This window comes from Rothia sp. 18CD1-1 (assembly GCF_055285355.1).
The window spans coordinates 202,332-258,992 of sequence record NZ_JBUZLI010000007.1 but is presented as its reverse complement, the minus strand read 5'-3'; the positions used below and the strand labels follow the sequence as shown (position 1 = coordinate 258,992).

The window sequence follows — 56,661 nt, the reverse complement described above, 5'->3', positions numbered from 1 at the left end:
GACCACGGCTCACCCGCACCTGTGGTGGCTAGGAATCCCTACTCAAAGGTGACCTCCCAGTTTCCACCGTAGCTGGTCATATTCATGGCCGTATTGGAATCGATACCTGACAGCGACGAGGAACTCTCGGACTCGGGACCGTTACCGTTGAGGAGACTGGTGAAGTACTCGATACTATTATCGTACTTTTGAAGCCGGTAGCTGTCGCTGCTGCTCTCTCCGGTGTACTTTACCTTCACGGTGGATGCCCCACCCTTATAGATGAAGGCGGTGGAAGCATTGCCCGAAACAGTATCACCGGCACCGTAGCTGGGGGCAGCAGACGCGGGGTGAATACGAACGGTCCACTCACCGTTGGCTGTCACCGTAAGCTTGGTGGTATCTTTCTGCTCGCTATCGGTATCCAGCCACATGGAGCCTTTCCCCTCCCGCTGCTTATAACCCAGGTAGACTCCGAGAGTGGTGGTTTCGCCGTCCTCGTCTTGGCCGGACAGATCAAAGCCGCCGTAGCTGCTGGATCCGCTTGCCTTAAACTCGTACTCTACCCAGACAGCCTTGCTAGAACCCTCGGGTTTAGCCACCTTGAGAACGTCATTACCTGTTCCCGTGTACTCGGTGTAGGCCCCCGATTCGCCAGACTTATTTTCACCAGAATCTGCCGCAGACCCCGAATCGGATCCTGACGACGATGGTGAACTCGACGACGCCGACGGGCTAGAAGCCGCCGAAGATGATGAGGACGAGGTGGATGAAGACTCCGTCGATGAATTACTGCCCGAAAAGATGCTAAACACCAGTACCAGGGCAATGATGAGAGCGAGAAGGATTGCACCAACAATGGTGAGAATGCCGGCGGTGGTGCTGAAAAAGTTTTTCTTCTGGGTGTAAGGCTGACTGTAGGGGTTGGGCTGGCCCTGCGTACCGTTGTGTGGGTAGGTGTGACCCTGCTGCTGGTAGGGGTTCCCCTGGTAGGACCCCGTACCCTGCTGGTAATTTACCGGCTGCTGCTGGGGCTGTCCCGCCTGCTGGGTCTGCCCGGCCTCGGTGGGCTGCTGCGGGAACTGCCGGGTCTCCTGACCCTCGGTACCCGCTGCGGCGGTGGATGCAGCCGAGACGGTAGAGCCGCCGGTTGTTTGACCGGTATCAAAAACTTCTGTCTTGGGGTCGGTGCCGGTCTCACGCGCGGGATCGGCGGGTGCCACCCTATCGCCGGTATTTGAGTCCGCGGAAGAGTCCGTACCGGCAGTGGATTCGGTAGCCTCGGTACCAGCTTTCTCGGGCTCGGCGTCCGGGCCGCTCTCGTTCCCCGCCTGCTGGGAAGAATCGGCGGCCGCAGAAGCTGAAGAATCGGTGAGTTCTGACTCTTCAACCCAGAAACGCCAACCCTCCGGTGCCGGACCCCAGGCGGGATCGGGCTGCCAACCCGGCTGCGGAGTCCACCCTTCGGGAGGCTTGGGCCAGTTGGGTGGAACGTTGAAGCGCAGTGCCATAGGAGACCTCGTCTTTCATGCGATGGAGATGGATAGGCGGGATATATCAACTTTCTTATACTTTATCCAAGATATACCCGGTTACGTATGTTGATCTAGGTATGTGAAATATTTTCTTGAACAAAGATAAAAGTCTTCATCTTCCGTAGGCTGGTAGACATGAGCGAGCAGAACGGCGGTATCGATCCCGCTAAGAAAAAGACGGTTGAACCGTCACCCCATGACACCCGTGTGCTGCCTCAATTTCCCGGTGTCCGGGATGGTTTTATACCGTTTCCAACTACCGGGCATCAGCTGGAATACCACCGGCTGGCTCTGACGGACCCCGCATCGCGCTGGTGGACGCCGCTGCTTGAAGGCCTCCTGGGCTCTCTCATCTACCTGGGTCTTATCCTGACAGCGGGAGTCACCTTTGCGCTCTACACCTACGGGCGGAGCGACAGCCTCGCAGACATCGGTGACCTGGAGGTCTTGCAAAGGGGGAGCCTGGAGTCGCCCCTGTTTTTTCTGCTCATGTTCATGCCGGTGGTCACCATGTGGCCGGCCCTGCGCCTGGCCCGCCTTGTCTTCGGCCCCAAACCCTGGGGACTCATTCACTCGGTGACGGGCAGAATTCGCTGGGGCTGGCTCTGGGTGTGCGCCGCAATCTCACTCACCTTTACCTGTGTGGCACTCCTCGTAGGTGTGCTCGCCGGGGAGTCGTTTGCCCCGGCTACCGAAGTGTCACCGGCCAGTCTTACCCTGCTGCTCGTGCTTATTCTGGCGGTGGTTCCCCTCCAGTGCTATGCCGAAGAGCTGGTCTTTCGCGGCTACCTCATGCAAACGCTGGGGCGCTGGTTGAAGGCGCCGGCCTGGGCGATCCTGGTCCCCGCGGTGTTCTTTATGCTCGGGCACCCCTACGATTTTTGGGGTCAGGCATCCATTCTGGTGATGGGAATCTCCTTTGGTTTTCTTGCCTGGTACACCGGTGGGCTAGAAGCGGGTATCGCCGTGCACACCGTCAACAACCTTCAGCTGATGGTGATGGGTGTGTTCGGGCTAGCCGACCCCTTCGCCCAGGAAGGCTCACACTTTACAGATTTTCTCTGGGCGTTGATCTTGCAGGGTGTATTGGTGCTCTGCATTGTCTACGCGGCACGACGGGTGGGACTAACCCGCTCACAGGAGTACGAGGTGCTGGTCTCGCTACACTAGAGAACATGACCGTTGATGCGCGCAAAAATATAAATGATCTAGCGGAATTTGTTCGGGAGTCACCCACCAGTTTTCACGCCGTTCAGGCTGTGGCCCGCAGGCTCTCCTTGGCGGGGTTCACCCAGCTGAGCGAGACCGAGCCCTGGACCGCCGAGGTGGCCGCACACAAACACTTTGTTATTCGAGACGGCGCGATCATCGCCTGGGCAGGTGGCACAGAGAAAGCCGCCGGTTACCGGATTCTGGGTGCGCACACCGACTCACCCGGCTTCAAAGTGAAACCCCGGCCCTCCCTCAAAAAATTTGGTTGGAACCAAGTGGGGGTTGAGGTCTACGGTGGCGCGCTGCTCAACTCCTGGCTTGATAGGGAGCTCTGTCTTGCCGGCAGACTCACCCTCAACAGGGGAGGTGAACTGGACCAGGTGCTGGTCTGTACTGAACCGCTGGCACGCATTCCCCAACTGGCGATCCACCTCGACCGCTCAGCCAATGACGGGCTCAAGCTCGACCGGCAGCACAACATCTACCCGGTCTGGGGTGATAGCGCCGTGGAAGCAGACCTGTTAGCCTACCTGGCCGAATACGGAACCCCGAAAGACATAGGTTCCGCCGATATTGTGGGACATGATCTGTTTCTTGTCGATAGTCAGCCCCCGCGGGTCTTTGGGGCGGATAAGGAATTTTTTGCCTCGGGGCGGTTGGATAATCTCTCCTCGGTTCACGCGGGACTCTGCGCCCTTGAACGATACGCGGGACAACCCCACCCCGGTGCGCAGACGGTGATCCTGGCTGCCTTTGACCACGAAGAAATTGGCTCGGCCACACGGTCCGGTGCCGCCGGACCCTTCTTGGAGGATATCCTGGTGCGGCTCTCTGCCGCTCGCGGTGAAAACCCCGAGCAGTACCGGCAGTCTATCGCCCGATCAGTCTGCCTCTCCTCCGATGCCGGGCACCTGGTACACCCCAACTATCCGGACCACCACGACCCCGCTAACCGCCCCCAGCCGGGTGCCGGCCCGCTCCTCAAAATTAACGCCAACCAGCGCTACGCCACCGACTCGGTAGGGGCAGGAATGTTTGCGTTAGCCTGCCAGAAAGCGCAGGTTCCCTACCAGGAATTTGTGTCAAACAACAATGTCCCCTGCGGCTCCACCATCGGCCCCATCACGGCCACCCGGCTGGGGGTGCGCACCGTTGACGTGGGCCTGGGTCTACTGTCCATGCACTCGGCGCGGGAGATGTGCCACGTAGCAGACGCCGCATACCTGACGAGGGCAATTGAAAGTTTCTACCTCATGTAGACGCCAGACCGGGGCAGACTACACACCGCGCAGACTCGGCGGCCCCAAGCTACCGGCCTAGAGGGAGTTTGCAAGTGATACACTCTTGCGGTTTACTCACGCTACGTTTATGAGATCCAGGATGCCTATCATGCGCCGATCCTATCTTTTGAGGTGAGAGCGTCTATTCCGCTCTTCTGTGTCCTGTCCCTGAGGTTCTGCGACTCATTCCCGTCTGCATCTGTGTGCTGAAGAATTTATGTGTAAGGGACGATACGGACGCAGACCCATCTGAGAGGTTCGCGTTTTGTGCAATAATTTGAGGTAGCCAAGTTTTGCACCGCAGTTTTGCACCATGAGATGAGGAAGAAGACCATGCCCGCTTCGCTGTCCTTGCCGCAAGATACTATCGTTATCCAACCTGAAGACGCGCCTCCCTTCTTGTCCAAGATGGACGGTATCAACATCAACTGGATCTATGAGGCACTGGAGGCGGGGGAGACTGCTGAGGGCAACACTCGGCGCTCGGCCCCGGTAACCGCTGCAGGTTCTCGGCGCTGGTTTCAAGTTACTGAAGTACTGCGCGAGCGCCTTGTCACAGAGCTTAGATGGAAACTTGATGACTCCCGTAACCGGCCGCTTGCTATCAGTAGCGATAAGAAATTTAGACTGGGGATTATCGGCGGTAACGAGGTGACAGGTGATCCGGACCCCTCTGCTTCGCCCAAAGCCCAGCGTCGGAAAGGGAAGGCGACCCAAGACGCTGTTAACGCACTTCAGCCTGCCCTTTTTAAACTCGAAAAGCCCGGGCAGAACCTGCTTGCCGAAGCTGGTAATCAGCCTCCTGCCGGTGACTGGTTCCTCCTCTACCATAGATCAGAAGACGAGATTCGCTGCGAAATATCTCTACCGGCTCCTGATTTTCGCGACGGCCAATTTGGGTCATGGTTTATGAGAGTGATTCTTGAGCCCGTGCAATTGACGGCGGATATTGCTCAGCCGGCAGATGTGGGCGGTGGCGAGGTTGAGTTCAGCATTGGCTAAGACTCTTGTCGCCGGGCGTATACAGTTGGCCCGTCAGAGACGGGGCCATACCAAGCGTTCGCTGGCCGGTGAGCTATCAGTCAGTGAGCGCACCGTTCAAAAATACGAGTCCGGGCAGGCCCCACTGAGTGCCGCGTCAAAACTTGCAGCGGTGCTTGACTATCCCGCCGGCTATTTCAGTATGCAGCTTGATCATATCGACATGGAAGAGATCGAGTGTGTCAATTATCGGGCAGGGCGAGATACTACCCGAAAAAATAAGGATGCGGCCAAAGCATCGGGAGTGAACGGTATTGAGATTCACCGGTGGATCCGGCAACGCTTCACCCTGCCCCAGCTCAACCTACCTGTTTTTGGTATGGAGACCCCGCAGTTGGCTGCGCAGCTGCTGAGGGAAGAATGGGGTCTGGGAACAAAAGCCCTACCCAATCTGGTGCAGCTCTGCGAATCCAAGGGTATTGCTGTCTTTGGTCTGCCGCGATTGGCTCATTCTGTGGACGCTTTTTCCTTTAGGCATGATCGTCTCCCCTACATCTATTTGTCGCGCAATAAAACTCCCGAGCGCACTCGCTTTGATATTGCCCATGAACTGGGACATCTGGTGCTTCATAAGAATGCTGAGCCCAGGATCACCGCGGAGCAGGAAAGAGAGGCTGACCGATTTGCCTCAGAATTCCTCATGCCCAAACCGGCCCTGGCTGACTATATAGCTCGTCAGCCTAGCTTTGAGGATATTCTGAAGGGTAAAAATATTTTTAAGGTCTCTGCAATGGCTCTGACCTATGCCCTGCATAAACAGGGCTATATGAGCGACTGGGTATACCGGATCACCTGCCGGGAGCTGACCCGGTTAGGCTATAAAACTGGTGAACCACAGGGTATGCCGGCCCAGGAGTTTTCGAGGGTCTTTCCGCAGGTTCTGGGGGCAGAAAAGAAAGGTGCGGTCACCGTTGAGAGGATTGCCGCTGACCTCTGTCTGCCTCCCGTCGATGTGTCTATCCTGATGATGCAGCCCCGGTTTGAACTGATTGAGGGAGGACGCACTGCTACGGTGCCCCCCGGAAGCAACCAAAGAAACCGCCGGCTTAAAGCGGTTAATACTCTATAAAGGTGGTGAGACCCTGTGCAGAAAGGCGGCCGGCTACGGGAGAAATGTATTTGTCAGAGTGCAGCAGATTTCTCTAGCCGGCCATCACGGTACGGGCTTTAGTCGATAATAGCCGGGTAGCGCCCGGTAGCCGCGCGGGAGGCTGCCGTCTAGTTCTCCTCGATGAGGTCGCGCACCACGATGGTGTTGTCTCGGTCGGGGCCCACGCCGATAGCCGAGATGCGGCAGCCGGACATTTCCTCAAGTTTCGCCACATATGCGCGGGCGTTTTCCGGTAGATCGTCGAGGGTTTTTGCTCCGCTGATGTCTTCTTCCCAGCCGTCAAAATATTCGTAGATGGGCTTGGCGTGGTGGAAATCGGTCTGGGTCATGGGCATCTCGTCGTGGCGCACTCCGTCCACATCGTAGGCGACACAGACGGGGATTTTTTCGAGACCGGTCAAAACGTCAAGCTTGGTGATAAAGAGGTCGGTGAAACCGTTGACCCGCACAGCCTGCCGTGCCAGCACCGCGTCATACCAGCCGCAACGGCGGGGCCTGCCGGTGTTAACCCCGAACTCGCCGCCGGTCTTTCGTAAAAAGTCTCCCATCTCGTCGAAGAGTTCGGTGGGGAAGGGCCCGGCGCCGACACGGGTGGTGTAGGCTTTCTGAATACCGATAACACGTGAGATCCTGGTGGGGCCAACCCCCGAACCCACCGAGGCGCCGCCGGCGGTGGGGTTAGATGAGGTCACAAAGGGGTAGGTGCCGTGGTCAACGTCGAGGAAGGTTGCCTGCCCACCCTCCATGAGCAGAATTTTGCCCCGGTCGAGAGCGTCGTTGAGTAGCTGCGTTGATTCAACGATCATGGGTTTGAGCCGGTCGGCGAAAGACATAAAATAGTCCACAATCTCGTCTACATCAACGTGGCGGCGGTTGTAGACCTTGACCAGCAGCTCGTTTTTCTGCCGGAGGGCTCCCTCCACTTTTTGACGCAGGATTGATTCGTCGAGAATATCCTGCACGCGTATGCCCAGCCGCGCCACCTTGTCCATGTAGGCGGGGCCGATTCCGCGACCGGTGGTGCCGATAGCGCGCTTGCCCAAAAACCGTTCGGTAACCTTGTCCATGGTCTGGTGGTAGGGGGCAACCAGGTGCGCGTTGGCCGAGATTTTGAGTTTTGAGGTGTCCGCACCGCGGGCTTCGAGACCGTCAATCTCTTCAAAGAGAGCCTCGGGGTTCACCACCACGCCGTTACCAATGACCGGTGTCGCGTTGACGGAGAGAATACCCGCGGGCAGGAGCTTGAGCTCAAATTTTTGGCCGTTAACCACCACGGTGTGACCGGCGTTGTTGCCGCCGTTGGGTTTGACCACGTAGTCAACGCGGCCGCCGAGCAAATCGGTTGCTTTCCCTTTGCCTTCGTCGCCCCACTGGGCCCCGACAATCACGATCGCTGGCATGAACATACTCCTTGTGAGCGCTTCACCGGCCGGGGTTCACGGCGGTGCGGTGCGGTTTACAGCCTATTTCCTGCTTTCGGGAAACCTTGACGGGTTGGCTCGTCGGTAAAACACACCGGTTACCTAGGATACAGGCTTGTCTTCCGGGGTAGAAGCTCGGGCCGCAGAGGACACCGCGTGTTAGCAGCCGCTGAGTTTCCACCGGGGTTAGCGGCTATTTAATGATGCGGATTTGCATGGGGTAGTTGTAGACCTCGCCCTGGTTAGCTTTAACCGCGGCAATGATGGGAAAGACAATGAGGCAGATTCCGGCTGCCAGCCAGAGGAGGAAGGACACCGGTATCCCCAAGCCGAAAGTAACCAGAAGGATAATGTAGCCGGCCATATTAACCAGCCACATGGTGAAGTTGAAGTTGAAGGCGCGGGCGGAGTTGGCGGCTGTGAACTGGTGGCCGGGCTTGTCTTTGTAGATGAACCAGAAAATGAGGGGGCCTAGCAGGCTGAGGAAACCCAGGCTGACGAGGCTGAGAATCAGCGTGGAGAGGTGGGAGAGCACCGACATAGTCTTGGCGTCGGGCGCTATGGGGTTCCCGTAGGCGTCGACGGTCTGCGTGGGTGGCTGAGGCGCGGGGTACCCCTGCTGGTTGTTGTTGGTGTACTGGCCGTAGTTGTGTTCTGTCATTGTTCTCCCTGGCTATGGTGGGGTTGGTACGGTAATGGTTCTATTTTACGGTGGAGGGCCCGGGTTTTGTTGTTCTGCCCCGCCCTGCCGGTAGATTGGGGGAGGGTAAAATGGTGTTCATGCGCGAGCTACAGGCAAAAATTATTGAAGAAATGGGTGTTAAACCGCTCGTTAACCCCGCCACCGAGGTGCGCAAGCGCGTGCAGTTTCTCTGCGACTATTTCAAAGCCAGCGGTGCCTCCGGTTTCGTGCTGGGTATCAGCGGCGGTCTTGATTCCACTCTGGCGGGTAGGCTCTGTCAGCTTGCCGTGGAGCAGCTGGGGCTTGAGAGTATCCCGGCACAGTTTATCGCGGTGCGTCTTCCCTACAGGGTGCAGCGTGATGAAGAAGATGCGCAAGCGGCGCTGCGGTTTATTAGGCCGCAACAGAGCATCACCTATAATGTGGGTCCGGCTGTTGACCGTTTTGAGTCTGCTTTTGTTGAGGCCGGCGGCTGTGAGATGTCGGATTTCAATAGGGGGAATGTGAAGGCGCGCGCACGCATGGTTGCCCAGTACGCCATTGCCGGTGAAAAGAACCTTTTGGTGGTTGGCACCGACCACGCAGCAGAGTCGGTTACGGGGTTTTTCACCAAGTTTGGTGACGGTGGTGCCGATGTGATGCCCCTCTTTGGCCTGAATAAGCGGCAGAACCGTGAGCTGCTTAAGGTGCTGGGGGCTGAGAGACGGCTCTGGGAGAAGGTGCCCACCGCGGATTTGCTGGATGCTAAGCCGGGTCGCACCGATGAGGAGGAGCTCGGGGTCACCTATGAGGAGATCGATGACTATTTGGAGGGGCGGGAGGTTCCCGAATCGGTGGCGGATGCCATTGAGGAGAGGTATCTGAGGAGCCGCCATAAGCGCTCGCTGCCGGTGACCGTTTTTGATAGCTGGTACAGGAGCTAGTCTCAAGAGACTATTTTCTGCGCGTCATGATCCATAGCAGGTAGATGCCGCCGAGCGCCCCGGTCACCAAACCTACCGGGATTTGAAAGGGTGCGAGGGCGTGGGCGGCAAAATAGTCTGCCACTACCAGTAGCAGTGCCCCGGTGAGGGCCGACTGCCATAGGGCGGTGCCCGGTGTCCTATAGATACGGTGAGTGAGCTGCGGGGCGATGAGTGCTAGAAAACTGATGGGTCCGGCGAGCACGATTGATATCGAGGTGAGTATCACCGCACCGGTGATGAGCAGGTTGGTTGCTGCCCGCACGGGTAGGCCCAGGCCGGAGGCTAGGTCTTCGCCGAGTTCGAGTATCCGCAGTATTTTTGTCAGGCTGAGCACCAGCGGTATCAGTGCTGTTGCGCAGAGGGCAGGGAGCCAGACGGTGTTCCAGGTGAGGGCGTTGAGGGAGCCGTAGAGCCAGGTTTTGGCGGACTCAGCTTTTTCGAGGTCGGCGCGGGTGAGCAGAAAGTCGTTGATTGCCGCGAGCATAGCGCCCACGGCGATACCTACGAGCACCAGTTTGTGGCCGATAGATGTGGACCCGGTGGCACCGCTGAGCAGGAGTACTACCGCGGCGGTGAGAAAGCCCCCGGTGACTGCACCCATGCCAACGCCAATCCCGGGGCCCGAGGCTAGGGTTTCGGCATCGGTACCGGTCTGTGTCAGTAGGAGCACAGTAAAGAGCGCGCCGGTGGCAGAACCTGTGGTGAACCCGATGATGTCGGGGGAGCCCAGGGGGTTACGCGATATTGACTGGAAAATGGCCCCGGCCAGGCCCAGGGCGCTCCCCACGGTGGCGGCGGCTACCAGGCGCGGTAGGCGCTGGTTTAAAACAATGTGCCGGTCGAGTTCGCTGCCGCCCCCTACCGCGACGTCCCAGACTCCGGCCGGGGATATGGAGTAGGTGCCCAGCAGGAGGGTCACGGTGGCGGCCAAAAGGAGTAACAGGATTATGCCGGCGGTTGTTGGTCGGGGAGAGCGGTAGATACCCGGCAGGTGTTGTTTTTTCATGCGGGGGTTCCTCCCCGGTGTCTGCGCGTGTTTTTCTTCCCGGTGGAGCTGAGCCGCAGTACCAGCAGCAGGAGCACGGGCGCACCGATGAAGGCGGTGACAATTCCGGCCTCAACCTCCGCCGGGATAGCTATCACCCGCCCTATGATGTCTGCACCGAGCACGAGAACCGGCCCGCCCATGAGGGAGAACGGGATGATCAGGGAGAGCTCGGTACCTACCAGGAGTCTCAGCACGTGGGGGACTACCAGGCCGACAAAGGAGATGGGTCCGGCGATTGCGGTTGCCGAACCGCACAGGAGCATGATGGACAGCAGGGTGGCTCCCTGGATCAGGGGTACGGGTACACCCAGGCCGGCCGCGGTGTCCTCTCCCAGGGCGAGCGCACTCAGCGGGCGGATCAGTGCGAAGGCTAGCACCAGTCCGACGAGGGCAAAGGGTAGGGCTGATGTCAGGGTTTCTGTACTTTGTTTCTCCAGGGCTCCCACCACCCAGAACCGGTAGGAGTCGAAGGCGCGGGAGTTGAACATGGTGATGATCCCGGTGATGGCGCTGAGGCACGCGTTGAGGGCTACACCGGAGAGTAGTAGCTGTGATGTTTTATCCATAACGGTGTGGTTGCGTGCGGTTCCGATGAGGAATACCGCGGTGGCTGCCAGGCCGGAGCCGCTGAGGGCAAGCCAGAGCTGGCCGAAGGCTCCCGTGATGCCGAGGAGGGCGATCCCCGATACTACAAACACAGCGGCACCGCTGTTGACCCCGAGTATGCCGGGTTCGGCGAGCGGGTTGCGGGTTAGTGACTGCATGAGTGCGCCCGCTGTGGCGAGGGCTGCCCCCACGAGGAGGGCGGTCAGTGTGCGGGGTACACGCAGTTTCCACACGATGAGTGAGTCGGTGGTGTTTGTCGGGTGTAGGAAGCCGTTGAGGGCATCCGCGGGGGTGATCATGCGGGAGCCGACGGCTAGCGAGAGGACGCAGAGGACTAGCAGAATTGTCGCACCCAGGGTGAGGACGGTTCCGAGGTGTCGTCGGTGGCTGGTCAGGGATGGTTTCATCGCACGGGCATAACTTTCGTGGGTGATGCGCTGAAGTAACCGTCAAAACAATAGCACGAAATATGATTGAGGTTAGGCTATCCTATATTTATGGTTACGCTAAAAAATATGAGCTCTGTCCCCCTGTCCCGTCGATCTTTTGCCGGGGTCGCTCTGACCGGTGTGGGCGCCCTGGTGCTTACCGCCTGCGGCGGTTCACCGAGCTCGGAGTCATCGAGCTCATCCTCTGCTTCTTCTGCTGACATCTCCACCGCCCCCTCCGACCTGCCCGAGGGGATGGGCACGGATGCGGCGTCGGGCGTGTTCCCCCGCACGGTCGGCCATTTCCGCGGGGAGACTACTCTGGAGGCTGCCCCTGAGCGGGTGGTGGTGATCGCAACCGGCCAGCTCGATGACGCCCTGGCACTGGGCGTGGTTCCTCTCGCGGCAACTACGGCAAAAGACGCAGATATTGTGCCGGAATACTTGCGTACCGCCTACAGTCGGCACGCTTCAGAACTCGACTCTATAGCGGCCGTGGGAACCCGCACCGCCCCCGATACCGAAGCCATCGCGAACCTCAACCCCGACCTCATCCTGCTCAACAACCAGCAGGATGACGACTCGATCTACGAGTCGCTGTCGGCTATCGCCCCGATTGTGGTGACCGAGGGCACCGGGGTGAACTGGAAGCAGGACTTCCAGATTGTTGCCGCGGCCCTGGGGAATACCGATGAGGCGGCATCGCTGCTGGAGCGCTACTACTCGTCGGCAAGAGAGCTGGGCGAGTCGGTGCAGAACGACCACACCTTCTCATTCCTGCGGCAAACCTCCGACCGTATCCGTATCTGGGGTGTCTCCTCTTTTGTGGGGTCAATCTGTGAGGATTCGGGGCTGGCCCGGCCCGAGTCGCAGCGGGTTGATAAGACCTCGGTTGATATTTCTGCTGAGCAGCTCGATCAGGCGAACGGCACCTGGCTCTTCTACGGTGTGCAGGGTGGGGATGCATCGAGTCTGACCTCCGAGGCCCTCTGGGAGACCCTGGAACCGGTTGCCGCCGGTCAGGCCGTGCAGGTCGACGACGAGATGTTCTACATCAATGCGGGTATTACCGCCGCTATGGGTGTGATTGACAGGGTCAAGGAGGCAGTGTCCGCCTAGGGGCACCAGCAATATTGTGTTTAAGCTGGGAGGGTGCTGGTACCCTCCTGGTTTATGCTGGCGCTTCTTGAGATGGCGGCCCGTGAAAGAGTAGACTCGACCCATTGAATATTCTCTATGGTAGGAATCACTTTTGCACGTAGCCGTTTCTGTCCCGGACGCTATCGAATTTCGGTCGGTCACCAAAAATTATGATGGCCACAGCGCCGTCAACAATCTCAGCTTAAAGATTCCGGCTGGCCGTATCACCGTGTTCGTTGGGCCCTCGGGCTGCGGGAAGACCACCTCGCTGCGCATGATCAACCGCATGGTGGAGCCCGACAGCGGCGAAATCCTGGTCAACGGCCAGAAGAACACCTCTCTACCCGCCTACCGGCTGCGACGCACCATGGGCTACGTACTCCAGCAGGCGGGGCTTATGCCGCACAAGAGCATTGTCGATAATATTGCCACGGTCCCGCTGCTCACCGGCACCGGTCGCCGGCAGGCCCGCGCACGGGCGCTGGAGCTCATGCGCCTGGTTGGGCTCAGCGAGTCCCTGGCACAACGCTACCCGGCCCAGCTCTCCGGCGGGCAGGCCCAGCGGGTGGGGGTTGCCCGTGCGCTCGCCGCGGACTCGTCGATTATCCTCATGGACGAACCTTTCTCTGCGGTTGACCCCCTGGTGCGTTCGGAGCTACAGGGCGAGATCCTGCGCCTGCAAAGTCAGCTTAACCGCACCATCATTTTTGTGACACACGATATTGATGAGGCAATTATGCTCGGTGACTACCTGGCAGTCTTTTCTATCGGTGGTCGGGTTGCGCAGTTCGGTACCCCCGAGGAGATTCTCCGTGAACCGGCAGATGATTTTGTGGCCTCCTTTGTGGGGCGGGACCGCGGGGTACGCCGGCTCACCTTTGCCCCGGCAGAGAATCTCACGATTCACCCGCTGGACTCGCCGGAGGCTCCCTGGCTGCTCAGGGTTGAAGACGGTAGGCCAGCCGGCTGGATTATCGGTGATCGTCATATACCCGGTGGCTCCCTTTTCACGGAGGGCGGTAGTCTTCGCGAGGCCCTTGACTCCGTGCTTTCTTCGCCCTCGGGCTGGGGCGTTGTGGTCGATGGGCGGGGGAAAGCGGTGGGCCTGCTCAGCTCCCAAGATGTACTCGATGCCACCGAGGCTGAGCGTCTCTACCGCTACGGAGTGAGTGAATGAACTGGTTTCTCTCCAATTGGCAGTACGTGGGTGGGTTGACAATCTTACACCTGCTTCAGTCGCTGATTCCGGTGGTGTCCGGAACCCTGATCTCTCTTCCGCTGGCCCGGCTGGCTCTGGCCCGCCGTCGCGACGGTAGATCAACGGTGGCTACCACCGGTCTGGGGCAGCTGCGGCGGGGCCTGGTGGTGAACTCTGCCGCTCTGCTCTATACGGTGCCTTCTTTAGCCCTTTTGGTACTGATGCCCCTGGTACTGGGTACCTCTATCACATCCCTCCTCAACGTGTATGTGGCGCTCACCCTCTACGTGGTCGCGATGATGCTGCGCTCTACGGTGGACGCTTTTGAGTCGGTTTCACCGGTGACCCTTGAGGCGGCGACCGCTATGGGCTATCGGCCCCTGCGTCGTTTTTGGGCGGTGGAGTTCCCGCTTGCGGTCCCCGTGATGGTCGCCGGTCTGCGGGTGGCACTGGTTTCTAATATTTCTATGGTTTCGGTGGGGGCTGTGATCGGTATTCAGTCGCTGGGAAGTCTGTTTACCGATGGGCTGCGGCGTGACCTTCCGGTAGAAATAGTGACGGGTATTGTGGGCACGGTTGTGCTGGCACTGCTGTTTGACCGCCTCCTGGGGTTGGTTGGGGCCCGGTTTTCCCGGTGGAGGCGGGCATGAATATTTTTGATAAAACCTGGGCATGGTTGACTGCGCCCGGTGCCTGGACCGGTAGCGGGGGGATCTGGCAGCGCCTGGGTGAGCACCTCGAATACACCGGGCTTATTCTTTTCTGCGCCACCCTGATCGCCCTACCCCTGGGGTTGTGGGTGGGGCATACCGGCCGGGGAGGGAACCTGGTGGTGGCCCTCACCGGGGCGCTGCGTTCGCTGCCGACGCTGGGCCTACTCACCCTGTTCACTCTCTGGTTGGGACTGGGGCTGACCGCCCCAATACTGGCCCTGGTGATTCTGGCTGTTTCACCGCTGATGGCGGGGGTCTATTCGGGTATCGCCGCTGTTGAACCCGCGGTTACCGATTCGGCCCGGGCCCAGGGTATGACGGAGTGGCAGATCCTCTGGAGAGTGGAGGTTCCCCTTGCCGCACCGCTTATTTTTGGCGGGATACGCAACACTGTTTTGCAGGTGATCGCGACCGTGACGGTCATGGCCTATATCAATCTGGGTGGGCTGGGCCGGTATCTTATCGACGGTCTTGCCGTGCGCGACTACACCCGCATGGTGGCCGCAGTGGTGCTGGTGGCGGCCCTGGCGCTCACCGTTGATATGCTGCTCTCGCTGGTGCAGAGGGCCCTCACCGTACCCACCGACACGAAGGAGCTATCATCGTGACTTTCTCTATGAGCAGGCGTACTTTTTGGGGTGTTGCGGGGGCCGGTGCCGGGTCTTTGGTGCTTTCAGCCTGCGGTATTTCGGGTGAGACCGCTTTTGGAAGCGGGGCTGTCTCTGACACCGTGGTGGTTGGGTCAGCAGATTTTACCGAGTCGCAGATTATCGCTGAAATTTATGCGGCAGCCCTGGTGAAGCGGGGCCTGAAAGCCGAGACCCGTCCGGCAATTGGGGCACGGGAGGCATTGATGGGGGCGCTGAGGGAGGGCTCGGTGGGTCTGGTGCCCGATTACACCGGTAACCTGCTGCTCTACCTCGATCCGTCCGCGCAGCAGACCACAGCCGCCGATGTTGTGGGTGCGCTTGCCCGGCAGCTGCCCGGTGAGCTTTCCCTGCTTTCCCCGGCGGCGGCCGAGAATAAAGATTCGCTGGTGGTAACAGCTGAGACCGCGGCGAGCATGGGCCTGGTATCTATCGCCGATCTCACCGATCACAGTGGGCAGCTTGTGGTGGGTGCACCACCGGAGTTTGCAGAGCGCTCTTATGGGTTACCCGGGTTGAAAGAAAAATACGGGTTTGTTCCCGCAGATTTTTCACCCATTAACGACGGCGGCGGTCCGCTGACCGTAGCCGCCCTTAAAGAGGGCACGGTGCAGGTTGCGGATCTGTTTTCTACCGACCCGGCTATTGAGGAGAATGATTTTGTGGTGCTTGAGGACCCGCTGAATAATTTTATTCCGCAGCAGGTTGTTCCCGTGGTGAATGCGGGGCTGGTTTCGGTTGCAGTGGCCAGGGTGCTCGATGAGGTGTCAGCGCTGTTGACCACCGAGGACTTGGTAGCGCTCAATAGGCGGGTCTCGGGGAAAGAGAAGGTGAACCCGGCCTCTGCGGCAGGGGACTGGGTGGAGCAGAAGATGGGCTAGTTAGTATATTGATCAACCTACACAGAATTCTTGAGAGGAATCAATATGATTAGTGTGCGTGACGGTAAAAAAGTTCTTGGGAAACATACTGTATTTGAAAATTTATTTATAGAATTTTCGAAGGGTGAATACTATACCTTGGCTGGCCCGAACGGGTCAGGAAAATCAACTCTTATAAGCTGTTTCCTGAGGCATCTATCGTTAGATAGTGGAAACATTATTCTGGAAAATAAAGTTGTAAATAACCAATCGAAGAACTACAGCAAGAAAGTGTTTGGCCTTAATGACTCCATAGATTGGTTGCCGGGCCTCAGCATAGGTCAGCATCTCGAGATGTTAAAAAATAATTTCTATTCCTCCCACAAAGATCAGACCCCTTCTTCCGTCAATGTCCACGAAGCTCTTGAAGAGCTCAACATAGCACAGGTGTACAACAGAGAACCCCATACATTGAGTTCGGGACAGGAGCAGCGCGCACGGTTAGCCACCCTCCTTCTGAGGCCCGCTACTTACTATTTCTTAGACGAACCGGAAAAGAGACTTGATAGGGAAGGCATTGAATGGATTACGGACTGGATACGGGGGAAAATAAGATCGGGTTGCATGGTCTGCATTGCGACACACGAGAATAAATTCATAGAAAAGTCACATAGAGTCGAATTCCCTCTCAGTGCTAAGTTGAGTACCCGAGAATGAAAAGTACTAGAGAGCATTTTATTGCTGTATATAACGCAATTATTTATACCATATTACCTTTAACAATCCTTATATCTGCGGCACTCTCGGTGAAGAGTCTAGAAGGAGCATATGGACCATACTATTTATCAAATTTAAATTCATTATTCTTCTACATGGGATTTTCCCTCATCTGGCTATTTATTTACTGCTGGACCCTTCGGACAGTAGGACCGCTGAGCAGTTCTATCTCGGAAATTTTTTGGAGATTCTCAAATTTTCCACTTGCGGGGAGGAATCCTTATTCCTATCGGGAGATAAAAATAGTTACCGCGCTTTGGGCGGTAGGTTTACTTCTAATGCAGATAATGTTCCTGGATATCTCTCCAATGAGCCATGCTCTGATTTTGTGTGTCTCTATCATTTATGGACTGACGATTGGGTTGGGTGTTTCTGGGGCGCAGATTAATGGAACGTATAGATTAATTAAAGTATGGGAAATAGTATTAATTCTACTTGGTCTATGTATCACTGTCGCAGGTTCTATGGGAAAGTATTCAGAATCTCTGAATCTGAGAATAATTTTCATGTTTGTTTCCCCTATTCTACTGGGTATTTTCTTATCCATATATGAGCAACTGAGGAGCTATAAAAAGTATATAACTATTGAAACCCTATCGGCCGCAAGCGCGCGGAGAACTTTAATAATCGGCGCTCTGTTGGGCATGAACATTTCCGAGAGTATATACTATAGTGCGCTGAATAGGAATTTGGTCAGGCTCAGATTCAATTGGCCGCCGCTTATTTCTTTAGTTTCTTCATTAAACTTTATATATATTTTTATATTTATAGTAATAGTATCAATTCCTATGGGTATTGTGCTTGGAATTTCTTTTGGCGACCTTGGTATTGGCGCTCTATTGGTTTCTGTGTGCTGGTTGATCGCTACGGTATATAGGGTGCTGCCTAAGGAATGGGTGTCTCAGCGTAGTACGAGAATATGGCTGGGAGGGTCTTATATAAAACAATTATTTGGGTATTCAATAGGACCCGCTATAGCGGCTATGCTGTATGTGTTTATTGTATCCCAAATGTTCTCATTGCCCATTTTTATCGTTGTGATGGCATTTTTCCTAGGAATGAATGTTTCCTTCGGGGATTCCACGCCAACGCGACAGGTTAACTATGATCTAGTTATTGTGCTCCATGAAGGAATTATTATTCCTTATGATCAATTTAGAATATTTGCATTAAACTTATTTACCATATTAGCTTATATATCAAGTTTCATTCTCGGCCCTGTTCCCGGGGTGTTAACTGCAATATCTTTATTTTTCTGGAATTTCTATAAACATTTAAAAAATTAGGCTTATATGGACATAAATCAGATTTTTGTGAGAGGCGAGAAGGTGAACCCGGCCTCTGCGGCGGGGGACTGGGTGGAGCAGAAGATGGGCTAGCCCAACGAATCTTCCGCGCAGAACAGCCGTGTGGTTTTCTTCTGTGGCTCGGTAAAAATTTATCCAAATACAAAATATACCCACAGGGTGCTGGGGGAGGAAAAACCTTGAAATATCGCGGCAGATGTCCTTTAAGCCTTGAAGGGATGCGTGGTTTTATCTGCGAAACATTGCGAAACTGCTCCACGGTGTGTGCGGCACCTTGCTAGAATGGGGGCAGGCAGGTGCGTCTGTCTTGCCGAGCCCCGGCACGGGCGGGCACACCCACAGTATGCGGCCACCAAACGGTGGCTGAAATCCAAACTCAAGGAGTCAGCATGCCTATTGCAACCCCGGAAAAATATGCAGAAATGCTTGAAAACGCAAAGTCCAAGGGCTTTGCCTACCCGGCCATTAACGTTACCTCTTCGCAGACCCTCAACGCCGCTATTGCGGGTTTTGCTGAGGCCGGCTCAGACGGTATTATCCAGGCGTCAACCGGTGGTGCAGCCTACTGGTCGGGTGCAAGCAAAAAGAATATGGTTGCCGGTGCTCTTGCCTTCGCGGCCTATGCCAGGGTGGTTGCAGACCAGTACGATGTCAACATTGCCCTGCACACCGATCACTGCCCCAAAGACAAGCTCGACTCCTATGTGCTGCCCCTGCTGACCGAGACGGAAAAGGCGGTTGCCCGCGGTGAAGACCCGATCTTTAACTCGCACATGTGGGACGGCTCGGCTATTGATCTGGCAGAGAACCTCGAAATAGCCCAGGAGCTCATTGCCCGCACCTCCAAGAACCACCAGGTGCTCGAGGTTGAGATTGGTGCTGTGGGCGGCGAAGAAGACGGCGTGGAAGGTGCCATCGACGACTCCCTGTACACCACAGTTGAAGACGCGGTAAAGACCGTTGAGGCAATAGGCCTGGGTGAAAAGGGTGCCTACATGGCAGCCCTCACCTTTGGTAATGTTCACGGTGTTTACAAGCCCGGCAACGTGCATCTGCGCCCCGAGCTGCTCAAGGAGATTCAGACCGAGGTCGGCGCCAAATACGGCAAGGGTGAGAAGCCCTTCTACCTGGTCTTCCACGGTGGCTCCGGCTCGACCGAGCAGGAGATTGCCGACGCGGTATCCTACGGTGTTATCAAGATGAACATCGACACCGATACCCAGTACGCCTACACCCGCCCCGTAGCCGGCCACATGTTGAGCAACTATGACGGTGTGCTCAAGGTTGACGGCGAGGTGGGCAACAAGAAGATGTATGACCCCCGTGTCTGGGGTGCTGCCGCCGAGGCAGGTATGACCGCCCGCGTGGTGGAGGCAGCCCAGCAGCTTGGTTCGGTGGGAACCTCGCTCAGGTAGTCCCAAAGATTCTTGTCTAGACCGTGACGGGGTCTGCCCCTGTGTGCAGGGGCAGACCCCGTTTTTCTGGACAAGACGGTGCTACTTCGTCTTTGCGTTAAAGGAGATGTGCGGCCTCTCGGGGCGCTGACCACAACAGAACAGGCTCTAGTTACAAGAAGCGGGCCGATAGCTCGCAGGCTATCTTGCAAAAATAGGGTATTTTGAAAGATAGCCCTCCAGCCGGGGGTACCTATTTTATAAAAATGCAGGATTTTGGAAGATAGCATGAAGAAGTACAGGACCCTCAAGAGCATTTTTCATGAACACGATGAGGCTACGGCCAGCGCGGAAGCTCAAGCCCACAGAGCACAAGGGTACCTCACCGGTATGAAACTCGGTGATCACGAACTCTTCTATGTACCAACGCGGGAAACTTCGATCCTCATGGAAAAAATCTATACTCACGAGGTTGAGATCGCGGGGATAGTCCAGCAGATACCGCCCGCCGCTGTGACCAGCTACCTATACCAACTGGTCACAGACGAGATTCTGTCAACCAACGAACTCGAGGGTGTGCGCTCAACCCGTCAAGAAATCATTGAAGCTCTTGAAGCGCAGCCGCGAGAGAACAAGCGGTTCAGAGAAATAGCAAAGCTGTATCTGTTTTTAGCTCGTGGGGAAGCGGCTGCACCACAAACACCCCAAGAACTGAGGTCTCTCTATGATGAGCTGATGGCGGGAGAGCTCGCCGATACCGACAACCTTGACGGGGAGCTCTTTCGCGCCAGACCCGTGTATATACGGGACGGCAATGGCAAAGTTATCCACCGGGGAACCGAAGACGAGGCTGCGATCGTGCGGAATCTGCGGGCCATGTTCGAGCATCTGCACGATAGCGATGTTCCGCGCCTGTTCTCTGCCGCCGTTGGCCACTTTATATTGGAGGCAACCCATCCCTTCTACGACGGTAACGGGCGGCTCGGACGTTTCCTTTTGAGCACCCAGCTGGTTGGTGTGCTGTTCAGCGGAACCGCTCTCATGCTTTCCAGAAAAATTAATGAAGAAAAATCCAAATACTATAAAGCTTTTTCGGTAGTTGAAGAGCCCCGCAACTATGCCGATGCCACCACTTTTCTCATCGCAATGCTAGAAATAATAGTCTCAGCCCAGCAAGATCTAGCACGAAACCTTTCGGAGAAAAAGCAACAGGTGGATCAGCTGTACCGTCGGATCTTTGAACCGGACGGGACCGCACTCATACAAGAGGAAGAACTTCGTCCCCCTCTCTACGTTCTGGGCCAGGTAGAGCTTTTCGGTAGAGACATCGGGATCAGCTGGGATGAGCTGGCCAAAAGCCTCGAAAAATCAAAATCCACGGTGCGCAAATATATGACAGAGCTGGAGAGATGCGGGCTCATCGACCGCATGTCATCAAAACCCCTGCGCATAAAACTCAGCGAGACGGGCCGCGACCTTCTTTTTCCACCCGATAAAACTGGGTAGCATGGTATGCACGGTCGAGAGAAACAATAAGGAGAACCTTCCATGACGCTGACGGGTAAAAACCTTCTCGGGGAACCGGCGCCCACCTACCTCCCCAAAGAAGCAGAACTGGAGTACCGCATAGGCTCCGGCGACTCCGCTCAAGAACTGGTAAAACAATTCCCCAAATCCTCAAAAGCCTGGGCCATCCTGGCAGAAGAGGCACTAGACTCCGGAAAGACTCTAGAGGGCTACGCCTACGCGCGGGTGGGCTACCATCGCGGCCTTGACGCCTTGCGCGCAGCCGGCTGGAAAGGCCACGGCCCCATTCCCTTCAGCCACGAACCCAACCGGGGCTTCCTCACAGCCCTCTTCCTCCTCGGCCGGGCGGCAGCAGCCATAGGTGAAACAGACGAAGCTGAGCGTATCGAAAAATTCCTTACCGATTCCGACCCGCAAGCACAGGCGGCCCTGCAAGGTTAACCGCAACAGTCCGGTATGCAGGGCGGTGGCGGTAGCCGCCACGAGCTACCGCCACCGCCCATCGGTGAGGCTTACAGTCACCCCAGTTCGCACTACCGCGCGAGATCGGGGAAAGCCTCGGCGACACCCGGGAAGGTGATCTTGCCGGCCTCGGTGTTGAGCCCCGACTGCAGGGACTGATCAGCAGCCAGCGCACTATCCACACCGGCGGCCAGCTTGAGCACGTAGGGCAGGGAGGCGTCGGTGAGCGCCACCGTGGAGGTGCGCGGTACAGCCCCCGGCATGTTAGCCACACAGTAGTGGCGGATACCGTCCACCTCGTAGATAGGGTCCGCGTAGGTGGTGGGCCGGGAGGTCTCAAAACAGCCGCCCTGGTCGATTGCCACGTCAATCAGCAGGGTAGTGGGCTTCATCAGCTTCAGATGTTCGCGGCGAACAAGCTTGGGAGTTTTAGCCCCCGGCACAAGAACGGAGCCGATAATGACGTCGGCCTCGGCAATCTCACGCTCAATATTGGCCGGAGTCGAATTGAGCACCCGCGCAGAGGAGCCGAACAGTTCGGCCAGCTCGCGCACCCTGGGGCCGTAGCCCTCAAGAATGGTGACCTCAGAACCCAACCCAACGCTGAGTAAGGCAGCCTGGGTCCCCACATTGCCGCCGCCGAGCACCACCGTGCGTGCCGGGCTCACACCGGGCACCCCGCCCAGAAGCACCCCGGGCCCGCCCTGGGTGCCCAGCAGATACTGGGCGGCAGCCTGAGCAGCTAGGCGCCCGGCAACCTCGCTCATGGGCAAAAGCAGCGGTAGAGACCGCCCGCTACGCACAGTCTCGTAGGCGATAGCGCGGGTACCGGCCGCCAGCAGGGCCTCGGTCAGGGGCCGGTCGGCTGCCAGGTGCAGATAGGTGAACAGGGTGAGGTCATCGCGCAGATACCTGTATTCGGGCTCAACGGGCTCTTTAACCTTAACGAGTAGCTCTGCCCGGGCCCAAGCCTCCTCCTGACTGACCAGCCGGGCACCTGCCTGCTCGTATTCGCGGTTGGAGAAGCCGGCACCGATGCCGGCATCCTGCTCAACCAGTACCTCGTGGCCTGCTTCAACCAGGGCGGAGACACCGCCGGGAGTGAGCCCGACTCGCTGCTCCTGAGGCTTAATTTCGCGGGGTACGCCGATACGCATGTTTGACCTCCACATATGCGCTTGGGGTGAATAATGCCCTTCCATTTTCTCGCGGATACGTGACATGTACAACCCTAACGCGGCTCCGATCGTGGACTATCCGGCCATAACCGCTACTCTCCCTCCCGTGTGCTTAGACTAGAGACCATGCGCTATACCTTCCTCGGCCCCTCCGGAACCTTTACCGAATCCGCCCTGCTCAGCCTGCCGGAAGCAGCAGAAGGGCGCCGGTTCCCCTCCAACACCGTCCCGGCCGCGCTCGACGCTGTGCGCGCCGAAGCTGCCGAGGCCGCCATGGTCCCCATCGAAAACTCTGTTGAGGGCGGTGTGACCGCCACCCTCGACTCCATAGCCCTCGATAACAGCCTGCGCATTATTCGAGAAGTGCTGGTACCCATACAGTTTGTGCTCGTGGCTAAACCCGGCACCCGCCTCAAAGACATCACCAAAATCTCCACCCACACCCACGCCTGGGCACAGGTACGCGCCTGGGCTCAAGAGCGCCTACCGCACGTCGAATATATACCCGGGCAGTCAACGGCGGCAGCAGCCCTCGCCCTCACCGAGGAAAGCCCCGGATACCAGGCGGCCATCTGCGCCCCGGCCCTCGCTCAAACCCACCCCCAACTGGCGGTACTCGAAGAAAACATTGGCGACAACAAAGAGGCGGTCACCCGGTTCGTGCTGGTGGCCAAAAACCCCGAAATCCCCCACCCCACCGGAGCCGATAAAACCACCCTGATGGTGCCCCTACCCCACGACCGCCCCGGGGCCCTCCTCGACCTACTCCAACAATTCGCCACCTGCGGGATCAATCTCTCCCGGATCGAATCACGCCCCACCGGCAGCTTCTTGGGCTCCTATTTCTTCTCAATCGACGCCGACGGGCACATCTACGACTCCCGTATGCGCACCGCACTGCGCGGCCTCCACCGGGTATCACCGCACATACAATTTCTGGGGTCCTACCCCCGCGCAGACTCCCGGCAGGTGACCGTCAAGGACATGCACACGGACCGGGCTTTCACGGCTGCCCACGACTGGCTAGAAAGCCTCTTCCCGGCAGGCAGACCCGCACGGTTCACACCGGAAAAACAACAAGAAAACTAGCTCAACCAGCGGCGGATCCTAGCCCCCTGCCGCCCGATACGCTGACCAAGCTCCCCGCACAGAATCTTGGCGGAATCCATAAGCTGCCGCTGAAGCCGCGGGTGAGAATCGACCATCTCCCGCGGAATCTCGGTCAATTTGCGCACCCGCTCCCGATCCTCGGGGTAAAGCGACACCTTCACAGCCGCCGGTAAAATCCGGGCAGAAAGAGACACCGCCTCATCAAGAACATCGCCGTCTATCTCAACCGGCTGAGGCTGGCCCAGAAAATCTACGCTCACCCTCTGCCCCACAGTGTGCTCAACCACCGGCCGTCGCCTGTCAAAAAAGCTAGGACCCAAAAGAAAACGCGCACTGAGCCGCACCCAGCCCACAAAATTGCGGGGGCTGAGAACAATTACTTCTAGCTGCCCGTCCCGGGCATCGGTGGTTGAGGCAAGCTTTACCCCACCCTGCACCTCACCGCAGTTAGCAATGAGCACAGACCGTATCTTACGGTGAACCGCCGGGGAATCATCAACGGTGATTTTAACCGGATGCCGCGGAGTCAGTATATTTTTAATCCCCGATTCAACGTAGGCAACCCAACCGATTTTTGCCTTGAGATCCTCATTGGTGTCGGTCATAATCTGTGCGTCGAACCCGGCCCCGCCCATCACAATAAAATCGCGTGTGCTCACGAGACCGTCCGCAGCCGTCATCTCTATATGCACCATATCAATGTCTTCAACCTGGCCGTGCAGGGCCGTGTTAACGCAGGAGGCAAGGTCCCAGTACTCCAGATTGAGATTGCGTGCCAGAAGGTTTCCGGTGCCCATCGGCACTATACCCATGGCCGCAGGGGTACCAGCCAGGGCAGCGGCAACCTCGCGAACCGTACCGTCACCACCCACCGCTAAAACAAGGTCAGCACCGCCGGCTACCGCTTCTTGAGCCATCGAATAGCCGGGGTCATCGGCTCTGGTCTCATAAAAGACCGGCTCATCCCACCCCGCCTCAGCAACCTGCTCACTGATCACCCGGCAACCATAGCGGGCGTTGGGTTTGACCGGGTTGAAAACCACGGCCACCCGTTTGGGGTCGCCGGCTTTAAGCATCACGTGCCAGGGGCGGTAGGTGGGAAAAAGATCAGGGCGCCTCTGCTGCCCCCATTTCACCAACAACCAAGACACCGCTGTATAGAGTGAGCTCACCGCCAGCCCACCGAACATCACAAACTTTTTCCTGGTTATTCGCATGGGTACCACCCTAACAGGACGCTCATCGATGAATCCCTGTTTTTCCGGTGAAACTTTCTGCGATCCCGCGTCATCTGGGGTAAATTGATAGTTGTGATTGATATTAACCTTCTGCGCGAAAACCCCGACCTCTTCCGTGAATCGCAGCGTAAACGCGGCGCTGATGTGACTCTGGTAGACAAGATCCTTGAGGCGGACTCCACCCGCCGGCAGAGTATCTCTGAATTTGAGAGCCTGAGGGCTCAGCAGAAGGCATTTGGCAAGAAGGTTGCCGCCGCCGACGGTGACGCAAAAGAGGCCCTCCTCGCCGAGGTCAAGGAGCTTTCTCAGCAGGTTACCGAGGCCAAGACAGCCTCCGAAGAGGCACAGGCCGAACAGGATAGGCTGCTGCTCACCATCGAAAACCTGGTGATTGACGGTGTACCGGCAGGCGGCGAAGACGACTTTACGGTACTCAAGACCGTGGGCCAGGCCCGAGATTTTGAGGCAGAAGGGTTTGCCCCCCGAGACCACCTGGAGATCGGTGAACTCGTCGACGGCATTGACATGGCCCGCGGGGCTAAAGTTTCGGGGTCCCGATTCTACTTTTTGAAGGGCCATGTGGCGCGTCTGGAGCAGGCACTGCTCACCATGGCGCTCGACCAGGCGGTATCCCACGGCTTCACCATGATGACCACCCCCACCCTGGTGCGGCCCGAGATCATGAACGGTACCGGTTTTAATGTCAAGCACGATGACGAAATCTACCGCCTAGAACGCGACGACCTCTACCTGGTGGGCACCTCCGAAGTCTCCCTTGCCGGCTACCACACCGATGAGATCATTGATCTTTCTCGGGGCCCGCTCAAGTATCTGGGCTGGTCATCCTGCTATCGTCGTGAGGCGGGCTCTGCGGGGAAAGACACCCGCGGCATTATTCGTGTTCACCAGTTCAACAAGGCTGAGATGTTTATCTATGCGGCGCAGGAAGACGCCGAGCAGTTGCACGCCAAGATGCTGGCCTGGGAAGAAGAAATGCTGCAAAAGTGCGGCCTGTCCTATCGGGTGATTGACACGGCTGCCGGTGACCTCGGTTCATCTGCCGCCCGTAAGTTTGACTGCGAGGCATGGGTGCCAACCCAGGGCACCTACCGTGAGCTGACCTCAACCTCAAACTGCACCACCTACCAGGCTCGACGGCTGAACGTGCGTGAGCGCCTAGCAGATACCGTTGACGAGTCGGGGAAGGTGAAGAAGGGCGGTACCAGGACGGTGGCCACCCTCAACGGCACCCTGGCAACAACCCGCTGGCTGGTGGCTATCTTGGAGACCCACCAGAATCGTGACGGCTCGGTGAATGTTCCTGCCGCCCTTCAGCCCTACATGGGCGGGCTAGAGGTGATCCCGGTGGTGGAGAGGTAAGAAGGTGCCCCCACCGAAATCCTGGGTTTCGTCCGACTTCCTCTGTTATTTCCTAGGAACTCGGACGAAACCCAGGAACTCGATGCCCCGCTACCGCCCGAACCAGACGGTTGAGGTCTCGGATAAAAACCTGTGGTTCATGAACAACATGCTGCCACCCCACGCGGAAGAGGAACCAGCCCTGATTTTGCAGGGCTTTCTCCCGCTGGCGTTCCCTTGCCAAAATCGTGTCAGAGGCCCCAAAATCTGTGAGTTTCATGCGTCCGTCAAACTCCACGAGAAGGGGTAGCCCCTCCAGCGCAAAATCACTCCGGTAAAGGCAACCATCGACGTGAATATTCACCTGCTCTCTGAAGCGTAAACCCATTTCTATGAGGCGCAGACGGGTGTAACTCTCGCCCACAGATTCGGCGAGCGGGCTCATATGTTCGGCAACCCACCGCATTTTTCGGCAGCAACGACCCCGACTCCCTAACAGTTTTTCCCGCAAGCTGCGCACATCTACCGTGCCGCGAAACAGGGCAGCATCTGCTAAGGCTAGGGCATCTCCTGTGGGAAGGATGCGAACAGAATCTGCGACAGTCTGCAGTGCAGAAGTGGTTATCACCTCCCCGCTGTGGGTAACCGTTGCGGTGTCGGGGGTGAGAAGGATATGTTTCTTTACTCCCGGTACGGTTGATTTAGAGTTTGTCCCCGCGTAGATATGGACCGGCTGCTGTGACGGCACCGGTAGCCCCATAATTTGAGCGGCGCTAGTGTGCGAAAAAACTGTTTCGGGATGTCGTATAAAATATCCCGCTACCCTTAGAAATTGTTCTTCCCAGGGGTGAAGGGTGTTGAGGAAGTCCGTGCGACAGTAGACGCCGCGATGGATGCGGTCTATCTTTCCCTGGGCCGCTAGGGAGCTGATCTTTCGATTTGAGTAGCCCATAAGGTGAAGCTGCCGGCTTGTTTTGAGGGCTGAGAGATAGTCATCGAGGTTTCTGTTCATAGGTCTAGCCTGCCCTGAAACTTCTCCTCGAAGGAATAGCGGGAGAAAAATGTGGATAACTTTTGGTAAAGCTGCACTGACTTCCCGTGTTTCGTCCGAGTTCCTAGGAAATAACAGAGGAAGTCGGACGAAACCCAGGATTTCGGCGAAGACCTCGTCAAATTGTTCGTTTAGACGAACTTTGGGATATACTCTTCTGTAACTGAGAAAAATTCTCAATAAGGAGATCGGGAATGACACACACATCGACCCTCACCCACCTGCGTAAAACCGCCCTGGCAACGCTGGCCACCGTCGCGCTCGTGGTCACCGGTTGCTCGGCAGAGCGTGCACAGGAAAACGAGAAACCCACCGTGCTCACCACCTTCACCGTGCTTCAAGATATGGCGCAAAACGTGGCCGGGGACCACCTCACCGTCGAGTCGCTCACCAAACCCGGAGCGGAAATCCACGAATACGAGCCCACCCCCTCAGACATCAAAAAAGCGCACGATGCCGACCTGGTACTCAACAACGGGCTCAATCTTGAAGCCTGGTTCGACAGGTTCCTTCACGATTCGCAGGCAAAGCATAAAACGGTGAGCGAGGGGGTCACCCCCATCGGTATCACCGAAGACACCGCCGCGGGCACCCCCAATCCGCACGCCTGGATGAGCCCCACCAATGCCGCCACCTACGTCGATAATATAGCTGCCGCCTTTACCCAGTTAGACCCCGATCATGCCGATGACTACCGCTCTAACGCCGAATCCTATAAGGAGCAGCTGCGCACTATTCAGGATGATCTCACAGAGAAGCTGGACACCCTTCCCTCCGGGCACCGTGCCCTGGTGACCTGCGAGGGCGCATTCAGCTACCTCGCCCACGACGCGGGGTTGACCGAGCAGTACCTGTGGGCGGTGAACTCGGATAGCGAGGTTTCGGCCAGCCGGGTGGCGCAGGTATCCGGTTTTGTGCGCGAGAACAGCGTGCCGGCTGTTTTTTGTGAATCAACCGTCTCGGATTCGACCATGCAGCAGGTGGCCTCCGACACCGGTGCACGTTTTGGCGGGGTGCTCTACGTCGACTCCCTCTCCGGGGCAGACGGCGATGTGCCCACCTATCTGGATCTGCTGCGTCATGATGTCTCGGTGATTACCGACGGGCTGGCCGGTAGCTGATGCTGGCTGTATCGGTTGATCGGATTAGCGTGAACTACGGGCCGGTTCGTGCCCTGGTTGATACCACGGTTCACCTGGAAAGCGGGGTGCTCTGCGGTTTGATCGGGGTGAACGGCTCGGGTAAGTCAACTCTCTTCAAGGCAATTATGGGTGTGCAGCCGGTGAGGTCGGGGCGGGTGCAGATTCTGGGCTTGGAGATGGGGGAGGCGCGGATGTCCGGTCTGATGAGCTATATGCCGCAGAGTGAAGAGGTCGACTGGACTTTCCCTGTTTCGGTGCGGGAAGTGGTCAGCGCCGGCCGCTACCGCAGGCTGGGGGTCACCCGGCGGTTGGGTGCGGTTGACCGCGCCGCGGTTGACGACGCCCTGGAGCGGGTGCAGCTTTCCGATTATGCGAGGAGGCAGATCGGTGAGCTTTCCGGCGGCCAGAAGAAGCGGGTTTTTATGGCCCGGGCGCTGGCACAGGAGGCGGAAGTTTTTCTGCTTGATGAGCCTTTTGCGGGAGTGGATAGGGCCTCTGAGGCGATGCTGATTGGGGTGCTAAGACAGCTGAGACAGCGGGGGAAGACGGTGCTGATCTCAACCCACGATGTGCAGCGTCTGGGGTCGTATGCGGACCGGGCCGTGCTGCTGAAGAATACGGTGCTTATGCACGCGCCTGTCTCTGAGGTTCTTCAACCTGAAAATCTGGTGCGGGCGTTTGGGCTGGGGGAGAGCACATGAGTGTCTTTGATATTTTCTGGGAGCCTCTGACCTACGGTTTTTTGCAGCGGAGTTTTGTGGTGACCGTGGCGGCGGCGCTGGTTTGTGCCCTGCTTTCGTGCTGGCTGGTGCTCATTGGCTGGTCGCTTATGGGGGATGCTATTTCGCACGCGGTACTGCCGGGTGTGGTTATTGCCTATGTTTTGGGTATTCCCTACGCTGTGGGTGCGCTGGTGGCCGGGCTGGTGGCGGTGGCCCTGATTGGCTGGGTGCGCAGTAGTAACCGGATTCGTGAGGACTCCGCCATCGGTATAGTTTTTACCAGTCTTTTTGCGGTGGGGCTTATCTTGGTGTCGGTGGTACCGTCGCAGACGGATCTTAACCATATTCTTTTTGGTAATGTGCTGGGTGTCTCCTGGGCTGAGGTGGTGCAGATAGTGGTTCTGGCTTTGCTGGTGGCGGCCGTTCTGCTTATTAAGCGCAGGGATTTCACCCTGTATGCTTTTGATCCCGGTTTTGCTAGGGCCGCCGGGTTGCGCCCCAAATTTTTAGGTGCCACCCTGCTGTTTCTTCTCGCCCTGACCAGTGTGGTGGCGCTACAGATTGTGGGGGTGGTGCTGGTGGTTGCTATGCTGGTGATTCCCGGCTCAACGGCCAGGTTGCTCACTCACAGTTTCAACCGAATGCTTCTGATCGCCTGCGCGGTTTCACTGATCGGGTCTCTGGCGGGACTCTATGCCAGCTACTATCTTGATATCTCGGCCGGTGGCTCGGTAGTGGTAGCCCAGGGGGCACTCTTCTTCCTCGTCTACCTGCTCGCCCCGCGCCACGGGGTGCTAGCCCGCTGGCGTGCGCGGCGTTCTGCCGTCTAGATCTTGCGCACAAAAACCGCGGCGGCACTCTCGCTATCAAGCGGTAGGGGCTGATCGTTACCCTCTATAATCGGGCTACCGGCAGTGATACGCACGATTTTGCCGGGCGCGAGCCCTCGCTCGCTAAAAGTGCGCAGGAGATCAGCATCGGAGTCAGAGATGCGCTCCACCCGCACACCCATGACCGTGTCCGGTGAAAGGGATGACTCCTCGATCACCTCCGAAAGCCGCAGGGTGCTTCCGGGTAACACCGCACCGTCGGCAGCCGGAATGGGGTCACCGTGCGGGTCTCTCTGAGGGTGCCCGAGAAGGGCATCGATCCGTTCAATCATAAAATGCGAAACCGCGTGCTCCAGTTCCTCGGCCTCATCGTGCACCTGATCCCAGGTGTATCCCAGCACCTCCACCAGAAAAGTTTCAATGAGCCGGTGCCGCCGAACCATCTCAACAGCATAGCTACGCCCGGTCTCGGTGAGCTCAATCGGCCGGTAGGGGCGGTGAACCACCAGCCCCGCAGCGTGCAAGCGCTTGACCGCATCAGAGACCGAGGAGAGACGATTCCCGGTGCGCCGGGCAATAAGAGTTGTGGTGGCGGGCTCACCCGAATACTCAGAAAGAGACCAGATAACTTTGAGATAGTTTTGTGTGCTATCGGAGAGGTTCGAGAGAGTCATACACACAAGTGTAGGCTAAGCACTCTACCTGCCTTCTCCGCTGGGCGACGGCCAACTTTCGGCTAAGCTAGCAGGGCAGCCCTAACGATTCTATGGAAGAGCGGTATTTTTGGAAAATATCAGAGTACACCCGCCGGTTGAGGGTAGCTGGCGCAAAGACCCCGGAGCCCGCTACCTGGTTGCCCTCGATATTGACGGAACCCTGGTCTACCACGACGGCACCATGACCGATGCGGTGAAGCTGGCGGTTCAAGATGCGGTCTCGGCCGGGCACTGTGTGGTTGTCTCCACCGGGCGTTCGCGGCAGGCGGCACTGCCTATCGCTGAAATGCTGGGGATCGACCGCGGCTACATGGTGACCTCAAACGGGGCGGTCACCCTTGAGCTTTCACCCCGCTATGCGTCCTCCTACCGGGTGCTTGATACGGTTTCTTTCAACCCGCAGCGTGCTATCTCGCTACTCCAGGAGCATATGCCCTATGCGCAGATGGCGCTAGAAGTACCCACCGGGGAAATCTATGCCACCGCCAAGTTTGAAGACGGTTCCTTTGGTGCGCAGACTATCTCGGCCACCAAGCAGCAGCTGCTGGAGAAAGAATCCGCCACCCGTGTGGTTGTGTTTGCTGATGACGTTGATCCCGAAGTTTTTAGGACGTCGATCCATGCCGCCGGCCTACACGGGGTGAACTATGCGGTGGGGTGGACCGCTTGGCTAGATTTGGCGGCGCACGGGGTATCAAAGGCGACAGCACTTGAACAGATTCGCCGGCATCTGCACATAGATCCGGCACACACGGTTGCCGTGGGCGACGGCCACAACGATATTGAGATGCTACGTTGGGCGGCCCGCGGAGTGGCCATGGGCGAGGCCGATGACGAGGTGATATCCGCCGCCGACGAGGTGACCCTGAGCGTCTACCGTGACGGTGTGGTGCCGGTGCTGGCGTCGCTACTCTAGGGGCACCGGGTTGACGGGGCGTGGGAACTGCGGGCGCGGTACACGACCGGTGTCTTACCCACCGAGAAAAACGGGGCAACACCCGCTAATATAAGCAGGCTGATAGTATGATGGGTGTACATGCCCAACACAGACAGAGGAAAATCAGGTGGGAACATACCTTTCTGACCGCTGGGGGCAGATACTCTTCGCGAGCTGGCAACACTTTTCGCTCGTCGTCCAGTGTCTGTTTCTCGCCACGGTGCTTGCCATAGCAATAGCAGCACTGTGCTACAAGAACAAAACACTCTCAGCCGCCGCCAACAGCATATCCGCCATCGGTCTCACCATCCCCTCCTTTGCGCTCATCGGGTTGCTCATCGCCCCCCTGGGATTCGGTGTGGCACCGGCGGTTGTGGTCGTGACCTTCTACTGCCTACTCCCCATCCTGCGCAACGCCCTGGTGGGGCTCTCAGGTGTTGACCACGGTCTGATAGAGTCCGCGCGCGGTATCGGCATGTCACGGGCAGCCACCTTTATCAAAGTAGAACTACCGTTAGCCTGGCCGGTCATTCTGGCCGGCATGAGAGTCTCAGCCCAAATGACCATGGGAGTTGCCGCGATCAGCGCCTACGTGCTCGGCCCCGGCCTCGGCAGCTTCATCTTCTCCGGGCTCTCCCGCCTGGGCGGCGCAAACTCACTCGAATCGGTGATTACCGGAGTGGTTGCCGTCGCCACCATCGCCCTTATTCTCGACGCCCTGCTCCTCCTGCTGGGCCGTATAACAACCTCGCGAGGTATCCGTGTCTAACTCAACCACCACAGCGGTCGGATTCGACCCCAAACTGACAGAAATAACCGGTGCCACCATCCTGCTGGAAAACGTCACCAAAACATACAGCACCACAAAACCCGCGGTCAACCAGCTCACCCTAGAAATTCCGGCCGGCAAAACGGTCATGTTCGTGGGCCCCTCCGGCTGCGGCAAAACCACCACCCTCAAAATGATCAACAGGCTCATCGAACCCACCTCGGGCCGCATAGTCATCAACGGTGAAGATGTCACCGACATGAACGGCGACCAGCTCCGCCGCCGTATCGGCTACGTGATCCAGGCCGGCGGACTCCTGCCCCACCTCACCGTCGGTGCAAACATTGGTCTGGTCCCCAAAATGCTCAAATGGGACAAAAAGAGAATCAGAGAGCGCACCGATGAACTGCTCGATCTAGTCTCCCTGGATCCCGAAACCTACCGAGACCGCTACCCCAAAGAACTCTCCGGCGGCCAACAGCAGCGGGTGGGGGTTGCCCGCGCGCTCGCCGCAGACCCGCCGATCCTCCTCATGGACGAACCCTTCGGCGCCGTTGACCCCATTACCCGCCAGCGTCTGCAAGAAGAACTCATCCACGTGCAAGCAGAATTACACAAGACCATTGTGTTTGTGACCCACGATTTCGACGAGGCGGTGAAGCTCGGCGACTGGATTGTTATTTTCAACGAGGGCGGAAAAATCGAGCAGTACGGCACACCCGAGCAGATCCTTTCAAACCCCGCCAACGACTTTGTTGAAGACTTCATCGGCTCCGGTGCCGGGCTCAAACAACTGGGGCTTGCCCGTGTGCGCGATGTCCGTATGACACACCTTCCCGCTATCCGCATGGGTCAGGACGCCGGTGAGGCCGCAACCCGGTTAGCAGAAGAACACGAGCAGAGCGCGGTGGTCATCGATCGCAACGACCGCCCCGTGGGCTGGGTCACCGCTCGTCAGCTCCGGCAGATGGACAGGGTGGGCGCGGTCACCCACCGGGCCCTACCCCTGGTGGGTGAATCGTCAACACTCGATGACGCCCTGGATACCATGCTGGTCTCCGGCTCGTCCTCGGCGGTGGTGACCGGGCCCCGCGGTAGGTATCGGGGGATCATCACCGCCGCCACCGTGATCAGCACGATCGAGGGTCTCTCAACAGAGCCTGACGACGTGTCGGTCCCGGTGGGCCACAACACCGGCGCTATACCCGTGGCTACCACCGGTACCAACGGGGTGATTAGCTACGAGATGGCAGAGGAGACGCGGGGAGAACCGACCTCGCCCGCCGATCGGGAAGGGGGCGGGAGAGCATGAGCGTGTCCGTGAGCGAAAACCGCCGGGCCGCACAGGACCTTGCCGCCCTGTCCGAGAAGAGGGGCTGGAAGGGTCTGCTCGTTCAGCCGCTCGTGCTCCTGCTGATTCTGGCCTGTATGCTCTGGTGGCTATACACGGCAGATCTTACCGAGACCGAGCGGGTTACCCTGTCACCGTCCTCACTCTGGGGCTTGACCGTGCAGCATTTTAACCTCACGGTGATCTCGGCGGCAGTTGTGCTGGCGACAGCCATTCCTCTGGGTATCGCGCTGACCCGGCGCCCGCTACGGTGGCTGGCAGGGATTTTTATGGGGCTGGCAAATATTGGGCAGGCAGCCCCCATGATTGGGCTGCTGGTGCTGTTTGCTTTCTGGCTGGGTTTTGGATCTGGGGCGGCCCTGGTGACCCTGGTGGTCTATGCTTTTTTGCCGGTTCTCAAAAACACCATGGTGGGGCTGGATGCTGTGGATTCCCGGCTGATTGAGGCGGCACACGGGATGGGCATGAGCTCCCGGTCCGTGCTCTGGAAAGTTGAGCTGCCCCTGGCGGTGCCGGTGATGCTGGCCGGTATCCGCACAGCTCTGGTACTGCTGGTGGGTTCGGCGACCCTGGCGACCTTTGTGAGCGGTGGTGGCCTGGGGCTGCTGATCACCACCGGAGTAAACCTGGCTCTGGACAGGATCCTTGTCTTCGGGTCTTTGCTGGTGGCTGTCTTTGCGTTGGCGGTTGACTGGCTTGCCCGCCTGGTTGAGTACTATGCGACCCCGAAGGGACTCTAAATATGAAAACTTCACCACGAATTTTGGGTGCTTTAGCCGCTCTTCTGTTGGGTTTGAGCGGTTGCGGGTTACAGCCGTCGACATCGGCTGTTCCCGGTGTGGAGGCGGCAAGCCTGGAGCATATCGACGCTGCCCGGGGACAAAAAGTCACCGTGGCATCAAAAAACTTTACCGAGCAGCTCATCTTGGGCAAGATGGCGGTTTTGGCGGCCGAGGCATCGGGGTTTGACGTTACCGATATGAGCAATATTCCGGGCTCACAGCCGGCGCGAAAATCGATGACCAGCCACAGCAGTGACATTATGTGGGACTATACAGGCACGGCCTGGATGATCTACATGGGCAACACCTCGGTGATTGCCGACAACCAGCAGATGTGGCAGGCCGTGCACGACTCTGACCTCGCCCACGGGATTACCTGGGGTGCACCCAGCCCCATGAACAACACCTACGCGCTTGCCACCCGCTCCGAATACGCCCAAGAAAAAGGAATAACCACCCTGTCCGATATAAGAAACCTTCCGGTTGAAGAGCGAACGATCTGCGTGGAAGCCGAGTTCAACTCGCGCACCGACGGGCTGAACGGGATGCTTGAGAAATACGGTATCCCCAGGGGGACAGCAGACGGTGTGCCCGAGAGTAACATACACGTGATGGACACCGGAACCGTGTACACGACCACCGACGAGGGCATGTGCAACTTCGGTGAGGTCTTCACCACCGACGGAAGAATCAAGTCCCTTGACCTGAGCGTGCTCGACGACGATGAACACTTCTTTCCCGCCTACAACCTCGCAGCAACCTTCAATACCGAGCTGGTCGAGCGGTACCCCCAGCTTGAAGAAAATTTCAATAAGATCTCTGCGGCACTCGATAATGACACGATGCGGGAACTCAACTACCGCGTGGACGTCGAGGGGCAGGAGCCCGCGGACGTTGCCCGTGACTGGATGGTGAGTGAAGGCTTTATCATATAGGCCCCGCCCTACGGGGACGATACCGGGGTGCCGTCAATACGCAGTAGGGTTTCAACCAGCGCCGGAATGGCTGCCTCCTGCTCGTGGTAGAGGGAACGCACCAGAGTTTTGCTGACCGCCTGAGCCGAGATGCCCAGAACCCCGGCGACGGTTGCCTGTTGGCCGCGCACCCCCGGCACGATGAGGGAAATGACACGGTTTTCCACTGCCGAGCGGTCCGCGGCGATACGGTAGAGTAGCCGGGCCAGCCCGGTGGCCTGCTCCGAAAAAGCACGGTCTGCCCCCAGTACCACGGTGCCGCGTGCCGGTGAACCCGTCTGAGCCTGCTCAACGGCAACCCGTGAATAGTCGAGGCTGTCACCGCTGCACTCGGTGGTTGACACCGCGCCCAGTGCGGCGGCAAACCGGGGCGCTTTAAGGGGGCCGGTGCCGATACCCACCCAGAAAGCCTGCCCCCGGGCGGCCAGCAGCATGGCGCGCACGGCAGCCTCTGCCGAATTGAAGGCCCCCTGGACCTCGTCAGGGTAGGTTTGGACGAAGGCAATGGTGGGCTCAAGCGCCTCCAGCTGTTCGAGGAGGAGCTGACAGGTGAGCCCGGCACCGGGGGTGCGCCTCATACAGGTCAGTACATACACGGGTTATCCGTCTTCCCAGAAGAGCGATTCGCAGTCGACCCCGGCGATAAAAAGTTCTTCCTCCAGGGTCCGGCGGCATTCCACGGGCAGGGCGATGCAGCTGTACCTGGCGGTCTCGTCGATATAACCGGTTGCCTTATCGAAACCTATCCGAACCCCGGCGAGTTCGCGGCAGAGATTCATGATACCGTCGAGGTCGTCAGCAGAACCGAAGACCCAGAAAGATTCGGTGTCGGTCAGCTGAAAGAGACCCACCGGCTGGCCGGCACCTGCCCTACCGCGAAGGCGGGTCCAGGCCCCCATGGCGCCGGGGCCGTCGGGTGGTGCAACGGGGTCGAACTCCCAGGAGCGGGCATTGCCCAACCAGGTGGGTATCTCGGGCAGGTAAAGCGGTGCATTACCCACGGGCCAGGAGGCCCCGGCGTAGACACCTTTCTCGATAGCCTGCCAAAAGGATTCCTCATCGAGGGACGTGCCCACCGAGTTGAGAAGGCTGCGGTCGTTGGCGGCACCAAATTCGCGTACCCCCGAGTCGATAAGTTCGGGCATCTCGCCCATGGCGTCGGTGAGATATGCCTGATCCCAGAAGGTGGGCCGGGTCACCTGCTTGGCTTTGAGGAGAAGCTCGTTAATAAGGTAGAGGAACTCCGGATCGCCGAGCGCCACAGTCTGCCCCTGAAAATGGAACAGGTAGGGGGTGCGCGCCATATGGGTGGGGTGCACTGACTTTCCGCTCCTTTCTTACCCGCGGGACCTGTCTCAAGATTACCCCGAGCGGGGCAAGGCTGGGTAGACCAACCTCTTTCGGCAGCCGGTTTGTTTGACCTCAACCGTAGCAGGGAGCACCGACACGGTGAGAGAATTTTTACAGCATAAACACATAAGAACTAGTGGCGCAGACAGTGTGGGCGCAGATGGTGAACCTGTCACCATAAGGGGGGTGTTTTTAAAGATCACGATTCTATAAAGTTATACTGTCCCTACCCGGGAAACGGTCTAGCACGACTCCTGGGAAAGAGCACAGGCCGCCACCGTGGCAGCAACATACACAAAGAAAACCGAGAAACCCAAGCAGGGGAGCACAGCCTCTTGAAACACGCACAACCGAAACACGCACAGCCCGCATCCCTCAAAATTCCGCGCATGAACCGCCGCCAGGCAGGCATTATGGTGCTCACCGGTATCGGCGCGGCGGTTGGACTATCCACTGCCGGGGCGTCATCGAGCGATATCCGCGAGGTCAGCCCGGACCAGCGGGCGGCAGATACCCAGACCCTGCTCAGTCTCATGAACACTTTCCGCGCGGAAAACGGGGTGGGCCCGCTCAACCACTCCACCACCCTCGCCGCCGTGATGGAGCCGGAAGCCCGCCGGCAGGTGGCTGCCGGGGCTGTAGCCCACGGCACCAGCTTTCTCAACGACTCTCGAGTGCAGGGCAACACCTTCGCCCGCGAAATCATTGCGCTTTCCTATAACGACGACCTCAACGAGCTCCTCAATTTCTGGAAGGGCTCAGCGGCACACCGGGCAGCCCTGCTCTCGGCGGAGGCAAATGTGTGCGGTATCGGCCTGGCCTACGGGCACGGCACCGGCCTGCCCTGGAGGATACTGGGCAACGTAGGGCTATGGGGCTTCCCCGGCGGCGGGCCCGCTGATACCTCGGTGCAGTCAAACTCTGTGACCGAGGTTTCTGAGGAGGAGCTGGCCGGTGAGCGGGTAACGGATCAGCCGGATACTGGATCCCAAGCTTCGCAGCCGGAGGACGAGGCAGCCCAAACCGGACAGCAGAAGACAGCTGAGCCTATCGAGATCACCGGTGCTATTGCTGAACGCTACTATGCAGACGGCGGCGAAGCGGTATACGGCCCCGCCACCGCCTCAGCCCTACCCACTGAAACCGGCGGCTCCTACCAGATTTTTGAGAAAGACGGCGCCCGAACCATTATTCTCTGGAGCAGGGCAACCGGTGCCTGGGCGGTGCGGCTCTCGGGTCCGCTGGGGCAGGCATGGACCAAAGCCGGCTCGGAGAAGGGCTACGGCTATCCCACCTCAAACGAGTACCGGTTCGGCATCTACACCCTGCAAGATTTTGAGGCGGCAGTTCTGGCCCGAAACTCGCTCACCGGTGCGATAGAGGTGAGGTAGGGGCCGCTAGACCGTGCGCACCCTGCCGGTCACGGAGTGCCAGGCCAGGGTGACACCCCTGCTGAACCTCTGGTGTACCTCGACCCCGCTGCGGTATTCACCGGTAACCGGGTAACCGTAACCGTTCTCGTATCCGGCGCGCATCCATGCCTGCCCGATTCCGCCGGTTTCTTCTACCGCGTGTGCGCCGTGGGCCGGGTGCCAGAGGAGTTTGAATACTTTATTATTTTTGCGGAAGGTCTGGTAGGCCCCGCCCCCTGACAGGCCGCCGTATTCGCTCATGACCGGGTAGCCGTAGCCGTTTTCATGGCCGGACCGCATCCAGAGTTGGCCGATAGCGCCGTTTTGGTAGACGGGGTGCGCCCCGGTTTCTGGTGACCACATGAACTTGTAGACCTGGCCGCTGCCGGTTCGAAACATCTGGTAGGCCCCGCCAGAGGCGAGCCCGCCCGACTCGTTCATGGTGGGTGCCCCGAACCGGGTCTCGCCGCCGAGCGCATAGTATTTTTCGCCGATAGCCCCGCGTAGGGTGTAGCTTGCGGTTCTGAACTGTGCTCCCGAGGTGATGCTTGACTGAATATCGCCGGGGCCGTTGTTGCCGTCGTAGCGGTAAATACCGACATTGCCCAGTATCCTCCAGGGCAGGCCGGTACCGTGCCCGTACGCCAGGCCAATACCCAGGGTGTTTGCGGCGGGGGCCAGTACGGCCGCGTTATGGGCGGGGGAGGATTTCCAGAAGGCCAGGAGTTGGCCGATGTCGTCGTTGTAGGTGAGAGCTATCACCTCTCGCACAAATGAGTATCCGCGAACCTTGGCGTTATAGATGAACTCTGTGCCGTGGGAGTAGTACCCCTGCACAAATTGGCGGCGTGCCTCGGAGTCCATGACCGAGGCGATGGTGGCTGAGTGGTTGAGGCGGCTCAGCCCGTTGTGTGACCGGTAGGTGTTGATGAGGTCGAGGAGTTTTTGGGCGTCATGGTTGCGCTGGGCTGTGGAGACGGAGCGGATGTCGTTGCTTCCCGCCTGCGCTACCGAGATTCCGGTCCCCGAGGCAAGGGTGATTCCGGCTGTTGCGAGGGCCAGTTTGCCTACCTGTCGGCGGTTCGGTGTGGTTGCTGCCCCGTGTACGAAGCTGTGTTTCATGGTTGTCTTTCAATATATGTGTGGTGGTGCGGCCGACCGGGAGTGTCCGGTTCCGCGGCTATATTTGTAGGTACAATTATCGGATTTGTCCCTATAAGTAGGGGTATCTCTTGGATGACTTTATAAAATCGTGACCTAATTTTGGAGTATTTGACGGGGTTTTGCTCTGTGTGTCTCGGTTGATTGAGGTGGCGGACCGGGTGAAGCCTGTCCCCACATGTGGTGGCATTCAGCTGTTGGTGGGTTAATGTCGGGTAGCTGGGGCTGCTTTGGGTGTAGTTTCGGTAGGTAACAGAGTCGGCTCAGTGGCGCTGTGTGTTCTATAGCTACATTCTTGGTGTACTCATGTGTGAAAGGTGTGAGTTTCTGATGTCTGTTCCTCTTCCCATGCTTCCCCATGAGAGCGGTGACTCCGGTCCCTATCCGACAGACTGGTCTTTGTTCGAGGAAGGTAATCCGGCACCGGGCGAGCCTGAGAGCTGGCTGCGAATTATTAATATGTGGAGGAGGAAAGCCGAAGCTCTTAACAAGGGCCTTGATGCTTATACCAGTATGGGGGAGCTCAAGGGTCAGGGCTATAAAATCCGCTACCTCAATGACAGTACCAGAGTCTCTCACGAGTACATGAGCCTGGTCCAGCAAGAACTCTACCGGATGGGCTCGGTGGCCGAAGATTGGTATACCGCCCTGGTTGATCTGCGTTCTCGGGCCAGGACCGCTCATAGCCGGGCTACTGATGCTACTGAAACTATGGCCGATCTAGAGGTCAAGATACGTATGTATGAGGAAGACCTGGCCACCCTGAAATACGGTTCTGCCGTCTATGTGGACGTGGAGAATCAGCTGGCCGCTTTCCGGCAGCAGCACGAAGAGGCTTCCCAGGTGTTGACCGCACAGCGGTCAATCGTGACCGATATTGTTAGCGACCGGGAAGAACACGTGGCTTATCTGAAAGAACGCTACGTGCTGAAAAAGAATCGGGATATAGCTGCCCAGGCCCGGGGTAATCTGGGTTTGTCTACGGGCACGTCTCCGTATTCGGGTGGGTACTCGCAGGGTGCCGGACTGTTTGAGCTTTCGTCGGAGGCTACCCTGGGTAATCCGCCGGTTTCTTATGATGAATTGGTTCAGATGCGAAGCAGAGCAGGGGAATCTGATGAGGCTCTGAGGGACTATCTGGGCGCTTTGAACCTGTTCAGTCCGGCCGAACTGGATCTGTATCTGCGGAAAGACCCGGAGGGTATTCCTCTTCTTTTTGATCAGCAGCTGGTGGAGAAGACTCTGGTCAATGACTATTCTGATCTGCTGGTGGGTCTGGTGCATGTGGTGGAGAATCTGCCGGAGATTTCTTCTGATGAGTCATCGGCCTATGCTGATTTTGTCAGGCAGATGGGTGCCGGTGCTGATCTGCTCTATAGGGGCATGTCGTCTTTTATCCTGGGTGTGGAGAAGTCTCCGGGGACTCAGAGAAGGGCCTGGATGAAGTTTTTGGCCGGGTTGGACCCGGTCTACTATCCCAGTGTGCTGAGGGACCGGCTGAAACTTTCATCGACCTGGCTGCACAAGAATTCCGGTTTTTGGGTGGACGGGTGGCTGAGGGCCTCAAGCGGGCTGGAACCGGTGCCGGGACCTGGCTGGGGAAGGCTGCCGAAGGTAGCAGCCGGTTTGCCGATACTGCCGGGGGCTGGGCGGCACGAGCGGCCCGGGGAAACCTGGCATCTATGGATGACTGGGTTAAGTCCACCGCAGGTAGCGCCGATGATCTGGGTAAGGGAGTCTCTGCAGGGATGAGGGGGAGCCTGGGGGCCGGTTTTCAGGGCCTTTCTCGCTGGGCCGGGCAGGTCGCGGCCCAGGCTGGGAAACACGGTCAGGGGGTAGAAAAAATGATGAGGTCCCTTCCCCAGTACAGTTTGCCTGCTAAAGATTTGTTGATGGATGCCGATACCAGAGTTGCCCATAATGCTGCCTACCTGGCCGAGAAATACGCCGGCTCTGCCCTGGGTAAGGTGGGTGAGCATATGCCGGCGGCGGCAAAGACTCTCAAAGGTGTTGCCGGGGTGGGCACAGCGGTGGGGGCGGTGACGACCTACAGCGATTACTACAATAACGATCAGCACCAGACAGATGACGAGGGTGAGAAGAGGGCCAGGGCGGTTGGAGCTAGCGCAGCCACAACGGGTCTGGGCATAGCCGGTGGTGCTATTGGTGCCGCTATTGGGTCTATCATTCCGGGGCCGGGTACCGTGGTCGGTGCTATGGTTGGCTCCTACCTTGGTTCCCAGCTGGGCGAACAGGTCGTCAAGGAAACGGGGTTCGACGATTGGGCGGCTGATACTGTCGGCGGTGCCTATAAGGATACCGAGAGCGCGGTGGGGGATGCGGCCAAGAATATTGGCCAGGGTGCCCAGGGTCTGCTGGACGGAGCCAAGAAATTTTTTGGGGGTTAACATATGCTGGGATTGATTGAGATTACCCCGAAACTCCTGTTTGGTTTCCTCTTTGCTGTGGTTACGTTGGCTTTTTGGTGGCACAGGGCCTCGGGACGGAACCGGTCCAATGCCTTTGTCAGCGATCCCTTTTGGCCCGACCGCCGTCTATTCATCTTTGGTGCCGGCGGTGTCATGTTCGGGGGGATGACGATATCTCTACTGATGGAGCAGGTTCCTGTACTGGAACCCTACTACCGGATTCCCGCTGTGATAGGAACCCTCATTTGGATATTAGCTTTTTTTGGTAACATCCTGATTAATATTTTAACCTTCTTTACTGCTCCTTTCTTTGGTTACCGGCCTCGCTGGTGGCGGCTAACACAGCATACTCTTTATGCTTGGCATCGGCACAAGAAACATCATCATGTTCATGCGTGTCGGTTATATCGGTTTCCTACGCTTACCGAGTGTGTGAAGAAGTCTATCACCGATATTTATATTACGGATCAGCCGTATGCGACGGAGATCGCCGCGTATACAAATACATATACTAGCTATCATCTGTACCAGCAGCAGATTCCGTCGTGGAAGACTCATCCGTACAGTCTGCGGGGTACGATTACCGGCCCGTTCACTTTTACCGGGGTCGTTCCCACTCACCTGGTGACACCGCAGCATCTGGACTACCGTAAATCCATCTACTACCCCAAAGAACCCAACCTGGCCCCAACCACCACCCGCACCGTAGAACTCTTTGTAGATTTAGAACGGTTGAGTTTTGTGCAGACAGCAGATGAGGACTATCTTCGTCGGCACAGCTGGTTGGTTTCGTTTACGAATGTGCGGGAGGGGGACCTCGTCATGAACCAGCTGGAATCGGGGCAGCTACAGATCACTATTGGGGGTCCTGACCCGGACACCGGCCAGCCCTTTGTGTTTACCAGTGAGAACCGGCCCTGGGCCCGGCAGAAGGCGCGGAAACCGGAGAAGCTGTTGAGGGCTTTGGGCCATTGGCGGAGGCTGGTGTTTGCAGAAATTCAGCGACGAGATTTTTATGGGGAGACGAGTCTGGTAGAGGAGGGCATTAGTCCCGACCATGATCAGCGGGAGTATTTTATGGAGGACGGTGCTTTTTCCTCGGGTCGTTATGGGGTACCGCCCAGTGCTGCTGGTGAAGTCTATGGTTCTTCTCTAGGGGCGGCGGAAGATCTGGATATAGCGGATATATCAGATATTGGAGATTAAAGGAGGGTAGACGCCTTCGGTAGAGGAGACACACCCTTTACTCCGGCCGGGTCTTCAACGAGTGAAAGAAGAAATCATGAGCGGATACACCAATTACACCGAACCCACCAGCGGGCTGGTCCTCAACCTGCCCAGTAGCTGGCAGGTCCGCTTCGGACCCAACGAGTACCTGGCACTACTCGCCCGTCCCCACGAGGCAGAGCTGCTGGGCACCAATATCGTGGCCACCACCGAACAGCCACCCCCGGAATTTCGGGACATCGACACCTACACCAGTCACCAGCTGGAGGCCATCACCCAGCTGCGTGACAGGCAGAACCTGTGTATGCTCGGCCAGCGAAAATACCCTGCAGAACGGGGGGATACAGTCCTGGCGGTCCACTCTTTTCTACAGAATAAGACCCTGCTGGCAAACTTTCAGATCTTTGCCCTGGCGGAGGGTATCGGCACGGTGGTTACCGTAACCGTTCCCCTTGCTTTTCTGGATGCGGGGATGGCAATCGGTCAGCACCTGATCGATACTTTCACCCCGGCTACCGGTCTCTACCACCACTCCTTCTACCAGAAATAAACACCGACCATGCTTTTAGCCAGTAACGACCTCGAACAAACACTCAAGCTCCCCGCACGCACCGTGGAAATACTTGCCGGCCTCACCCCCGACCGCAGACCCCACGACAACCTCTCAGCCCCTGACGCCGCTGCCCTGAGAGAGGCTGAGCTGCTCGATAGTAACCGCGTCCTCACCGAGACCGGAGCTCGCGTGCTGGCCCTGATCACCCACCCGGCCCGCCGGCTTGAGGCATGCCAGATGCACGCCCCGCAAGAAAACACCATTACCCTCTACGAGGGGGAGCGAGAAACCCTGGTGTGGGCAAAAATCATCAACTCGCGGGGGCAGAACACCGGCGACTGTCTACTATCGCGGACCACCGCCGAAAACGCCCTCCAGCACCTCTACGCCTGGATAAAGCTGCCGCAGACCTCAATGCCCCACGAAACTGACCGCCGCGTTGATTGCGATCTTCTAACAACCCGGGTCTTCTCAGCCGAAAACCGAGCCTGGAAAATATCAGCAGATACCCCGGGACAGGTAGCACAAACACGGGCGACACTTCATATCATCTACGACCGCGGCTACCTGTGGGAGGTCAAAGATATTTTACGAGACGAGGACTCGACCTGCATGGCAGACGTGGAAGCCAAAGACACCCTCTCCCTCGGCATGCTTCTGCACCGTCTCTGGGCACAGGGCCGCTAGCCGCCTATCCGGCTCTCAGCGCCGCTACCGATGTATCAACCACGTCCCTGGCGGCCCGAGAATCTGTCACATCGTTGACGATAAAAGAGAAAACCAGGGTGTGTCCCGTTTCGGTCACCAGGTAGCCGCTCAGCGCAACCACCGAATTCAGGGTGCCGGTTTTGGCTCGCGCATAGCCCTGCGCCGCCTGCTCATCGGGGTCGTCAAAACGGTCGGCCAGGGTGCCGCTACCACCGGCGACCGGAAGCCCGGCCAGCGCGACATCGGCCCCCTTTTCCCCCTGCACCATAGCGCTTACCACCGCTGCCAGGGTTGTGCCGGTTACCCGGTTCTCGCCCGAGAGACCGCACAGGTCAACCAGGTTGAGATGTTCGGTGGGTATGCCGTCCGCCGCCAGGGTCTCCTCCACCAACCTGCGCGCGGATAGGAACGAACCGTCACCACCGGCCGCCACCGACGCATTCCGCCCCAGTGCCTCGGCCAGCATGTTATCTGACTGCTGCATCATATAGGCGGCCTGTTCCGCCACCGTCGCCGACTCCACCGCGGCAAGTTGCTCGGCACCTTCGGGGGTTGCGGTCTCCTCGCCCAGGGTAAAGCTCATACCGGAATCCGCCCCCAGGCCGTTAAGCTCATCCAGCAGATACCGCTGCACCTGCTGGGCCGCATTCAGGGGGCGGGACCCGGTGGGTGCCCCGTCGTCGCCGGGAGAGTAGTGGGAGTAGAAAGCGAGGGGGAACACGGCGCCCACCTCCTGGGCGTCTATGTCTTCCTGCGACCAGGCCGGGTTAGTGGCCTCACCCGCATAGATAGAGGTGTCGAGGTTCAGGGTATAGGTGCCGGTTCCGTCGTCCTCAAGCGCGGCGTAGGTCTCGGCAGCCAGGGTGACCAGACCGGCCCGCCCCACTACCTCGTCGGCGGCAGACTCCCCGGTGCCCAGCAGAGTGTCACCACCGGCCACCAGGGTGAGAGTATCCCCGCTCACCGCCACCGAAGTGGAGAAACGTGCGGAGGGATCCATCACACGCACCAGCGTGTAATCGGTTAACAGTTTAAGGTTGGACGCCGGAACCCGGGCCCGATCCGCACCGTGAGAATAGAGGACGGTGCCGGTAGCCGGGTCAACAACCGTGCCGGTCAGAGAACCACCGCTAAACCCCTCGGCAAGAGCGGACAGCGACGAGTCTATGGCCGAGGTGTCAAGGGTACCCGAGGTCTCAACCGGTGCCGGTACCCCTGCCGCGGGAGGCGAATAGGAAGACTCGGCAGAAGCGGCAAACTCCCGCGCCTGCAGAAACTGAGGGACAGCCCAGAGGCCGGTGCCCAGACAGGCCAGCACCAGCACCAAAGCCAGAACCCGGGCACGCGCACCCTCCCGCGGGGGCAAATTCTCGGATGAAGACACAAACACCTCCAGGGCAGCATAGGATATCCGCGCAGACACTACCCAATTATGCCGGCACAGACCGCACATATGGGCACAACAGTAGACACTTTAGCCGGCAAAACACCGCGCCAAGCTCCGCACACACCGCAAATATAAGAGTGACAGTTGAGCTAGGTTAGACTGGACACCGGATCATTGAAGCAGCCGGATACCGGCGGGCTTTTACCTACCCGGAGGAGAATTCCACATGGAACTTGACGTCACCATCGAAATCAACCGCGGCTCCCGCGTCAAATACGAGATCGACCACGAAACCGGCCGCCTGCGCCTGGACCGCGTACTGTTCACCTCGATGCAGTACCCCACCGCATACGGCTACTTTGAAAACACCCTGGGCGAAGACGGCGACCCGCTCGACGCCATGGTACTCATCAACGAAGAACTGGTGCCCGGGGTACTGGTGGAGGCCCGCCCCGTCGCCGTCTTTAATATGACCGACGAGGCCGGCGGAGACGCCAAAGTGCTGTGCGTTCCCACCGATAAGCGCTATAGCGATATCCAAGAACTCGACGACATCAAAGACCACACTAAAGCAGAGATTGCCCACTTCTTTGAGCGCTACAAGGACCTTGAGCCCGGAAAATGGGTGAAGGCCGAGGGCTGGGAACCTCGAGAGACCGCTGAGCGTCTGGTACGTGAGGCCCTGGAGAGGTTCGAAAAGTCCCACTAGATTCGGTCGGGTTGTTCCAATCTGTGAATAGATCGCTGTGATCCGGCAGCCTGTACAGTGGGAGGCATGGCATCTACCTCCTCACTGTTAAACTTTCCTTTTGCCTCCCAACTTGCCGGGGTGCTGGCACCCGCCGGGCCGCGGCTGGGACCGGCAGAGCAGCGGCGCGCGGTTGAATCACTCCGCTACGCGGCGGTGGCCTCGGTGGAACATGTGCACACCATCACCGGGTTGTCCGCCGCCCACAACCTCCACGACTCCGAGGTGCTTGTTGTGGACCGGGCTGGCTGGGCTAGGGCAAACACGCAGTCGTTTGAGATCATGCTCAGCCCCCTCGAAAACACGACCGTGGGTAAGAGACTCACCGGTCTCTCACCCGCACAGCAGACCCTGACCGGATACGCCGGCGGGGGAGAACTGGGAGGTATCCTGGCCTACCTGTCAACCAGGGTGCTGGGACAGTATGAGCCCTACGCCGCGCTGGCGGGTCACGGGGCTCCCGGCGGCAGGCTTATGCTGGTTGCCCCCAACATCCTAGCCGTGGAAAAAGAACTCAACCTCGAACCGGAAGATTTTAGGCTCTGGGTCTGCCTCCACGAGCAGACCCACCGGGTACAGTTCGCCGCCGCTGACTGGTTGCGCCCCTACCTGCTAGAGCTCATCCGCGAAATAGCCGCAGCGGTCGAGGAGGCCCCCCTGGTGTACAGCCGCAGCCGAGCCGGTGAGGTACTCAGCCGTATCACCGCCGTCATGAGCCTGTTAGAGGGGCACGCTAATACTGTCATGGACCTGGTCGACCCGTCTATCGTGCCCACGGTTAAAACCATTCGACGTCGTTTCAACCGCCGCAGTGAAACCCAGAAAATACTCACCCGGCTTATCTCCAAACTGTTGGGGATAGACCGCAAACTTCGGCAGTATAGGGACGGACAAAAGTTTGTGCAGCACATTGTTGGCTCGGAGGGAATGGAGAGTTTCAATACCGTCTGGGAGTCGCCGGACAACCTTCCTAGCGAGGCGGAGCTGCACGACCCGCAGACCTGGATCCGGCGGGTTTTGAGCGAACACAGGGTGGAAGGATAGTGCAGCGGGGTCGTCAGGGAAGACTCAACCCGGCGGTGGGCTTTGCCCGCGGACAGGTGGCGCAGGCCCTCAACCTGCTGATCGGGCGGGGGGCAGTTCTCGCCTCGGGTAAGCCCGTAGGTCGTACCCGTGCCGGTAGCACGGACAGCGCCCCGGCCGGTGTAGGACAGAGGCCGCTGGTGCTGGTGGCCTGCTCCGGCGGGCCGGACTCGCTGGCCCTGGCAGCGCTGGTGGCCCACTTTGTGCGCCGCCAAGACATACGTGCCGGCGCTGTGGTGGTTGATCACGGGCTTCAGCCGGGATCGGCCGAGGTCGCCGCCACCGCACAACGGGAGTGCCTGAGGCTGGGCCTCACCCCGGTGGTAGTCAAAACGGTATCCCCGGATACCGGGCGACTGGGCCTGGAGGAGGCTGCCCGCCGTGCCCGCTATACAGCCTTCGAGGAAGCCGCTCGGGAGACCGGGGCGAGTGCGGTTCTGCTGGGGCACACCCTCGACGATCAGGCAGAGACCGTGCTGCTGGGGCTGGCACGCGGCTCCGGCACCCGATCGCTGGCGGGAATGCCGACTCTGCGCCACCGCGGCGGCCTCTGCCTGCTGCGCCCCCTGCTTGCGGTCCGCCGCGAACAGGTTGCCGAAATCTGTGCCGCCGAAGGGCTAGATCCCTGGCATGACCCCACCAACACCGACCAGCACTATATGCGGGCCAGGGTGCGCCACAGCATTCTCCCCTTTCTCGAAGAGCAGCTGGGCGGCGACGTGGCCCTCTCCCTGGCCCGCACCGCGGCCATTCTCGGAGCTGACTCCAGCTACCTTGATTCGCGGGCGGAGGAAATCTTTGATTCGCTCCTGCTGCCTTCCGATCATGCCCACGAGGAGATGGCCGCCCGCCGGCTGGCGGGTACAGAATACGCGGTGATTGACCGGGCGCAGCTATCAGAACTCGATACGGCCCTGCGACGGCGGGTTCTAGCGCTGGCCATCACAAAAGTTGGCGGGCACAACCCCGTATTTGAAAGGCTGTCAGCCCTGGACAGTTTCGCTAGCGAACACGGGGTTGCCGGGCCCCTCCAGCTCTCGGGTCACGTCAGCGCCTGGAGGATACGCCCCCCGGGGCCCTACCGACAAACCGGCCTGCTGGTGGTGGGTAAAACCGAGCAAAAACCAAGAAAACCAAAGAAATAGTGGGAGAATCGTGCACGGGCGGTAAACTTGTTTTTCTACCGTGTATGCCCATAGACCGAGCCCCTTCGTAAGGATAAATATCGTGGATGCAAACGACGTAAAGAGCGATATTAAACACGTTCTTTTTACCAAACAGGAAATTGATGACAAGGTGAAAGAACTCGCGGCGCAAATCGACCGTGACTACGCCGGGAAAGATGTTTTACTGGTGGGCGTGCTCAAAGGGGCGATCATGGTGGTTGCGGACCTTTCGAGGGCACTCAAATCCCACTACACCATGGACTGGATGGCGGTTTCATCCTACGGTTCGGGTACCAAGTCGTCCGGGGTTGTGCGTATTCTCAAGGATCTCGACACAGACCTGACCGGTAGAGATGTGCTGATTGTTGAGGACATCGTTGACTCGGGCCTCACCCTGGCCTGGCTTCAGCAGAACCTGGTTTCACGCGGGGCGGCCTCTGTGGAAATTTGTGCGCTGCTGCGCAAACCCAAGTCGGTAAAAACCGATGTGGAGTGCAGGTATGTCGGCTGGGATATCGACCCCGAATTCGTGGTCGGCTACGGCCTGGATTTTGCCGAACGGTACCGTAACCTCGACTGCATTGTCACCCTGGCCCCGCACGTCTACTCTTAGATCGCAACCCGTGCACCGCGGTCTTTCCCACGGGCGGGGGCGGCGGTCGCGTTTAGCCATGAGTGGAACGCCCATTTCTTGGAGCGCACTTTCAGCGAGACCGAGTAAATTAGTGTGCGATTTATAGTCGTGTGTTGTCCAATGCGCGATCGTTGCTCGGCGGCATACCGCCAGTTTGTGGAGGACTTTTAACTTGGCGCAAAACACCAATTACAACCCGGAGTCGAATCAGAAGGGCTTCTTCAGCAAGCTCGTTTCTAGCCCCTGGTTCTTTGGTCTTATTCTGGTTATCGTGCTCGTTTCGATGTCGATGGGTAGCCTCTTTGGTGGCTCTAACCGTGTTGACACGAGCGTCGGTATTGGCCTGCTCAACGACGACAAGGTGACCAGCGCCAAGATATATGACGGCGACCAGAAGGTGGACTTGGAGCTCGCCGAAGACTACACCTCACCCGAGGGGCAGAACCTGGGGAGGAACCTCACCTTCTACTATGTTCAGCCGCGGGCCGATGACGTGGTGACGGCCATGGACGGTGCCGGCCTGGATTCCTACACCGATCAGCCGGTCCAGACCAACTGGTTCACCTCCATGCTGTCCTTCCTGGTGCCCCTACTGATTATGGTGGCGATCTTCTGGTTCCTGATGTCGCGTATGGGCGGCGGTGGATCCCAGATCATGAACTTCTCTAAGTCTCGGGCTAAAAAGTTCAACAAAGACAACCCCACCGTGCGGTTCTCCGATGTTGCCGGTGTCGACGAGGCCCTGGCCGAGCTTGAAGAGGTGCGCGAGTTCCTCGCCGAACCCGAAAAATTCACCCGCCTGGGCGCCAAAATTCCCAAGGGTGTGCTGCTATATGGCCCTCCCGGCACCGGTAAAACACTGCTGGCTAAGGCGGTTGCCGGCGAGGCCGGGGTGCCCTTCTACTCTATCTCCGGTTCCGACTTTGTGGAGATGTTTGTGGGCGTGGGCGCCTCCCGCGTGCGTGACCTCTTCAAGGAGGCAAAATCGAACAGGTCCGCCATCATCTTTGTCGATGAGATCGATGCGGTGGGCCGCCAGCGCGGCGTGGGCATGGGCGGCGGCAACGACGAGCGTGAACAGACCCTCAACCAGCTGCTGGTGGAGATGGACGGCTTTGACGGCACCTCCAATGTGATCGTTATCGCCGCAACCAACCGCCCCGACGTGCTTGACCCGGCCCTGTTGCGTCCCGGCCGTTTTGACCGTCAGGTGGGTGTGGATGCCCCCGACCTGAAAGGCCGCCAGCGTATCCTTGAGGTGCATGCGGCGGGTAAGCCCATTGACCGGCGGGTTGATCTGGGGTCGGTGGCCAAGCGTACCCCCGGCTTTACCGGAGCCGATCTTGCCAACGTCATGAACGAGGCGGCCCTGCTGACCGCCCGCGACGGCGGAAACGTGATTGATGAGCGCGCTATTGACGAGGCCATTGACCGGGTTATGGCGGGCCCGCAGAGGTCGTCACGCATTATGAACGAGCACGAGCGTAAGGTGACCGCCTACCATGAGGGCGGCCACGCCCTGGTTGCCGCGGCTCTGCGTAACTCGGCCCCGGTCACCAAGATTACAATCCTTCCCCGCGGGCGCGCCCTGGGCTACACCATGGTGATGCCCGAAGATGATAAATACTCGACTACCCGCCACGAACTGCTGGACCAGATGGCCTACGCCATGGGTGGCCGGGCTGCGGAGGAGCTGATCTTCCACGACCCCTCGACCGGTGCCTCCAACGATATTCAGAAGGCCACCGATACCGCCCGCAAGATGGTGACCGAATACGGGATGAGCGCCAAGGTGGGGTCGGTGCGGTTGGCGCCCCAGGAGACGGATCCTTTCTTGGGCGGGGCAGGTGCCGGCGGAAACAACTACTCCGACGAGATGGCGTACACGGTTGACCGGGAGGTTTACGCTCTGCTGGAGCAGGCCCACGACGAAGCCTACGAGATTTTACGCGATAACCGCGACGTCCTGGACCGCCTGGCCTACGCTCTGCTGGAGAAAGAAACCCTGCTTGAACCCGAGTTGAAGGAGATTTTCTCGAGTGTGCGTAAGCGCGATGAGCGTTCCTACTGGTATTCCAAGCAGAATCGTGAACCCTCAACCATTCCCCCGGTTAAGGCGCCGTCGGAAATGATAGATCGGGCCAAGCCCGCCGGGGAGGAGCCCACCGAGGTGATTGTGCAGCAGCCGGTGGTGGAACCCGATACGTCTGCTGAGACCAAGCCGGTAACCGACGTTAACCCGGGCCCCGGCCTGGGCCCTCAGGCGGACGGTCCGCAGCGGCCCTCGGCCGATGACATTGATAATCCCTGGGACGGTGGGCGCTAGTGGCGGTTGACCGGCCCCGGGTTGAGGCGGCGGTTCGCGAGATTCTTTATGCGATTGGGGAGGACCCCGACCGGGAGGGACTCAAGGAGACCCCGGCGCGGGTTGCTCGCGCCTACGAGGAAATGTTTGCGGGTATGGGCCGCAGCCCGCAGGAGATACTGGGAACCACGTTCGATATTGATCACTCTGAGCTGGTGCTGGTCAAGGATATTCCCTTCTACTCGACCTGCGAGCATCACCTGGTGCCCTTTTTTGGGCTCGCCCACATCGGCTATATCCCCGGCGGGGAAGGGAAGGTGACCGGGTTATCCAAGCTTGCTCGGGTGGTGGATCTCTATGCGCAGCGTCCCCAGGTGCAGGAGCGTATGACAACCCAGATTGTGGAGGCTATCGAGGAGAACCTGAGGCCGGCCGGCGCGATAGTGGTGGTCGAGGGTGAGCACCTGTGCATGTCGATGCGCGGGGTGCGTAAACCCGGTGCCAAGACGGTGACCTCTGCGGTGCGGGGCCAGTTGCGGGCGGAGAGCACCCGGGCCGAGGCGATGAGCCTGATCATGAGTAAGCACTAGGCCCTACTTTTTCTGGATGAAGGGCGGTGGATACCGCGGTATCCACCGCCCTTTGTCTCTCGCGGTTTTTACACCGGTGTTACCGATCTGGGAAGGGTGAGCCGTACTGGTCTTTGAGTCCCAGGTTTTCGCGTAGGGTGCTACCCTCATAGTCCCGGTGAAAGAGTCCTCGTTCCTGAAGAATGGGTACCACCTCGTGGACAAAGCGTTTGAGGTCTATAGCGTGTGTATCGGGGATAAGCCAGAAGCCGTCGGCGGCTCCAGCCTGAAACCAGCTTTGCATGTGCCGGGCTATTTCTTGTGCATCGCCCAGAACCGCGGGATGGTAGTCAATAACTGAGTGGTTGATGATGTCTCGAAGGTTCCAGCCTTGAGCGGCTACCTTGAGGGCGATCTCCTGCCGGGGGTCGCCTACCTGTTGGTAGCGGGCTCTTTCAATAACTTCCCGGGGTAGAGGCTTGTCTAGATCGTCTTCGGTGAGGGGCGAGTTGAAGAAAACGCTGAGATAGCGTAGCTGCTGATCGTATTTGGGTTCCATGAAGTAGGCGTGACGGTCCAGGGCCTCACGCTTGCTATCCGCGAGGGTGAACATGAGACCGGCGATGAATTTGACCTTATCCGGGTCTCTGCCTGCTTCTTTGGCTGCCTCACGCAGTTCTTGCCGCTGCCGAGCCGCCTCTTCGGGGGTCCAGACTTCGGTGATGTAGACACTTGCGTAGCGGCCAGCGAAGGCAATGCTGCGGGGTGATCCACCGGAGTGGAAGATAACCGGTTGGCCTTGAGGGGTGGGTGGAATAGGAAGAGAGCCCTGCACCTGAAGGTGGTTTCCCCGAAGGTTGAGTCTTTCTAGTTTGCTGTAGTCTGCAAAGATTCTTTTGCCGTCAGCAGCCAGGCTTGTTTCAGGGGTCCAGGAGCCCCAGAGAGACTGGACTATGTCTAGAAATTCTTGGGCGCGGCCGTAGCGCTGAGCACTAGAGGGAATAGTTTTTCCGTAGAGGGCGGCTGTTTGAGGGTTGGACCCGGTGACGGCGTTGAGAGCTAGGCGGCCTCCCGTGAAAATATCCAGAGCCTTGAACTGGCGGGCTACGGTGAAGGGTGCGTGCCATTCGGTGGCAACGGTGGACGCAAAACCGATGTGTGAGGTCTTGGGTGCGGTGGCGGCGATAGAGACCACCGGATCCGGGACCATATGGGGAGCATCTTCATTGCTAGCTGGAAATGCTCCGGGGAAGTCGCCGTAGAAGAGAAAGTGTAGTTTACCTTTTTCTGCTAGCTGTGCTGCCTGGATATGCCCTTCAAAGTCGGGGTAGATCTTTGACGTGGATTCGGGCAGCTGCCAAGCTCGGGCCTGTGTTCCGGCGAATCCGAAGCCTGCGAGGCCGATAATCATTTTTTCTGGTTTTGACATGTTTGTATTCCTTACGTGGTTTTGTCTTCTTATTTTTTAGTGGGGTGAATGTTCCGGTTGTGGAGAAGATCGGGGGTCCTGCCGCTCCCCAACCCCGTATCTGGAGATTCACTCCGTTTACGTCTGCTACTATACGGATGAACTCTCCATTTAGCAAAATTAGCCGGAACTCAAGGAAACCAATGCGCGCTGACGCCCAGAAAAACCGCCAAAAAATCCTCGAAGCAGCCCTGAACCTCATGAACCAGGTCGGGGCTCAATTCTCCATGGATGCCGTCGCCAAGACCGCTGGGGTAGGAGCAGGAACCCTCTACCGTCACTTCCCTGACAGAGAAGCCCTGATCGCAGAAATTCTAGACACGCACGACAGCAAGCTCCCCAGCCTGGAGCACCTTCTTAAAGACGCCCCCGACTCCCTCTCAGCCCTTCGTCTGTGGATATCCTCTCTCTGGTGCTGGGTGCGCTCCTATGAAGATTTGGCTCTCCCCCTGCTAGAAGCGAGCACGGGAAACTACTCCTCCCCCCTCGGAATACACTGTTCTCATGTCATTGCCAGTATGGACAACCTCATTCGGCAAGCCCGTGCTGATGGGCACCTGCGGGAGGAGCTCACCGGGGCCGTGCTTTACAACGCAGTATTAGGGCTAGCCTGGGCTAGCCATAACGTCTCCGCTGATGATGCCGAATCCATGCTAGACCTACTAGAAAAGGGGTGGCTATCCAGCGAGGTGCTAGCCTAAAAACATGACCCCCCCTCAGCATCACGGTTTTCTCCATAACCTGCCCACCGACCGCACCCTGGTCATGGGAATTCTCAATGTAACCCCCGATTCTTTTTCGGACGGCGGGCAATACTTAGCGGTGCCCGACGCGCTCGCCCACGCCCGTGCTATGCTCGCATCCGGTGCCGATATTATTGATGTGGGCGGGGAATCTACCCGGCCAGGTGCCGTGCGTGTGAGTGTGGCTGAGGAGCAGAGGCGTATCCTTCCGGTAATCCGTGAGCTGGCGGCAGAGGGTGCGGTGGTGAGCGTGGATACGCTCAACCACGAGACCGCGTATGCGGCGGTGGCGGCCGGGGCTAAAATCGTCAACGATGTCTCGGGTATGAATCTCACCGAGGCTATGGCCAAGACCGTGGCGGAACTCGAGGTCCCCTACGTTCTGACGCATGCCCGCGGGGACTCGACCACCATGGATAAGCGGGCAACCTACACCGACACGCTGGCTGAAGTAACGGGTGAGCTTCAGCAACTGCGGGGCAGACTTGTGGGCGCCGGTGTTGATCCCGGTCGGATCATTATCGACCCCGGCCTGGGGTTTGCTAAGGCTGAAGACCATAACTGGGATCTGATTGCCGGTATAGAGAGACTGAGGACGCTCGGTCACCCCGTGCTGGTTGCCGCCTCCCGGAAGCGTTTTATCGCTGCCCTTACGGGGCGAGAGGACGAGCGCCGGGCCGGATCGGCGGTACCGCCGCGGCCCGCTGAAGGGCGGGATGCGGCAACAGCCGCTATCTCTACCCTGGCGGCTCTGGCCGGTGCCTGGGCGGTGCGGGTCCACGCGGTGCGGGAGTCTGCGGATTCTATTGCGGTGGTACAGCGGGTAAAGCAGAGTGGCGGCACGAGATAGCGGGTAGGCCCCAAAGATAAAATATTGCTGTGATGTTTGCCTCTGGCAGCTGCTGGTAAACCGGGCTGATTTGCCGGTCGGTTGCGCGTAAAAACCGCTAAAAACCTACCCGAATGAGCGGGACGGTAGGTTATCCTTCCGGTGCTGATAGACCCGCCGATAAGCCGTAACAATGCTTAACAAAGAGAAGTCCCGCCGACACAGTGGGGATAATGAACTAGGTAAAGGGAGAACAGCAACAATGAGATGAGGACTACCGTGGCTCTTCAGACAGCTGGCCAGAACCGGGGACACACCGGGAATCTCAAATATGCTGACCGCATAGCTCTCACCGGTGTGGGCTGCGTGGGCTACCACGGTGTTCTCGATACCGAGAAACAGACCGGTCAGCCCTTTTTTGTCGATATCACCATGTTTACCGACTTCAGTCGCGCAACCGCCACCGATAACGTCGGCCACACGATCAACTACGCCGAGGTCGCCGAGTGTATTCGGGATGTGATCACGGGGGAGTCGCTGAACCTGATCGAGACCCTTGCCGAGAGGGTGGCCACCGAGGTGCTGGAGAGGTTTCCGCTGCTTGCCGTCGAGCTGACGGTGCATAAACCGAAGGCGCCGATAGAGGTGACCTTCTCCGATGTTTCGGTCACAATATTCCGGGAGAAGGAATGACAGTCACGGCGGTTCTCGCCCTCGGTTCTAATCTGGGTGACCGGGAAGAAACACTGATTCGAGCCGTTGTGGATTTGTGCAGTCACGCGCGTATTGAGCTACACAAGGTATCGCCGATAGCGGTTACCGCTGCCGTGGGTGGGCCGGCCGATCAGCCGGACTTCCTCAACATGGTGGTGGAGGTGGAGACCGATCTGCGTCCCTTTGACCTGCTGAGATACTGCCAGAGCGTTGAGAAAAAGCACCACCGTATTCGCCAAGTGCGGTGGGGGCCGCGTACCCTGGATATTGACATGATTACCTATGCTCACCTTGAGATGGATGAACCCGAGCTTACTCTGCCGCACCCGCTTGCCGGTCAGCGTGCGTTCGTGCTGGTTCCCTGGGCCCGCATGGATTCGTCGGCGATGCTGGGAGGTTTATCGGTGGCCGAGCTTGCTGAGCGGGCCGCAGACGCCTCCGGTATCCGTGAGTTCTTGGATGCGCCGGTGGTGTGCCGATGAAACAGCTCCGGGTCCGGGTACTGGTGCTTGTTGCTGTACTTGCCTTTGCGGCGGGTGCCATTCTCAACGGTGTGAGTCTGGCGCTGCAGGGGCCCCAGCTGCAACTACCGGCGGCAACAATGCTCATTTTTAGCCTGCTCTTTTCGGGTATTGCCCTGTGGCTGGGGCTTCAGGTGCGCAAGTACCAGTCGTATGATCGCC

56 protein-coding genes (1 of these 56 cut by a window edge) are annotated in these 56,661 nt (G+C 58.4%); 42 read left to right on the top strand and 14 right to left on the bottom strand.

From position 1 onward, the window contains the following. Nucleotides 1-38: 38 nt before the first annotated feature. Complete coding sequence (locus ACS1BR_RS07020) at nt 39-1,490, bottom strand: hypothetical protein (protein ID WP_463561248.1); 1,452 nt, start codon at nt 1,488-1,490, stop codon at nt 39-41. A 159-nt stretch (nt 1,491-1,649) separates the two neighbouring features. Here ACS1BR_RS07020 and ACS1BR_RS07015 point away from each other — a divergent pair, with 159 nt between their 5' ends. From ACS1BR_RS07015 to ACS1BR_RS07000, 4 genes are all read left to right on the top strand, one after another. Then, nucleotides 1,650-2,684, top strand: a complete 1,035-nt coding sequence (locus tag ACS1BR_RS07015; protein ID WP_463561247.1) for a lysostaphin resistance A-like protein — start codon at nt 1,650-1,652, stop codon at nt 2,682-2,684. A gap of 5 nt (nt 2,685-2,689) precedes the next feature. Further along, nucleotides 2,690-3,985 (top strand): M18 family aminopeptidase, encoded by a 1,296-nt coding sequence (locus ACS1BR_RS07010; RefSeq protein WP_463561246.1) that lies wholly within the window; start codon nt 2,690-2,692, stop codon nt 3,983-3,985. Between the two features lie 354 nt (nt 3,986-4,339). Further along, a complete protein-coding gene (locus ACS1BR_RS07005) occupies nt 4,340-5,008 on the top strand; it encodes a hypothetical protein (protein ID WP_463561245.1) in 669 nt (222 codons plus the stop codon). Then, nucleotides 5,001-6,116, top strand: coding sequence for an ImmA/IrrE family metallo-endopeptidase (locus ACS1BR_RS07000; RefSeq protein WP_463561244.1), 1,116 nt, complete (start codon nt 5,001-5,003; stop codon nt 6,114-6,116). The genes ACS1BR_RS07005 and ACS1BR_RS07000 overlap by 8 nt, the downstream gene beginning before the upstream one ends. 149 nt (nt 6,117-6,265) lie before the next feature. Here ACS1BR_RS07000 and ACS1BR_RS06995 read toward each other — a convergent pair whose 3' ends face one another. Then, entirely contained in the window at nt 6,266-7,558 is a 1,293-nt protein-coding gene (locus tag ACS1BR_RS06995; protein WP_463561243.1) for an adenylosuccinate synthase, read from the bottom strand. A 214-nt stretch (nt 7,559-7,772) separates the two neighbouring features. Then, nucleotides 7,773-8,240, bottom strand: coding sequence for a DUF4870 domain-containing protein (locus ACS1BR_RS06990; RefSeq protein WP_463561242.1), 468 nt, complete (start codon nt 8,238-8,240; stop codon nt 7,773-7,775). A 119-nt stretch (nt 8,241-8,359) separates the two neighbouring features. Between ACS1BR_RS06990 and nadE the strand changes: the two genes are divergently transcribed. Then, nucleotides 8,360-9,184, top strand: coding sequence for an ammonia-dependent NAD(+) synthetase (gene nadE / locus ACS1BR_RS06985; protein ID WP_463561260.1), 825 nt, complete (start codon nt 8,360-8,362; stop codon nt 9,182-9,184). Nucleotides 9,185-9,194: 10 nt separating this feature from the next. Here nadE and ACS1BR_RS06980 read toward each other — a convergent pair whose 3' ends face one another. Continuing rightward, a complete protein-coding gene (locus tag ACS1BR_RS06980) occupies nt 9,195-10,232 on the bottom strand; it encodes a FecCD family ABC transporter permease (protein ID WP_463561241.1) in 1,038 nt (345 codons plus the stop codon). Further along, complete coding sequence (locus tag ACS1BR_RS06975; protein ID WP_463561240.1) at nt 10,229-11,287, bottom strand: FecCD family ABC transporter permease; 1,059 nt, start codon at nt 11,285-11,287, stop codon at nt 10,229-10,231. Before ACS1BR_RS06975 ends, ACS1BR_RS06980 begins: the two co-directional genes overlap by 4 nt. A gap of 108 nt (nt 11,288-11,395) precedes the next feature. Here ACS1BR_RS06975 and ACS1BR_RS06970 point away from each other — a divergent pair, with 108 nt between their 5' ends. The 10 genes from ACS1BR_RS06970 (at nt 11,396) to ACS1BR_RS06925 (ending at nt 21,312) form a co-directional block, all read left to right on the top strand. After that, complete coding sequence (locus tag ACS1BR_RS06970; RefSeq protein ID WP_463561239.1) at nt 11,396-12,427, top strand: ABC transporter substrate-binding protein; 1,032 nt, start codon at nt 11,396-11,398, stop codon at nt 12,425-12,427. Between the two features lie 133 nt (nt 12,428-12,560). Further along, complete coding sequence (locus tag ACS1BR_RS06965) at nt 12,561-13,625, top strand: ABC transporter ATP-binding protein (RefSeq protein ID WP_463561237.1); 1,065 nt, start codon at nt 12,561-12,563, stop codon at nt 13,623-13,625. Then, nucleotides 13,622-14,296 carry an ABC transporter permease gene (locus ACS1BR_RS06960; protein ID WP_463561236.1) on the top strand — a complete coding sequence of 225 codons (675 nt, stop codon included), beginning with the start codon at nt 13,622-13,624 and terminating at the stop codon, nt 14,294-14,296. The genes ACS1BR_RS06965 and ACS1BR_RS06960 overlap by 4 nt, the downstream gene beginning before the upstream one ends. Then, nucleotides 14,293-14,967, top strand: a complete 675-nt coding sequence (locus ACS1BR_RS06955; RefSeq protein ID WP_463561235.1) for an ABC transporter permease — start codon at nt 14,293-14,295, stop codon at nt 14,965-14,967. Before ACS1BR_RS06960 ends, ACS1BR_RS06955 begins: the two co-directional genes overlap by 4 nt. Then, nucleotides 14,964-15,887, top strand: coding sequence for an ABC transporter substrate-binding protein (locus ACS1BR_RS06950; protein WP_463561234.1), 924 nt, complete (start codon nt 14,964-14,966; stop codon nt 15,885-15,887). The genes ACS1BR_RS06955 and ACS1BR_RS06950 overlap by 4 nt, the downstream gene beginning before the upstream one ends. A gap of 45 nt (nt 15,888-15,932) precedes the next feature. Continuing rightward, nucleotides 15,933-16,583 (top strand): ABC transporter ATP-binding protein, encoded by a 651-nt coding sequence (locus tag ACS1BR_RS06945; protein WP_463561233.1) that lies wholly within the window; start codon nt 15,933-15,935, stop codon nt 16,581-16,583. Next, on the top strand, nt 16,580-17,929 hold the full coding sequence (locus ACS1BR_RS06940) for a hypothetical protein (protein WP_463561232.1): 1,350 nt from the start codon (nt 16,580-16,582) through the stop codon (nt 17,927-17,929). The genes ACS1BR_RS06945 and ACS1BR_RS06940 overlap by 4 nt, the downstream gene beginning before the upstream one ends. A 410-nt stretch (nt 17,930-18,339) precedes the next feature. Then, nucleotides 18,340-19,365: a class II fructose-bisphosphate aldolase gene (gene fbaA / locus ACS1BR_RS06935; protein ID WP_463561231.1), complete on the top strand. Its 1,026-nt coding sequence runs from the start codon at nt 18,340-18,342 to the stop codon at nt 19,363-19,365. 267 nt (nt 19,366-19,632) lie between these two features. After that, the gene (locus tag ACS1BR_RS06930; protein ID WP_463561230.1) at nt 19,633-20,850 is read left to right on the top strand and encodes a Fic family protein; all 1,218 of its coding nucleotides are present in this window, start codon (nt 19,633-19,635) and stop codon (nt 20,848-20,850) included. A 42-nt stretch (nt 20,851-20,892) separates the two neighbouring features. After that, nucleotides 20,893-21,312 carry a DUF3151 domain-containing protein gene (locus ACS1BR_RS06925; protein WP_463561229.1) on the top strand — a complete coding sequence of 140 codons (420 nt, stop codon included), beginning with the start codon at nt 20,893-20,895 and terminating at the stop codon, nt 21,310-21,312. A 92-nt stretch (nt 21,313-21,404) separates the two neighbouring features. Here ACS1BR_RS06925 and ald read toward each other — a convergent pair whose 3' ends face one another. Further along, nucleotides 21,405-22,490, bottom strand: a complete 1,086-nt coding sequence (gene ald, locus ACS1BR_RS06920) for an alanine dehydrogenase (protein ID WP_463561228.1) — start codon at nt 22,488-22,490, stop codon at nt 21,405-21,407. A gap of 147 nt (nt 22,491-22,637) precedes the next feature. On the opposite strand from ald, the gene pheA reads away from it, so the two are divergent. Continuing rightward, complete coding sequence (gene pheA, locus ACS1BR_RS06915) at nt 22,638-23,600, top strand: prephenate dehydratase (RefSeq protein WP_463561227.1); 963 nt, start codon at nt 22,638-22,640, stop codon at nt 23,598-23,600. On the opposite strand, the gene ACS1BR_RS06910 is transcribed toward pheA, so the two are convergent. Then, nucleotides 23,597-24,838 (bottom strand): diacylglycerol/lipid kinase family protein, encoded by a 1,242-nt coding sequence (locus ACS1BR_RS06910; protein ID WP_463561226.1) that lies wholly within the window; start codon nt 24,836-24,838, stop codon nt 23,597-23,599. The genes pheA and ACS1BR_RS06910 overlap by 4 nt on opposite strands. Before the next feature lie 93 nt (nt 24,839-24,931). Here ACS1BR_RS06910 and serS point away from each other — a divergent pair, with 93 nt between their 5' ends. Further along, nucleotides 24,932-26,239 (top strand): serine--tRNA ligase, encoded by a 1,308-nt coding sequence (gene serS, locus ACS1BR_RS06905; protein ID WP_463561225.1) that lies wholly within the window; start codon nt 24,932-24,934, stop codon nt 26,237-26,239. 52 nt (nt 26,240-26,291) lie between these two features. Here serS and ACS1BR_RS06900 read toward each other — a convergent pair whose 3' ends face one another. Next, nucleotides 26,292-27,230 (bottom strand): type IV toxin-antitoxin system AbiEi family antitoxin domain-containing protein, encoded by a 939-nt coding sequence (locus ACS1BR_RS06900; protein WP_463561224.1) that lies wholly within the window; start codon nt 27,228-27,230, stop codon nt 26,292-26,294. 233 nt (nt 27,231-27,463) lie between these two features. On the opposite strand from ACS1BR_RS06900, the gene ACS1BR_RS06895 reads away from it, so the two are divergent. Genes ACS1BR_RS06895 through ACS1BR_RS06885 form a run of 3 tightly spaced genes read left to right on the top strand, consistent with a single transcriptional unit; the run spans nt 27,464 to nt 29,963 of the window. Beyond that, the gene (locus ACS1BR_RS06895; RefSeq protein WP_463561223.1) at nt 27,464-28,390 is read left to right on the top strand and encodes a metal ABC transporter substrate-binding protein; all 927 of its coding nucleotides are present in this window, start codon (nt 27,464-27,466) and stop codon (nt 28,388-28,390) included. Then, nucleotides 28,390-29,112, top strand: coding sequence for a metal ABC transporter ATP-binding protein (locus tag ACS1BR_RS06890; protein ID WP_463561222.1), 723 nt, complete (start codon nt 28,390-28,392; stop codon nt 29,110-29,112). Before ACS1BR_RS06895 ends, ACS1BR_RS06890 begins: the two co-directional genes overlap by 1 nt. Continuing rightward, entirely contained in the window at nt 29,109-29,963 is an 855-nt protein-coding gene (locus tag ACS1BR_RS06885; RefSeq protein ID WP_463561221.1) for a metal ABC transporter permease, read from the top strand. The genes ACS1BR_RS06890 and ACS1BR_RS06885 overlap by 4 nt, the downstream gene beginning before the upstream one ends. Here ACS1BR_RS06885 and ACS1BR_RS06880 read toward each other — a convergent pair. Next, nucleotides 29,960-30,637 carry a metal-dependent transcriptional regulator gene (locus ACS1BR_RS06880; protein WP_463561220.1) on the bottom strand — a complete coding sequence of 226 codons (678 nt, stop codon included), beginning with the start codon at nt 30,635-30,637 and terminating at the stop codon, nt 29,960-29,962. The genes ACS1BR_RS06885 and ACS1BR_RS06880 overlap by 4 nt on opposite strands. A 109-nt stretch (nt 30,638-30,746) precedes the next feature. Here ACS1BR_RS06880 and ACS1BR_RS06875 point away from each other — a divergent pair, with 109 nt between their 5' ends. The 5 genes from ACS1BR_RS06875 (at nt 30,747) to ACS1BR_RS06855 (ending at nt 35,453) form a co-directional block, all read left to right on the top strand. Then, complete coding sequence (locus tag ACS1BR_RS06875) at nt 30,747-31,595, top strand: HAD family hydrolase (protein ID WP_463561218.1); 849 nt, start codon at nt 30,747-30,749, stop codon at nt 31,593-31,595. Between the two features lie 148 nt (nt 31,596-31,743). Then, complete coding sequence (locus ACS1BR_RS06870; protein WP_463561217.1) at nt 31,744-32,385, top strand: ABC transporter permease; 642 nt, start codon at nt 31,744-31,746, stop codon at nt 32,383-32,385. After that, complete coding sequence (locus ACS1BR_RS06865) at nt 32,378-33,697, top strand: ABC transporter ATP-binding protein (RefSeq protein WP_463561216.1); 1,320 nt, start codon at nt 32,378-32,380, stop codon at nt 33,695-33,697. The genes ACS1BR_RS06870 and ACS1BR_RS06865 overlap by 8 nt, the downstream gene beginning before the upstream one ends. After that, on the top strand, nt 33,694-34,476 hold the full coding sequence (locus tag ACS1BR_RS06860) for an ABC transporter permease (RefSeq protein WP_463561215.1): 783 nt from the start codon (nt 33,694-33,696) through the stop codon (nt 34,474-34,476). Before ACS1BR_RS06865 ends, ACS1BR_RS06860 begins: the two co-directional genes overlap by 4 nt. 2 nt (nt 34,477-34,478) lie before the next feature. Further along, complete coding sequence (locus ACS1BR_RS06855; protein ID WP_463561214.1) at nt 34,479-35,453, top strand: glycine betaine ABC transporter substrate-binding protein; 975 nt, start codon at nt 34,479-34,481, stop codon at nt 35,451-35,453. A gap of 8 nt (nt 35,454-35,461) precedes the next feature. On the opposite strand, the gene ACS1BR_RS06850 is transcribed toward ACS1BR_RS06855, so the two are convergent. Further along, entirely contained in the window at nt 35,462-36,070 is a 609-nt protein-coding gene (locus tag ACS1BR_RS06850) for a recombinase RecJ (RefSeq protein ID WP_463561213.1), read from the bottom strand. Between the two features lie 21 nt (nt 36,071-36,091). Next, nucleotides 36,092-36,811, bottom strand: coding sequence for a hypothetical protein (locus ACS1BR_RS06845; RefSeq protein ID WP_463561212.1), 720 nt, complete (start codon nt 36,809-36,811; stop codon nt 36,092-36,094). A 366-nt stretch (nt 36,812-37,177) separates the two neighbouring features. On the opposite strand from ACS1BR_RS06845, the gene ACS1BR_RS06840 reads away from it, so the two are divergent. Further along, nucleotides 37,178-38,233: a CAP domain-containing protein gene (locus tag ACS1BR_RS06840; protein WP_463561211.1), complete on the top strand. Its 1,056-nt coding sequence runs from the start codon at nt 37,178-37,180 to the stop codon at nt 38,231-38,233. 6 nt (nt 38,234-38,239) lie between these two features. Here the strand turns inward: ACS1BR_RS06840 and ACS1BR_RS06835 are convergent, their stop codons facing one another. Continuing rightward, entirely contained in the window at nt 38,240-39,376 is a 1,137-nt protein-coding gene (locus tag ACS1BR_RS06835) for a CAP domain-containing protein (RefSeq protein ID WP_463561210.1), read from the bottom strand. Nucleotides 39,377-39,745: 369 nt separating this feature from the next. On the opposite strand from ACS1BR_RS06835, the gene ACS1BR_RS06830 reads away from it, so the two are divergent. From ACS1BR_RS06830 to ACS1BR_RS06810, 5 genes are all read left to right on the top strand, one after another. Then, entirely contained in the window at nt 39,746-41,167 is a 1,422-nt protein-coding gene (locus ACS1BR_RS06830; RefSeq protein ID WP_463561209.1) for a hypothetical protein, read from the top strand. After that, a complete protein-coding gene (locus tag ACS1BR_RS06825) occupies nt 41,098-41,823 on the top strand; it encodes a glycine zipper domain-containing protein (RefSeq protein WP_463561208.1) in 726 nt (241 codons plus the stop codon). Before ACS1BR_RS06830 ends, ACS1BR_RS06825 begins: the two co-directional genes overlap by 70 nt. A gap of 645 nt (nt 41,824-42,468) precedes the next feature. Beyond that, on the top strand, nt 42,469-43,050 hold the full coding sequence (locus ACS1BR_RS06820; protein ID WP_463561207.1) for a hypothetical protein: 582 nt from the start codon (nt 42,469-42,471) through the stop codon (nt 43,048-43,050). Between the two features lie 76 nt (nt 43,051-43,126). Then, nucleotides 43,127-43,621 carry a hypothetical protein gene (locus ACS1BR_RS06815; protein WP_463561206.1) on the top strand — a complete coding sequence of 165 codons (495 nt, stop codon included), beginning with the start codon at nt 43,127-43,129 and terminating at the stop codon, nt 43,619-43,621. A gap of 9 nt (nt 43,622-43,630) precedes the next feature. Next, a complete protein-coding gene (locus tag ACS1BR_RS06810; RefSeq protein WP_463561205.1) occupies nt 43,631-44,311 on the top strand; it encodes a hypothetical protein in 681 nt (226 codons plus the stop codon). A 4-nt stretch (nt 44,312-44,315) separates the two neighbouring features. On the opposite strand, the gene dacB is transcribed toward ACS1BR_RS06810, so the two are convergent. After that, a complete protein-coding gene (gene dacB, locus ACS1BR_RS06805) occupies nt 44,316-45,755 on the bottom strand; it encodes a D-alanyl-D-alanine carboxypeptidase/D-alanyl-D-alanine endopeptidase (protein WP_463561204.1) in 1,440 nt (479 codons plus the stop codon). Between the two features lie 190 nt (nt 45,756-45,945). Here dacB and ACS1BR_RS06800 point away from each other — a divergent pair, with 190 nt between their 5' ends. The 6 genes from ACS1BR_RS06800 to folE all read left to right on the top strand — a co-directional run bounded on the left by ACS1BR_RS06800 (nt 45,946) and on the right by folE (nt 52,245). Next, nucleotides 45,946-46,428: an inorganic diphosphatase gene (locus tag ACS1BR_RS06800; RefSeq protein WP_463561203.1), complete on the top strand. Its 483-nt coding sequence runs from the start codon at nt 45,946-45,948 to the stop codon at nt 46,426-46,428. 66 nt (nt 46,429-46,494) lie between these two features. Beyond that, nucleotides 46,495-47,511, top strand: coding sequence for a zinc-dependent metalloprotease (locus tag ACS1BR_RS06795; protein ID WP_463561202.1), 1,017 nt, complete (start codon nt 46,495-46,497; stop codon nt 47,509-47,511). Next, on the top strand, nt 47,511-48,695 hold the full coding sequence (gene tilS / locus ACS1BR_RS06790; protein ID WP_463561201.1) for a tRNA lysidine(34) synthetase TilS: 1,185 nt from the start codon (nt 47,511-47,513) through the stop codon (nt 48,693-48,695). The genes ACS1BR_RS06795 and tilS overlap by 1 nt, the downstream gene beginning before the upstream one ends. Before the next feature lie 82 nt (nt 48,696-48,777). Then, nucleotides 48,778-49,329, top strand: coding sequence for a hypoxanthine phosphoribosyltransferase (gene hpt, locus ACS1BR_RS06785; protein WP_463561200.1), 552 nt, complete (start codon nt 48,778-48,780; stop codon nt 49,327-49,329). Nucleotides 49,330-49,522: 193 nt separating this feature from the next. Further along, nucleotides 49,523-51,676, top strand: a complete 2,154-nt coding sequence (gene ftsH, locus ACS1BR_RS06780) for an ATP-dependent zinc metalloprotease FtsH (protein ID WP_463561199.1) — start codon at nt 49,523-49,525, stop codon at nt 51,674-51,676. Next, nucleotides 51,676-52,245 carry a GTP cyclohydrolase I FolE gene (folE, locus tag ACS1BR_RS06775; protein ID WP_463561198.1) on the top strand — a complete coding sequence of 190 codons (570 nt, stop codon included), beginning with the start codon at nt 51,676-51,678 and terminating at the stop codon, nt 52,243-52,245. The genes ftsH and folE overlap by 1 nt, the downstream gene beginning before the upstream one ends. Nucleotides 52,246-52,324: 79 nt before the next feature. Here folE and ACS1BR_RS06770 read toward each other — a convergent pair whose 3' ends face one another. Next, nucleotides 52,325-53,653, bottom strand: a complete 1,329-nt coding sequence (locus tag ACS1BR_RS06770; RefSeq protein WP_463561197.1) for an NtaA/DmoA family FMN-dependent monooxygenase — start codon at nt 53,651-53,653, stop codon at nt 52,325-52,327. Nucleotides 53,654-53,835: 182 nt separating this feature from the next. Here ACS1BR_RS06770 and ACS1BR_RS06765 point away from each other — a divergent pair, with 182 nt between their 5' ends. The 5 genes from ACS1BR_RS06765 to ACS1BR_RS06745 all read left to right on the top strand — a co-directional run. Further along, the gene (locus ACS1BR_RS06765; RefSeq protein ID WP_463561196.1) at nt 53,836-54,393 is read left to right on the top strand and encodes a TetR/AcrR family transcriptional regulator; all 558 of its coding nucleotides are present in this window, start codon (nt 53,836-53,838) and stop codon (nt 54,391-54,393) included. A 4-nt stretch (nt 54,394-54,397) separates the two neighbouring features. Next, on the top strand, nt 54,398-55,285 hold the full coding sequence (gene folP, locus ACS1BR_RS06760; RefSeq protein WP_463561195.1) for a dihydropteroate synthase: 888 nt from the start codon (nt 54,398-54,400) through the stop codon (nt 55,283-55,285). A gap of 258 nt (nt 55,286-55,543) precedes the next feature. After that, nucleotides 55,544-55,957 carry a dihydroneopterin aldolase gene (gene folB / locus ACS1BR_RS06755; protein ID WP_463561194.1) on the top strand — a complete coding sequence of 138 codons (414 nt, stop codon included), beginning with the start codon at nt 55,544-55,546 and terminating at the stop codon, nt 55,955-55,957. Further along, nucleotides 55,954-56,460: a 2-amino-4-hydroxy-6-hydroxymethyldihydropteridine diphosphokinase gene (folK, locus tag ACS1BR_RS06750; protein ID WP_463561193.1), complete on the top strand. Its 507-nt coding sequence runs from the start codon at nt 55,954-55,956 to the stop codon at nt 56,458-56,460. Before folB ends, folK begins: the two co-directional genes overlap by 4 nt. Continuing rightward, nucleotides 56,457-56,661, top strand: partial view of a DUF3180 domain-containing protein gene (locus ACS1BR_RS06745; RefSeq protein ID WP_463561192.1) — the 5' portion only. It continues 323 nt past the right edge of the window; 205 of the gene's 528 nt are visible here — the first part of the coding sequence; the start codon lies at nt 56,457-56,459; its stop codon lies beyond the right edge, outside the window. The genes folK and ACS1BR_RS06745 overlap by 4 nt, the downstream gene beginning before the upstream one ends.

Bases quoted from the DNA above. Each gene is read 5' to 3' on its own strand.
- ACS1BR_RS07020 (WP_463561248.1), bottom strand. From the start codon at position 1,490: ATGGCACTGCGCTTCAACGTTCCACCCAACTGGCCCAAGCCTCCCGAA.
- ACS1BR_RS07015 (WP_463561247.1), top strand. From the start codon at position 1,650: ATGAGCGAGCAGAACGGCGGTATCGATCCCGCTAAGAAAAAGACGGTT.
- ACS1BR_RS07010 (WP_463561246.1), top strand. From the start codon at position 2,690: ATGACCGTTGATGCGCGCAAAAATATAAATGATCTAGCGGAATTTGTT.
- ACS1BR_RS07005 (WP_463561245.1), top strand. From the start codon at position 4,340: ATGCCCGCTTCGCTGTCCTTGCCGCAAGATACTATCGTTATCCAACCT.
- ACS1BR_RS06995 (WP_463561243.1), bottom strand. From the start codon at position 7,558: ATGCCAGCGATCGTGATTGTCGGGGCCCAGTGGGGCGACGAAGGCAAA.
- ACS1BR_RS06990 (WP_463561242.1), bottom strand. From the start codon at position 8,240: ATGACAGAACACAACTACGGCCAGTACACCAACAACAACCAGCAGGGG.
- nadE (WP_463561260.1), top strand. From the start codon at position 8,360: ATGCGCGAGCTACAGGCAAAAATTATTGAAGAAATGGGTGTTAAACCG.
- ACS1BR_RS06980 (WP_463561241.1), bottom strand. From the start codon at position 10,232: ATGAAAAAACAACACCTGCCGGGTATCTACCGCTCTCCCCGACCAACA.
- ACS1BR_RS06975 (WP_463561240.1), bottom strand. From the start codon at position 11,287: ATGAAACCATCCCTGACCAGCCACCGACGACACCTCGGAACCGTCCTC.
- ACS1BR_RS06970 (WP_463561239.1), top strand. From the start codon at position 11,396: ATGAGCTCTGTCCCCCTGTCCCGTCGATCTTTTGCCGGGGTCGCTCTG.
- ACS1BR_RS06960 (WP_463561236.1), top strand. From the start codon at position 13,622: ATGAACTGGTTTCTCTCCAATTGGCAGTACGTGGGTGGGTTGACAATC.
- ACS1BR_RS06955 (WP_463561235.1), top strand. From the start codon at position 14,293: ATGAATATTTTTGATAAAACCTGGGCATGGTTGACTGCGCCCGGTGCC.
- ACS1BR_RS06945 (WP_463561233.1), top strand. From the start codon at position 15,933: ATGATTAGTGTGCGTGACGGTAAAAAAGTTCTTGGGAAACATACTGTA.
- ACS1BR_RS06940 (WP_463561232.1), top strand. From the start codon at position 16,580: ATGAAAAGTACTAGAGAGCATTTTATTGCTGTATATAACGCAATTATT.
- fbaA (WP_463561231.1), top strand. From the start codon at position 18,340: ATGCCTATTGCAACCCCGGAAAAATATGCAGAAATGCTTGAAAACGCA.
- ACS1BR_RS06930 (WP_463561230.1), top strand. From the start codon at position 19,633: ATGAAGAAGTACAGGACCCTCAAGAGCATTTTTCATGAACACGATGAG.
- ACS1BR_RS06925 (WP_463561229.1), top strand. From the start codon at position 20,893: ATGACGCTGACGGGTAAAAACCTTCTCGGGGAACCGGCGCCCACCTAC.
- ald (WP_463561228.1), bottom strand. From the start codon at position 22,490: ATGCGTATCGGCGTACCCCGCGAAATTAAGCCTCAGGAGCAGCGAGTC.
- pheA (WP_463561227.1), top strand. From the start codon at position 22,638: ATGCGCTATACCTTCCTCGGCCCCTCCGGAACCTTTACCGAATCCGCC.
- ACS1BR_RS06910 (WP_463561226.1), bottom strand. From the start codon at position 24,838: ATGCGAATAACCAGGAAAAAGTTTGTGATGTTCGGTGGGCTGGCGGTG.
- ACS1BR_RS06900 (WP_463561224.1), bottom strand. From the start codon at position 27,230: ATGAACAGAAACCTCGATGACTATCTCTCAGCCCTCAAAACAAGCCGG.
- ACS1BR_RS06895 (WP_463561223.1), top strand. From the start codon at position 27,464: ATGACACACACATCGACCCTCACCCACCTGCGTAAAACCGCCCTGGCA.
- ACS1BR_RS06890 (WP_463561222.1), top strand. From the start codon at position 28,390: ATGCTGGCTGTATCGGTTGATCGGATTAGCGTGAACTACGGGCCGGTT.
- ACS1BR_RS06885 (WP_463561221.1), top strand. From the start codon at position 29,109: ATGAGTGTCTTTGATATTTTCTGGGAGCCTCTGACCTACGGTTTTTTG.
- ACS1BR_RS06880 (WP_463561220.1), bottom strand. From the start codon at position 30,637: ATGACTCTCTCGAACCTCTCCGATAGCACACAAAACTATCTCAAAGTT.
- ACS1BR_RS06860 (WP_463561215.1), top strand. From the start codon at position 33,694: ATGAGCGTGTCCGTGAGCGAAAACCGCCGGGCCGCACAGGACCTTGCC.
- ACS1BR_RS06855 (WP_463561214.1), top strand. From the start codon at position 34,479: ATGAAAACTTCACCACGAATTTTGGGTGCTTTAGCCGCTCTTCTGTTG.
- ACS1BR_RS06850 (WP_463561213.1), bottom strand. From the start codon at position 36,070: ATGAGGCGCACCCCCGGTGCCGGGCTCACCTGTCAGCTCCTCCTCGAA.
- ACS1BR_RS06835 (WP_463561210.1), bottom strand. From the start codon at position 39,376: ATGAAACACAGCTTCGTACACGGGGCAGCAACCACACCGAACCGCCGA.
- ACS1BR_RS06830 (WP_463561209.1), top strand. From the start codon at position 39,746: ATGTCTGTTCCTCTTCCCATGCTTCCCCATGAGAGCGGTGACTCCGGT.
- ACS1BR_RS06825 (WP_463561208.1), top strand. From the start codon at position 41,098: ATGGATGACTGGGTTAAGTCCACCGCAGGTAGCGCCGATGATCTGGGT.
- ACS1BR_RS06815 (WP_463561206.1), top strand. From the start codon at position 43,127: ATGAGCGGATACACCAATTACACCGAACCCACCAGCGGGCTGGTCCTC.
- ACS1BR_RS06810 (WP_463561205.1), top strand. From the start codon at position 43,631: ATGCTTTTAGCCAGTAACGACCTCGAACAAACACTCAAGCTCCCCGCA.
- ACS1BR_RS06800 (WP_463561203.1), top strand. From the start codon at position 45,946: ATGGAACTTGACGTCACCATCGAAATCAACCGCGGCTCCCGCGTCAAA.
- ACS1BR_RS06795 (WP_463561202.1), top strand. From the start codon at position 46,495: ATGGCATCTACCTCCTCACTGTTAAACTTTCCTTTTGCCTCCCAACTT.
- ACS1BR_RS06770 (WP_463561197.1), bottom strand. From the start codon at position 53,653: ATGTCAAAACCAGAAAAAATGATTATCGGCCTCGCAGGCTTCGGATTC.
- ACS1BR_RS06765 (WP_463561196.1), top strand. From the start codon at position 53,836: ATGCGCGCTGACGCCCAGAAAAACCGCCAAAAAATCCTCGAAGCAGCC.
- folP (WP_463561195.1), top strand. From the start codon at position 54,398: ATGACCCCCCCTCAGCATCACGGTTTTCTCCATAACCTGCCCACCGAC.
- folK (WP_463561193.1), top strand. From the start codon at position 55,954: ATGACAGTCACGGCGGTTCTCGCCCTCGGTTCTAATCTGGGTGACCGG.